Origin of the sequence: Flexivirga sp., assembly GCF_035551235.1 — a bacterium.
GTDB lineage: Bacteria > Actinomycetota > Actinomycetes > Actinomycetales > Dermatophilaceae > Flexivirga.
In genome coordinates this window covers 1-57,005 of sequence record NZ_DASZNO010000034.1, presented here as the reverse complement: position 1 = coordinate 57,005, position 57,005 = coordinate 1, and the positions used below count along the sequence as shown (strand labels likewise).

The 57,005-nt window shown below is 68.4% G+C and carries 54 protein-coding genes and 1 tRNA gene (1 of these 55 running past the window's edge); 37 read left to right on the top strand and 18 right to left on the bottom strand.

The annotated features are described in order from the left end of the window. On the bottom strand, positions 1–339 hold the 5' end (the start) of the coding sequence (eda, locus tag VG502_RS11920) for a bifunctional 4-hydroxy-2-oxoglutarate aldolase/2-dehydro-3-deoxy-phosphogluconate aldolase (protein ID WP_325550278.1). It extends 399 nt beyond the left edge of the window; 339 of the gene's 738 nt are visible here — the first part of the coding sequence; the start codon lies at positions 337–339; the stop codon falls past the left edge of the window. Between the two features lie 197 nt (positions 340–536). On the opposite strand from eda, the gene hxlB reads away from it, so the two are divergent. The 14 genes from hxlB (at position 537) to VG502_RS11850 (ending at position 16,766) form a co-directional block, all read left to right on the top strand. Beyond that, on the top strand, positions 537–1,121 hold the full coding sequence (hxlB, locus tag VG502_RS11915; RefSeq protein WP_325550277.1) for a 6-phospho-3-hexuloisomerase: 585 nt from the start codon (positions 537–539) through the stop codon (positions 1,119–1,121). Positions 1,122–1,184: 63 nt separating this feature from the next. After that, positions 1,185–3,116, top strand: coding sequence for a transketolase (gene tkt / locus VG502_RS11910; RefSeq protein ID WP_325550276.1), 1,932 nt, complete (start codon positions 1,185–1,187; stop codon positions 3,114–3,116). 108 nt (positions 3,117–3,224) lie between these two features. Then, entirely contained in the window at positions 3,225–4,550 is a 1,326-nt protein-coding gene (locus VG502_RS11905; RefSeq protein ID WP_325550275.1) for a DNA-binding protein, read from the top strand. Positions 4,551–4,874: 324 nt separating this feature from the next. Continuing rightward, a complete protein-coding gene (locus tag VG502_RS11900; protein ID WP_325550274.1) occupies positions 4,875–6,287 on the top strand; it encodes a DNA-binding protein in 1,413 nt (470 codons plus the stop codon). A 29-nt stretch (positions 6,288–6,316) separates the two neighbouring features. Further along, positions 6,317–8,545: a catalase/peroxidase HPI gene (gene katG / locus VG502_RS11895; RefSeq protein ID WP_414655738.1), complete on the top strand. Its 2,229-nt coding sequence runs from the start codon at positions 6,317–6,319 to the stop codon at positions 8,543–8,545. A 354-nt stretch (positions 8,546–8,899) separates the two neighbouring features. Next, positions 8,900–9,517 (top strand): acetate uptake transporter, encoded by a 618-nt coding sequence (locus VG502_RS11890; protein ID WP_325550273.1) that lies wholly within the window; start codon positions 8,900–8,902, stop codon positions 9,515–9,517. A 456-nt stretch (positions 9,518–9,973) separates the two neighbouring features. After that, on the top strand, positions 9,974–10,438 hold the full coding sequence (locus VG502_RS11885) for an MSMEG_3727 family PQQ-associated protein (RefSeq protein ID WP_325550272.1): 465 nt from the start codon (positions 9,974–9,976) through the stop codon (positions 10,436–10,438). A 14-nt stretch (positions 10,439–10,452) separates the two neighbouring features. Continuing rightward, on the top strand, positions 10,453–12,177 hold the full coding sequence (locus tag VG502_RS11880; RefSeq protein WP_325550271.1) for a PQQ-dependent dehydrogenase, methanol/ethanol family: 1,725 nt from the start codon (positions 10,453–10,455) through the stop codon (positions 12,175–12,177). Between the two features lie 57 nt (positions 12,178–12,234). Next, a complete protein-coding gene (pqqA, locus tag VG502_RS11875; RefSeq protein ID WP_325550270.1) occupies positions 12,235–12,339 on the top strand; it encodes a pyrroloquinoline quinone precursor peptide PqqA in 105 nt (34 codons plus the stop codon). A 79-nt stretch (positions 12,340–12,418) separates the two neighbouring features. Further along, positions 12,419–13,111: a pyrroloquinoline-quinone synthase PqqC gene (gene pqqC / locus VG502_RS11870; RefSeq protein WP_325550269.1), complete on the top strand. Its 693-nt coding sequence runs from the start codon at positions 12,419–12,421 to the stop codon at positions 13,109–13,111. Next, positions 13,098–13,376, top strand: coding sequence for a pyrroloquinoline quinone biosynthesis peptide chaperone PqqD (gene pqqD / locus VG502_RS11865; RefSeq protein WP_325550268.1), 279 nt, complete (start codon positions 13,098–13,100; stop codon positions 13,374–13,376). Before pqqC ends, pqqD begins: the two co-directional genes overlap by 14 nt. After that, positions 13,369–14,499, top strand: a complete 1,131-nt coding sequence (gene pqqE / locus VG502_RS11860) for a pyrroloquinoline quinone biosynthesis protein PqqE (protein WP_325550267.1) — start codon at positions 13,369–13,371, stop codon at positions 14,497–14,499. The genes pqqD and pqqE overlap by 8 nt, the downstream gene beginning before the upstream one ends. 31 nt (positions 14,500–14,530) lie before the next feature. Next, positions 14,531–15,073, top strand: a complete 543-nt coding sequence (locus VG502_RS11855; RefSeq protein ID WP_325550266.1) for a manganese efflux pump MntP — start codon at positions 14,531–14,533, stop codon at positions 15,071–15,073. A gap of 376 nt (positions 15,074–15,449) precedes the next feature. Further along, positions 15,450–16,766, top strand: a complete 1,317-nt coding sequence (locus VG502_RS11850) for a lipase family protein (RefSeq protein WP_325550265.1) — start codon at positions 15,450–15,452, stop codon at positions 16,764–16,766. Positions 16,767–16,831: 65 nt separating this feature from the next. Here VG502_RS11850 and VG502_RS11845 read toward each other — a convergent pair whose 3' ends face one another. The 4 genes from VG502_RS11845 to VG502_RS11830 all read right to left on the bottom strand — a co-directional run bounded on the left by VG502_RS11845 (position 16,832) and on the right by VG502_RS11830 (position 21,397). After that, positions 16,832–17,863 (bottom strand): GH25 family lysozyme, encoded by a 1,032-nt coding sequence (locus tag VG502_RS11845; protein WP_325550264.1) that lies wholly within the window; start codon positions 17,861–17,863, stop codon positions 16,832–16,834. 216 nt (positions 17,864–18,079) lie between these two features. Continuing rightward, the gene (locus VG502_RS11840; protein WP_325550263.1) at positions 18,080–19,225 is read right to left on the bottom strand and encodes an alpha/beta hydrolase-fold protein; all 1,146 of its coding nucleotides are present in this window, start codon (positions 19,223–19,225) and stop codon (positions 18,080–18,082) included. Further along, entirely contained in the window at positions 19,218–20,183 is a 966-nt protein-coding gene (locus VG502_RS11835; protein WP_325550262.1) for a Type 1 glutamine amidotransferase-like domain-containing protein, read from the bottom strand. The genes VG502_RS11840 and VG502_RS11835 overlap by 8 nt, the downstream gene beginning before the upstream one ends. Next, positions 20,180–21,397, bottom strand: a complete 1,218-nt coding sequence (locus VG502_RS11830) for an ATP-grasp domain-containing protein (RefSeq protein WP_325550261.1) — start codon at positions 21,395–21,397, stop codon at positions 20,180–20,182. The genes VG502_RS11835 and VG502_RS11830 overlap by 4 nt, the downstream gene beginning before the upstream one ends. An 85-nt stretch (positions 21,398–21,482) precedes the next feature. Between VG502_RS11830 and dinB the strand changes: the two genes are divergently transcribed. Next, positions 21,483–22,685 carry a DNA polymerase IV gene (gene dinB / locus VG502_RS11825; RefSeq protein WP_414655739.1) on the top strand — a complete coding sequence of 401 codons (1,203 nt, stop codon included), beginning with the start codon at positions 21,483–21,485 and terminating at the stop codon, positions 22,683–22,685. Between the two features lie 115 nt (positions 22,686–22,800). Here dinB and VG502_RS11820 read toward each other — a convergent pair whose 3' ends face one another. Next, complete coding sequence (locus VG502_RS11820) at positions 22,801–23,664, bottom strand: hypothetical protein (RefSeq protein WP_325550259.1); 864 nt, start codon at positions 23,662–23,664, stop codon at positions 22,801–22,803. Positions 23,665–23,783: 119 nt separating this feature from the next. Here VG502_RS11820 and VG502_RS11815 point away from each other — a divergent pair, with 119 nt between their 5' ends. Then, complete coding sequence (locus VG502_RS11815; protein WP_325550258.1) at positions 23,784–24,302, top strand: peptidylprolyl isomerase; 519 nt, start codon at positions 23,784–23,786, stop codon at positions 24,300–24,302. A 7-nt stretch (positions 24,303–24,309) separates the two neighbouring features. After that, positions 24,310–25,176 (top strand): rhomboid family intramembrane serine protease, encoded by an 867-nt coding sequence (locus VG502_RS11810; RefSeq protein WP_325550257.1) that lies wholly within the window; start codon positions 24,310–24,312, stop codon positions 25,174–25,176. 35 nt (positions 25,177–25,211) lie between these two features. On the opposite strand, the gene VG502_RS11805 is transcribed toward VG502_RS11810, so the two are convergent. Next, complete coding sequence (locus VG502_RS11805; RefSeq protein ID WP_325550256.1) at positions 25,212–25,922, bottom strand: helix-turn-helix transcriptional regulator; 711 nt, start codon at positions 25,920–25,922, stop codon at positions 25,212–25,214. Positions 25,923–26,012: 90 nt separating this feature from the next. Between VG502_RS11805 and folE the strand changes: the two genes are divergently transcribed. The 3 genes from folE to VG502_RS11790 are packed head-to-tail and all read left to right on the top strand — an operon-like array spanning position 26,013 to position 28,364. Further along, on the top strand, positions 26,013–26,675 hold the full coding sequence (folE, locus tag VG502_RS11800) for a GTP cyclohydrolase I FolE (protein WP_473964769.1): 663 nt from the start codon (positions 26,013–26,015) through the stop codon (positions 26,673–26,675). Between the two features lie 31 nt (positions 26,676–26,706). Further along, positions 26,707–27,459: a dihydrofolate reductase family protein gene (locus VG502_RS11795; protein WP_325550255.1), complete on the top strand. Its 753-nt coding sequence runs from the start codon at positions 26,707–26,709 to the stop codon at positions 27,457–27,459. Beyond that, on the top strand, positions 27,456–28,364 hold the full coding sequence (locus VG502_RS11790) for a dihydropteroate synthase (RefSeq protein ID WP_325550254.1): 909 nt from the start codon (positions 27,456–27,458) through the stop codon (positions 28,362–28,364). Before VG502_RS11795 ends, VG502_RS11790 begins: the two co-directional genes overlap by 4 nt. 725 nt (positions 28,365–29,089) lie before the next feature. On the opposite strand, the gene VG502_RS11785 is transcribed toward VG502_RS11790, so the two are convergent. Further along, positions 29,090–29,440: a cell division protein CrgA gene (locus tag VG502_RS11785; RefSeq protein ID WP_325550253.1), complete on the bottom strand. Its 351-nt coding sequence runs from the start codon at positions 29,438–29,440 to the stop codon at positions 29,090–29,092. Between the two features lie 91 nt (positions 29,441–29,531). Between VG502_RS11785 and VG502_RS11780 the strand changes: the two genes are divergently transcribed. Further along, the gene (locus VG502_RS11780; RefSeq protein ID WP_325550252.1) at positions 29,532–30,260 is read left to right on the top strand and encodes a DUF881 domain-containing protein; all 729 of its coding nucleotides are present in this window, start codon (positions 29,532–29,534) and stop codon (positions 30,258–30,260) included. 16 nt (positions 30,261–30,276) lie between these two features. Next, positions 30,277–30,921: an aminodeoxychorismate/anthranilate synthase component II gene (locus VG502_RS11775; RefSeq protein ID WP_325550251.1), complete on the top strand. Its 645-nt coding sequence runs from the start codon at positions 30,277–30,279 to the stop codon at positions 30,919–30,921. Positions 30,922–30,952: 31 nt separating this feature from the next. Here VG502_RS11775 and pknB read toward each other — a convergent pair whose 3' ends face one another. The 7 genes from pknB to VG502_RS11740 form a co-directional block, all read right to left on the bottom strand. Further along, positions 30,953–32,860, bottom strand: a complete 1,908-nt coding sequence (gene pknB, locus VG502_RS11770) for a Stk1 family PASTA domain-containing Ser/Thr kinase (RefSeq protein ID WP_325550250.1) — start codon at positions 32,858–32,860, stop codon at positions 30,953–30,955. A 64-nt stretch (positions 32,861–32,924) separates the two neighbouring features. Continuing rightward, complete coding sequence (locus tag VG502_RS11765; RefSeq protein WP_325550249.1) at positions 32,925–34,178, bottom strand: protein kinase domain-containing protein; 1,254 nt, start codon at positions 34,176–34,178, stop codon at positions 32,925–32,927. Further along, a complete protein-coding gene (locus VG502_RS11760) occupies positions 34,175–35,629 on the bottom strand; it encodes a peptidoglycan D,D-transpeptidase FtsI family protein (protein ID WP_325550248.1) in 1,455 nt (484 codons plus the stop codon). Before VG502_RS11760 ends, VG502_RS11765 begins: the two co-directional genes overlap by 4 nt. Beyond that, the gene (locus VG502_RS11755; protein WP_325550247.1) at positions 35,626–36,984 is read right to left on the bottom strand and encodes an FtsW/RodA/SpoVE family cell cycle protein; all 1,359 of its coding nucleotides are present in this window, start codon (positions 36,982–36,984) and stop codon (positions 35,626–35,628) included. Before VG502_RS11755 ends, VG502_RS11760 begins: the two co-directional genes overlap by 4 nt. After that, positions 36,985–38,265: a PP2C family protein-serine/threonine phosphatase gene (locus VG502_RS11750; protein ID WP_325550246.1), complete on the bottom strand. Its 1,281-nt coding sequence runs from the start codon at positions 38,263–38,265 to the stop codon at positions 36,985–36,987. Between the two features lie 7 nt (positions 38,266–38,272). Beyond that, complete coding sequence (locus VG502_RS11745; protein WP_325550245.1) at positions 38,273–38,743, bottom strand: FHA domain-containing protein FhaB/FipA; 471 nt, start codon at positions 38,741–38,743, stop codon at positions 38,273–38,275. After that, positions 38,740–39,702 carry an FhaA domain-containing protein gene (locus VG502_RS11740; RefSeq protein ID WP_325550244.1) on the bottom strand — a complete coding sequence of 321 codons (963 nt, stop codon included), beginning with the start codon at positions 39,700–39,702 and terminating at the stop codon, positions 38,740–38,742. Before VG502_RS11740 ends, VG502_RS11745 begins: the two co-directional genes overlap by 4 nt. 190 nt (positions 39,703–39,892) lie before the next feature. Here VG502_RS11740 and VG502_RS11735 point away from each other — a divergent pair. Together VG502_RS11735 and VG502_RS11730 are read left to right on the top strand one after the other, a co-directional pair. Continuing rightward, positions 39,893–39,975 (top strand) — tRNA-Leu (locus VG502_RS11735). Positions 39,976–40,124: 149 nt separating this feature from the next. Then, complete coding sequence (locus VG502_RS11730; RefSeq protein WP_325550243.1) at positions 40,125–41,810, top strand: ribonuclease H-like domain-containing protein; 1,686 nt, start codon at positions 40,125–40,127, stop codon at positions 41,808–41,810. Here VG502_RS11730 and VG502_RS11725 read toward each other — a convergent pair. After that, complete coding sequence (locus VG502_RS11725) at positions 41,797–43,191, bottom strand: NHL repeat-containing protein (RefSeq protein ID WP_325550242.1); 1,395 nt, start codon at positions 43,189–43,191, stop codon at positions 41,797–41,799. The two genes, VG502_RS11730 and VG502_RS11725, sit on opposite strands and share 14 nt — an antisense overlap. Positions 43,192–43,379: 188 nt before the next feature. On the opposite strand from VG502_RS11725, the gene VG502_RS11720 reads away from it, so the two are divergent. Together VG502_RS11720 and VG502_RS11715 are read left to right on the top strand one after the other, a co-directional pair. Next, positions 43,380–44,054 (top strand): PhzF family phenazine biosynthesis protein, encoded by a 675-nt coding sequence (locus VG502_RS11720; protein WP_325550241.1) that lies wholly within the window; start codon positions 43,380–43,382, stop codon positions 44,052–44,054. Between the two features lie 66 nt (positions 44,055–44,120). Further along, positions 44,121–44,726 (top strand): TetR/AcrR family transcriptional regulator, encoded by a 606-nt coding sequence (locus tag VG502_RS11715; protein WP_325550240.1) that lies wholly within the window; start codon positions 44,121–44,123, stop codon positions 44,724–44,726. A gap of 3 nt (positions 44,727–44,729) precedes the next feature. On the opposite strand, the gene VG502_RS11710 is transcribed toward VG502_RS11715, so the two are convergent. After that, positions 44,730–45,647: an NAD-dependent epimerase/dehydratase family protein gene (locus tag VG502_RS11710; protein ID WP_325550239.1), complete on the bottom strand. Its 918-nt coding sequence runs from the start codon at positions 45,645–45,647 to the stop codon at positions 44,730–44,732. A 146-nt stretch (positions 45,648–45,793) separates the two neighbouring features. After that, positions 45,794–46,375 (bottom strand): hypothetical protein, encoded by a 582-nt coding sequence (locus tag VG502_RS11705; protein ID WP_325550238.1) that lies wholly within the window; start codon positions 46,373–46,375, stop codon positions 45,794–45,796. Positions 46,376–46,678: 303 nt separating this feature from the next. Here VG502_RS11705 and VG502_RS11700 point away from each other — a divergent pair, with 303 nt between their 5' ends. The 11 genes from VG502_RS11700 to VG502_RS11650 all read left to right on the top strand — a co-directional run. Continuing rightward, the gene (locus tag VG502_RS11700) at positions 46,679–47,332 is read left to right on the top strand and encodes a response regulator transcription factor (RefSeq protein WP_325550237.1); all 654 of its coding nucleotides are present in this window, start codon (positions 46,679–46,681) and stop codon (positions 47,330–47,332) included. Between the two features lie 39 nt (positions 47,333–47,371). Then, positions 47,372–47,827, top strand: coding sequence for a pyridoxamine 5'-phosphate oxidase family protein (locus tag VG502_RS11695; protein ID WP_325550236.1), 456 nt, complete (start codon positions 47,372–47,374; stop codon positions 47,825–47,827). 75 nt (positions 47,828–47,902) lie between these two features. Continuing rightward, positions 47,903–48,337: a pyridoxamine 5'-phosphate oxidase family protein gene (locus VG502_RS11690; protein ID WP_325550235.1), complete on the top strand. Its 435-nt coding sequence runs from the start codon at positions 47,903–47,905 to the stop codon at positions 48,335–48,337. 435 nt (positions 48,338–48,772) lie between these two features. Next, entirely contained in the window at positions 48,773–49,009 is a 237-nt protein-coding gene (locus VG502_RS11685; protein ID WP_325550234.1) for a hypothetical protein, read from the top strand. 131 nt (positions 49,010–49,140) lie between these two features. Further along, on the top strand, positions 49,141–49,566 hold the full coding sequence (locus tag VG502_RS11680; RefSeq protein WP_325550233.1) for a peptidase inhibitor family I36 protein: 426 nt from the start codon (positions 49,141–49,143) through the stop codon (positions 49,564–49,566). 210 nt (positions 49,567–49,776) lie between these two features. After that, positions 49,777–50,790: a hypothetical protein gene (locus tag VG502_RS11675; protein ID WP_325550232.1), complete on the top strand. Its 1,014-nt coding sequence runs from the start codon at positions 49,777–49,779 to the stop codon at positions 50,788–50,790. A 111-nt stretch (positions 50,791–50,901) separates the two neighbouring features. After that, entirely contained in the window at positions 50,902–52,446 is a 1,545-nt protein-coding gene (locus VG502_RS11670; protein ID WP_325550231.1) for an amino acid permease, read from the top strand. Beyond that, positions 52,443–53,246 (top strand): FadR/GntR family transcriptional regulator, encoded by an 804-nt coding sequence (locus VG502_RS11665; RefSeq protein ID WP_325550230.1) that lies wholly within the window; start codon positions 52,443–52,445, stop codon positions 53,244–53,246. The genes VG502_RS11670 and VG502_RS11665 overlap by 4 nt, the downstream gene beginning before the upstream one ends. Before the next feature lie 20 nt (positions 53,247–53,266). Then, positions 53,267–54,637 carry a glutamine synthetase family protein gene (locus VG502_RS11660; RefSeq protein ID WP_325550229.1) on the top strand — a complete coding sequence of 457 codons (1,371 nt, stop codon included), beginning with the start codon at positions 53,267–53,269 and terminating at the stop codon, positions 54,635–54,637. 65 nt (positions 54,638–54,702) lie between these two features. After that, a complete protein-coding gene (locus tag VG502_RS11655; protein ID WP_473964768.1) occupies positions 54,703–56,064 on the top strand; it encodes an aldehyde dehydrogenase family protein in 1,362 nt (453 codons plus the stop codon). Positions 56,065–56,244: 180 nt separating this feature from the next. Then, positions 56,245–57,005 (top strand): 3-oxoacyl-ACP reductase (locus tag VG502_RS11650; RefSeq protein ID WP_325550228.1); only part of this gene is annotated, 761 nt, incomplete at its 3' end.

Below are 57,005 nucleotides of genomic sequence, written 5' to 3'. Positions count from 1 at the left end.
GCTGTCCAGTGCGGACTCGACCAGCTTCGTGGGCGAGCCCGGGGTGACCAGGAACTGCGCTCCCGCGTCGGCGACGTGTTGCACCTGTTCGGGACGGATGATCGTGCCGGCGCCGACCACGATCTCCGGCACTCGTGATGCAACGGCCTCGATGGCCGGCAGCGCGGCACCGGAGCGCAGCGTGATCTCGATGATCGGTATGCCGCCCCGCACCAGTGCTTCCGCGATCGGCACGGCACTCGCGGCATCGTCGACGACCACGACGGGGATGACGGGCGCGATGTCGATGATGTCCGACGCTGTGGCAACTGCCGGACGGTCAGTGGTTTCGGCGCTCATCGGGACTCCTCGGCGGCGGGCGGACGGCGGCGACCTCGATCGCCGGCGCTGGCTTCCCACCACAGTCTTGGTCAATCACCCCGTGACCGGGACTGGCCAACAGGACAGGCAAGACAAGCCTTGCGACCGGGTGTCCCAACTCACACCCAGCGGCATGGTGAGAGACCGAACACCACGTCTACCAGCGAGGAGCGGTCATGACCATCACCGAACAGCAAGCAACCGGAACGGATTTCAGCACTGCGCGGAGCATCGTGCTGCAGGAGAACGAGCGTCTGCTGAACGCGGTCCAGCCGGATCAGTGGGACCGCGCCGGGCAACTGCTCACCAATGCGCGAGCCGTCTTCGTGATCGGCAACGGCCGCAGCGGCCTGGCCATCCAGATGGCGGCCATGCGCCTGATGCACCTCGGCCTGAAGGTCCACGTGGCCGGCGAGGTCACGGCCCCTGCCATCGGCTCCGGTGACGTGCTGCTCGCCGTCTCGGGATCGGGCACGACCGGTTCGGTGGTGAGTGCCGCCGACGTCGCGAAGAAGGTCGGGGCGTCGGTCCTCGCGATCACGACGGCACCCGACTCACCGCTCGCGCAGAGGGCCGACGAGGTCTTGGTGCTGGCCGCCGCGGACAAGCAGGACCACAGTGCCTCGATCACCAGCCAGTACGCCGGCAGCCTGTTCGAGCAGTCGGTGCTGCTCGCCTCCGACGCCCTGTTCCAGGCGCTGTGGAGCAAGGAGGACCAGACGGCCGAGCGCCTCTGGGAACGCCACGCCAACATCGGCTGACCGACCCGACCGCCCGCGTGGCGCGCTGCGACATACGACAATTCACCCCCGAGAGGCTGCCTGATGACCGACACACTTGACCCCACCGTCCTGTCCGTGGAGACCGACCAGCTCGCGGTCAACACGCTGCGGTTCCTCGCAGCGGACATGGTCGAGGCAGCGAACTCCGGACACCCCGGTATGCCGATGGGTGCCGCGCCCATGGCCTGGACGTTGTGGAGCCGGCACCTGCGCCACGACCCGGCGGACCCCCAGTGGCCCGACCGCGACCGGTTCGTGCTGTCCGCGGGGCACGGCTCGGCCCTGCTCTACGGGCTCCTGCACACGTTCGGGTACGACCTTCCCGTCGACGAACTGCGCAACTTCCGCCAGTTGGGTTCGCGGACACCGGGTCACCCGGAATTCGGGGACACCCCCGGGGTCGAGTCGACCACGGGCCCGCTGGGCCAGGGCCTGGCCATGTCGGTCGGTATGGCGCTCGCCGAGCGGATGATGCACGCGCGGTACCCGGAGCTGACCGACCACCACACCTACGCGATCGTCGGCGACGGCTGCCTGATGGAGGGGGTCAGCCACGAGGCGGCGTCGTTCGCCGGGCATCACCGGCTCGGCCGGCTGGTGGTCCTGTGGGACGACAACGACATCACCATCGACGGCAACGTCGCCCGCGCGTCCAGTGACGACCAGCTCGCCCGTTTCGAGGCGTACGGCTGGCACACCGAGCAGGTGCTCGACGGCACGGACATCGCGGCGATCGACGCGGCGATCACCCGGGCCAAGGCGGACCCGCGGCCCAGCTTCATCGCGGTCCGCACCGTCATCGGTGCCGGTGCGCCCGGCATCGAGGGAACCTCCAAGGCGCACGGCGCCCCACTGGGCGAGTCCGTGCTCGCCGAGACCAAGGCGCTCGCCGGATGGGACCACGCGCCCTTCACGGTGCCCGCCTCCGTGCAGGAGGTCGCCGCCCAGTGGGTGCAGCTCGGCGAGCAGGCGCATGCCGTATGGCGTGAGAAGGCCGCGGCGCTGCGGAAGACCGCACCGGACCGTGCGGCGGAGTTCCACCGGGTCCAGGCGGGCACTGTCCCGGCCGGGCTCGGCGAGGCTCTCCGGGCCACTGTCGGGGACGCTCCGCGTGCCACCCGGCAGTCGTCCCAGGCCTGCCTGGATGCGGCGCGCGGCGTCATGCCGGAGCTGGTGGGCGGTTCGGCCGACCTGTCGGGGTCGACAGGAACGGTGTGCGGCGATGTGGTGAGTCGGGACGACTTCTCCGCGAGCGCGATCGCGTTCGGCATCCGCGAGTTCGGTATGGCGGCCATCATGAACGGCATGAGCCTGCACGGAGGCTTCCGTGCCTTCGGCAGCACGTTCCTGGTGTTCGCCGACTACCTGCGGCCCGCGCTGCGGTTGTCCGCGTTGATGCGACAGCCGGTCGTCTATGTCCTCACCCACGACTCGGTGGCGGTGGGCGAGGACGGTCCGACGCACCAGCCGGTCGAGCACGTCGAGTCGTTGCGTCTCATTCCCGGCCTGCAGGTCCTGCGGCCGGCGAACGACGCCGAGACGGCGGAGGCCTGGCGCCTGGCGCTGGAGCGCACCGACGGGCCGACCGCGTTGATCCTCTCCCGGCAGGCCCTGCCCCAGGACCCGCCCACCAAGTTCGACGGGCACTCCCCCGTCACGGTCGAGATCGTGGCGACCGGGTCCGAGGTGGCCCTCGCAGCGGACGCGGCCGAGGTGTTGCGTGCCGACGGCGTCGGTGTCCGGGTCGTCTCGCCGCTCGACCGCAGCCGCTACGTTCCCGATCCCTCGGCGACAGTGGTCAGCATCGAGGCCGGCAGCACATCCGCCTGGAGCGGCATCGCCGACGTCGCCATCGGCATCGACACGTTCGGCGCCAGCGGCCCGGGCGGCGAGGTCCTGGCCCACTTCGGGTTGACGACGGACGCAGTGGTCTCCCGGATCCGCGCGCATCTCGTGCGCGCGATCGAGAACTGACCGCAGCACAGTGAAGGTGGCTTCGGAATGACAGCGATACACCAGGGAAGACAGCCGACCCCCCGAATGCATGCGAGGGGGGACGTCTACGGGGCGTGGGAACGCTTCGTGAAGGGCGAGAACGACATTCGCGGCGTGCGGCCGGAGATCGCGATCTCGTGGCAGCGCTCGCGCGACGAACACCGGGTGGATCCGTTCCTCCCGGAAGCGCCGCCCGCGGTCTCGCAGGTGGTGCACTCGTTCGACCAGGATGTCGTCTTCGCCGAGCTGGGCTTTCGCGCTGCGGCGATGGCCCGTGAGATCTCCAACATCGGCGGCATCGTCGTCGTCGCCGACGCCGGCGGGAGGGTCCTTGCGGAGTGGGGGGACAAGGACACCCGCGCCGTCGCGCACGAGGGTGGACTCGCACCGTGGTACTGCTGGTCCGAAGGTGCCATGGGAACCAACGGCATGGGCACCGCGCTCGAGGCGCGCCAAGCGGTGATGATCCGGCAGTCGGAGCACTGGTGTCAGTCCTTCCACGACTGGTCGTGCGGCGGTGTCGCCATCCGGGACGTGGTCACCAAGCAGCCGATCGCCGCACTGAACCTCTCCTGCTGGCGTCACGATCTGCCGGGGACGGCGCGGGCCTGGCTGGACAACGTCGCCGGGCACATCCAGCACAATCTGCGCGGGCGCGCCCACGACAGCGGCGCCGAACTGCTGTCCGCCTACACGAACGCGCGCGGCCGCACGAAGGAGCCACTCGCTGCGGTGGACACCGCGGGTGCCGTGGTCATCGCCGACGATGCCGCGAGCGTCATCCTGGGAGTGCCCGCCAACGTACCCGCGGTCGACGCCGGGGTGCGCTGGACGTCGCAGCTTCCGGCGCTGGTTCACGCCGCGCGGTATGCGACGAAACAGGCGGAGGCCGACCGCGGCTGGACCGGCACGACCGAGCTGCACACCACGCTGTCCGACGAGCCGACATCCATCCGCATCGATCCGGTGTTCGTGCACGGCAGCCTGATCGGGCACGTGATCACCTTCGGTGCCTTCGCCGGAGAACAGTTCCGGCAGACCGGGACGGGTGGCGCGATGCGCACTGAGCACCACCGTCGGGTCGTGGCGCTTCGCGAGGAGAACCGGATGGTCCTGCTGGATTCCTCCGAGGTCTCCGTCGCGACAGCGGACAGCAGCGGGCTCTGGTTGGTGTCGGACGGCGGCCGGCTTCGTGCTGCCCAGTCAACGCTGGACAGCCTGGAGCACGATCTTGCCGACACCGGTGACTTCCTGCGCGTGCACCGGCAGTATCTCGTCAACCTCAAGCGGATTCGCGAGGTCGAGCGTGGCGAAAAGGGTGAGCTCGTCGTCGTGATGTCCGATCCGGACAACACCGCCGTGCCGGTCTCCCGACGCAACGCCAGGGCGGTGCGCAGCGCGCTCAATCTGTGAGCTCGCCATCATGGACGCTCGGTGAACGGCGGCCGAACGCAGCCGGATGGTCGGTGATCGGGATCGAACGGTCGCATCCGTGCCGGACCCCCAACCGTGACCATGGCGGGTAGCATGTGAGGAAGCACACACGGCTGGGACAGCGTCACGTCCAAGGTGCCGCGAGCGCCTCGGAGCAGTGGCCGACCGTGACCCGGTCGAGTGAACCGACCGGGCCGTGCCGGCCCGCCGACCGGACCAGGACCGGCGCGCGGAGAACCGGCGGCAGCCCAGTGCAGGCACCTCGGCCGCCATCAAGCCCAGCAAAACCGAAAGAGGACGCTGATGACTGAGGTGCACCGAAACACCGGAGGGACCGGCCGCGACAGCCAGGCGCTGGTCCGGAACGCCTGGGAGCGCTTCGTCCAAGGCGAGGACGACGTCCGCGGAGTGCGCCCGGAGATCGCGATCTCCTGGCACCGGTGCCGCGACCAGTACCGCGTCGATCCCCAGCTGTCCGCGGCACCGGTCGCCGTCGAGGAGCTCACCCATCCGCTCGAGCACGACGTGGTCTTCGCCGAACTCGGCTTCTGCGCAGCCTCGATGGCGCATGAGGTCGCCAAGATCGGCGGCATCGTGGTGATCGCCGATGCCGCGGGCCGGGTCCTGTCGGGGTGGGGTGACAAGGCCACGCGATCCGTCGCGGACAGCGCGAGCCTGGCACCGTGGTTCTGTTGGTCGGAGAGCGCGGTCGGCACCAACGGCATGGGCACCGCCCTCGACACGTACAACCCGGTCGTGATCCGGCGCGAGGAGCACTGGGCCGAAGCCTTCCACGAGTGGAGCTGCGCCGGTGTCGCGGTGCGCGACGTGGTCACCAAGGATCCGATCGCCGTCCTGAACATCTCGTGCTACCGCAGTGAGCTACCTGCCGCTGCCCGTGCGTGGTTGTACAACGCCGCGAACCACACCGACCGCACCCTGCGCACCCGGGCTCGCGACGGGGGTGCCGAACTCCTCGCGGCATACCAGCACGCCCGCGGCCGGTCCCGCGACCCGCTCGTCGCGGTCGACAACTCGGGCAAGGTCGTCTTCGCGGACGAGACGGCCAGCGTCCTGCTCGGTGTGCCGAGCAATACGCCGGCGATCGATCCCGCCGTGCGGTGGATCCCGCAGCTGCCGGATTTCATCCACGCTGCGCGGTTCGCGAGCAAGCAGGCGCGGTATGACCCGCACTGGTCCGGCTCGACCCAGATCTTCACGCATCTCACCGCCGACGAACCGTCGCCGATCTCGATCCGCCCGGTGTTCCTCTACGCCAACCTGGTCGGGCACCTGATCACCTTCTGCACGTCCGACGGTGAGCAGGTCCCGCAGGCCGACGTGGGAGGCGCGCTGTCCACGGCTCGTGTCCCGTCCGGTTCGGACCGGGTCGCCGGCATCCGGGAGAACCGCACCGTGCTGGTCCGGTACCCGGAGATCCTGCTGGCCGAAGCGGCCGACAGCGACGTCTGGTTGTCGACCGACCAGGGCAGGCTGCGCGCGGCGGCGGCCGGACTCGACAAGCTCGACAACGAACTCTCCGGAGCGGGGTTCCTTCGCGTCCATCGCCGGTATGTCGTCAACCTCAACCGCGTGCGGGAGATCGAACGCCGCGACAAGGGTGAGCTGATCCTCGTCATGGACGACCCGGACGGCACGACGGTGCCGGTGTCGCGACGTAACGCCAGCGCCGTACGCCGGGCGCTGGGGATCTGAACCGCCCGAGACAGCACGGAAGGAGCATCGTGCCCGAGAATCCCGATACCCACGTCTACCGCACCTATGACAAGGTCGTGGACGAAGGAAAGGCTGCCCGCGCACGAACCCAGCCGGGCGCCCGCTCGGAGGACTGGTGGCCGGACCGTCTCGACCTGCGGCCACTGAAGCAGCCCGCCGGTAACCCGCTGGGCGACGACTTCGACTACGCCGCCGAGTTCGAGAGCCTCGACCTGGAGGCACTGGCGCGCGACGTGGACGCAGTGCTGACCACGCCACAGGAGTGGTGGCCCGCCGATTTCGGTCACTACGGCCCCCTCATGTTGCGTATGGCGTGGCACTCCGCGGGCACCTACCGCGTCCGGGACGGCCGCGGGGGCGCGGGCGCCGGGCTGCAGCGGTTCGCCCCGCTGAACAGCTGGCCGGACAACCGCAACCTCGACAAGGCACGCCGTTTGTTGTGGCCGGTCAAGCAGAAGTACGGCCGCAAGATCTCCTGGGCGGACCTGATGATCTTCGCCGGGAACCGTGCCCTGGAGTCGATGGGTTTCAAGACCTTCGGTTTCGGCGGCGGCCGTGAGGACGCCTGGGAGGCGGACGAGACCTACTGGGGTCCGGAGTTCAAGTGGCTCGCCGACGAACGCCACAGTGGGCTGCGCGACCTCGACGATCCGTTGGCCGCGAGCGACATGGGCCTGATCTATGTCGACCCGCAGGGCCCGGCGACCAACCCCGACCCCGTGCTCGCGGGCCGCGACATACGGCAGACGTTCAAGCGGATGGGCCTCACCGACGAGGAGACGGTGGCGCTGATCGCCGGCGGGCACACCTTCGGCAAGACGCACGGCACCGCCGACCCGGGACGCGTCCTCGGCCCTGAGCCGGAGGCAGCTCCGCTGGAGGCGCAGGGATTGGGCTGGGCGTGCAGTCACGGATCCGGCAAGGGTCCGGATCTGTGCGTCAGCGGGCTGGAGGGGATGTGGACGCGTACGCCGGTCACCTGGGACCACACCTTCCTGGAGACCCTGTACGACTACAAATGGGATGTCGAACTCAGCCCGGCCGGTCAGTGGCAATGGATCCCGCGCGACGGCGGGGGCGAGAACACCGTTCCCGACCCGTACGACCCGGACAAGAAGCACCATCCGGTGATGCTGACGACGGACCTGGCGTTGCAGGAGGACCGGCACTACGACCTGATCTCGCGGCGCTTCATGGAGCACCCGGATGAGTTCGAGGATGCGTTCGCGCGGGCCTGGTTCAAGCTGACCCACATCGACATGGGCCCGATCGAGCGGTATCTCGGTCCGCTGGTGCCCGAGGAGCGGCTGATCTGGCAGGACCCGGTGCCCGAGGTCGATCACCCGCTGGTCGACGCTGCCGACGTGACCAAGCTGAAGGCTGCGGTCCTGGATTCCGGTCTCAGCGTGTCGCAACTGGTCCGCATCGCGTGGGCCTCGGCCTCGACCTTCCGCAAGAGCGACAAGCGCGGTGGCGCGAACGGCGCGCGGATCCGGCTCGAGCCGCAGCGCAGCTGGGACGTCAACGAGCCCGAGCTGCTTGGCACCGTGCTGGGCACGCTGGAGCAAGTGCGCGACGCGTTCAACGCCCGTCAGCGCGACGGCAAGCAGATCTCACTCGCCGACCTGATCGTGCTCGCGGGAGGTGCCGCGGTCGAACACGCGGCCGCGGTGGCCGGTCACCCCGTCGACGTGCCGTTCCGGCCCGGACGCACCGACGCCACCCAGGAGTGGACCGACCCCGACTGGTTCGCGCCGCTGGAACCGGAGGCCGACGGATTCCGGTCGTATGTCGCCAAGGGCAACAAGCTGCCGCAGGAACACCTGCTCATCGACCGGGCCAGCCAGCTCTCGCTGACCGCGCCGGAGATGACCGTGCTGCTCGGTGGTCTCCGGGTGCTGGGTGCCAACCACGGTGGGTCTGCTCTCGGGGCCTTCACCGCGACACCGGGCGCGCTGACGAACGACTTCTTCCTGAACCTGCTCGACATGAACACCGAATGGGTGCCGAAGACCGAGGACGAGGCGCCGACTCCGACATACGAGGGCCGTGACCGGACCACCGGCGAGGCCCGATGGGTCGCCGGCCCGGTCGATCTCGCGTTCGGGGCGAACTCCGAGTTGCGGGCCCTCGCGGAGGTCTACGGCAGCAGGGACGCGGCGGAGACGTTCGTCCGCGATTTCGTCTCGGCCTGGGACAAGATCATGAACCTCGGCCGGTTCGACCGGCGGGTATGACGCCGAACACCGGCGAAAATGTGACCCAGCTCTCATTCTGAGCGGCGCTCAGGGGGCGCTGAGCGGCCGGCAGTGACGGTCCGGTGGTCGGCTCTGTTCGCGCGCGGTCGTCAGCACATACGGTGCACGACACTGCAGATCGGCCGACTCGCTCACGGGAGCGAATCGCCTTGCTGGGTAAGGGAATCACGCTCGTGATGGTTCCTGCTGCGAGGAAAACCGGGAGGCTCGCCACAGCGGGCGCGACCGGCCGGGCGGAGCCCCAGCCTCACCAGCTGACCGCGGCGGGGTTGGGTGCCAGCCACATCAACCGACCGAGCCGGTCTGCGCCCTACCCCCAATTGGAGGACTTCCATGTCCGAAGCAACCATCGAAACCACACCCGTCGCCGAGGCGGCGCCGGTCGCAACGAGTTCCGTGGGCGACCCGTTCCCGCTCGGGCTGATCTCGTTCGGGATCTCCTCGGTCCTGTTGGCCAGCGTCATGTCCGGCATGTATGACGCCACCAGTCTCACCGCCGTGTTGTCGCTGGCCCTTGCGCTCGGCTTCTTCACCGAGCTGATCGCGGGGCTGCTGCACTTCGCCCGTGGCGAGACCTTCCCCGGCCTGGTCTTCACCATCTTCGCCGGGTTCTGGCTGAGCTACGCGCTGCTCGTCCAGTTCTACTCGCCGGCCGTCGTCAAGGCCGGCGGTGACCCCACCAACGTGACCGGGCTGTACCTCCTGGCGTGGGGTGTCATGACCGCGTACCTGGTCATCGCGGCACTGCGCACCAACAAGACGACGATCTTCATCCTCGGACTGTTGGCCCTCGTGTTCCTGGTGAGCGCGTGGGGGACGTTCGCGGGCAGCACCGGCATCAGCCACGCGGCCGGCTACATCCTGTTCGTCGACGCCATCGCGGCCTTGTACGCGTCCGCGGCGATGATCATCAACACCGTCTGGGAGCGTCCGGTGGTGCCGATCCCCTGAGGCCGTCGGCCGGTGGCCGCTTGCCCCTCACCGAAGACCCTCTGGTCCGCAACCGCGACCAGAGGGTCTTCTGCTGCGCAGCGCGGCCCTGAGCGGCCTGTCGCAGGCCCGTGGCCGGCCCGTCGCAGGCCTGTCCGGCATACCGGAGCCCCGCCCGCGCCCTCCGAAAATGTGACCCAGGTCTCAGCCGGACGGTGGCATATGAGGGGTGAACGGCAGGTTGCGTCGACCCGACGGCGACCCCTGTTGGAGGGGTTTGCAACGGCCTACCTTCTTTCTCATTGCCGAGTCAGGTCAACGGGATTCGCGAGATTGACGGATCCGACGCACCGACGGCGTGTGCACCACAGGCGCTCGTGAACGGGAGCTGGAAGGCAACCGGTCACGGACGTGATGAAACGGCGAAGCCGCTTCAACCATGAAGTTCCACTAATCCCCATGAGGAGGTGACGTCCTATGACGACGACCGCTCAAGATCGAACGGAAATTCTGAGCAAGCTCGGCCTGGACGGACAGAACAAGGCAACCATCGGGCGAGTGCTCAGCACCGGTTCCATCGGTGAGGCCACCGAGCGTGCCGACGGCACGATGGAGGCGACCATCCGGATCGGCGAGGACGAGATGTCCTGGGAGCCGTCCATCTTGGTTCTGCCGCACGGTGGCACCTGCGAACTGACGATCATCAACGACGACAAGAACACCCACGCGTGCCTCTTGCCGAGCAATGGTGACAAGAAGTTCCTCGGTCTGCTCAACCACTCCAAGGGCAAGGCGACCATCGAGCTCGATGGTCCTGGCTACTACTGGTACGGCTCCCCCGCGGGCAACGACGAGGGCCGTGGCCTGACCGCCGCCATCGTCGTCTCCGGCGAGGTGCCGCCGGAGGCCAAGCTCGACCGACCCGCTCAGCCACGGCCGTAGAAAGGAACGAACCAATGGCTATCATCCCCGACGCCCCCGAGAGCGTCAGCCCTCCCGGCGAGTACATCGACGCCGGCGAGGCGATCAACCACAACCAGCTCAGCAGCCTGCCGCACAACGCGCCGGATGTCACCAAGGGCATCAACTACGACCGGATCCTGAAGGCCCGCACCGCCGAGCCGCAGAACTGGATCACCTACTACGGCGCGTATGACGGCCAGCGGCACAGCCTGCTGGACCAGATCAACACCGAGAACGTCAAGAAGCTCAAGGTCGCCTGGATCCACCAGGCCAGCTCCGCCGGCCTGATCGCCGCCACGTCGACCTACGCGTTCGAGGCCTGCCCGCTGGTCGTCGACGGCGTCATGTTCGTCACCGGCTGGGACGGCTGGCTGTGGGCGCTGGACGCGACGACCGGTGAGCAGCTCTGGCGTTACAAGCACGCCGTGCCGTTCGACATCACCCTGTGCTGCGCCAACGTCAACCGCGGTTGCGCGGTCGCCAACGGCAAGGTCTACATGGTGACCCAGAACGCCCAGCTGCTCTGCCTGGACGCCAAGAACGGCGAGAAGATCTGGCAGAAGGCCATCGGTGACGTTCGCGCCGGAGAGAGCGCCTCGCTCGCCCCGCTCGTCATCAAGGACACCCTCATCACCGGCTCCGCCGGTGGCGAGTACGGCGTCCGCGGTCACATCGACTGCTGGGACCTGGAGACCGGTGACCACAAGTGGCGCACCTACACCGTGCCGAAGCCCGGTGAGCCGGGCTCGGAGACCTGGCCCGAGGACGGCGAGGCCTGGGCACGCGGTGGCGCGAACCACTGGGTGACCGGCACCTACGACCCGGAGCTGAACCTCTACTACGCGGGCACCGGTAACCCGGCACCCGACTTCGACGGTGAGGTTCGCGAGGGCGACAACCTCTACACCGACAGCGTTGTGGCGCTCGACGTGGACTCCGGCGAGATCAAGTGGCACTACCAGTTCACCCCGCACGACCTGTGGGACTACGACTCCACCATGGAGATGACGCTGTTCGAGCGGGACGGCAAGAAGTTGCTGGCCCACTTCGACAAGAACGGCTACATGTTCGTGCTCGACCGCACCAACGGTGAGCTGCAGCACGTGACGCCGTTCGTCGACCGCATCGACTGGGGTGTCATCACCCGTGACGGCAAGGTCACGCCCCGCAAGTACCCGGAGAAGGAGGGTGAGCCCGTGCACTTCTTCCCCGGCCCGGCCGGTGCGAAGGAGTGGACGCACGCCGCGTACAACCCGGACCACGACCTGTTCTACGTGCCGGTCGCGGACGTCGGCGCCACGGCCACGCGTCGGCGTCGCGAGTTCAAGGAGGGTATGCCGTACTGGGGTGCCGCCGTCGAGGTCGACATCGACAACATGGCCGGCTCGGTCAGCGCCTTCGACTCCCACGGTGAGGAGAAGTGGCGCTACCGGATGGACATGCCGATGGCAGCGTCGATCCTCTCGACCGCCGGCAACCTGGTCTTCGCGGGCAAGCCGACCGGTGAGTTCATGGCGTTCCACGCCGAGACCGGCGAGAAGCTCTGGGAGTTCCAGTGCGGTAGTGGACACCACAGCAGCCCGATGACCTACACCGTGGACGGCAAGCAGTACATCGCCGTGCCGGTCGGCTGGGGTGGCTGGCTCGAGGGCATCATCCCGGGCATGTCCGCCCAGGGTCACGGTGCGTCGCTGATCGCTTTCGAGCTGTCGGACTGACCGCACACGACCAACCGGATCACCCGGAAAACCAATCAGAGACAGAGAGGAAACACGATGGAACAGATCGCTAGCACCAGGACCATGTGGGAGACCCCCGCAATCACGGAGATCCGCGTCTCCGCAGAGGTGACCGCCTACGTGGCCACTTCGGACAACTGATCGCAGTAACAGCTGTCGCGCCGGGTCGCTTCCTGCGGCCCGGCGCACAGCCGGCGGAATCCATGGAACGAGGGAAGCGATGACCGACGTACTGACGCCCGATGAATTCGAGGCCGGCCTGCGCGAGCATGCCAAGCGCTACCACTCCGAGCATCCCTTTCATCAGCGGATGAACGACGGAGAGTCCACCCCGGACGAGATTCGCGGCTGGGTGGCCAATCGCTTCTACTACCAGGTGAACATCCCGCGCAAGGACGGCGCGATCCTGAGCAGCTGTCCCGACCGCGAGGTGCGCCGCCGCTGGGTGCAGCGCATCATCGACCACGACGGCACGGCCGAGGGCAACGGCGGCATCGAGTCGTGGCTGCGGCTCGGCGAGGGCGCCGGCCTCACCCGCGAGGAGATGGAGGACCAGCGGCACATCCTGCCCGGCGTCCGTTTCGCGGTCGACGCGTACGTCACCTTCACCCGGACCAAACCCTGGGTCGAGGCCGTCGCCTCGTCCCTCACCGAACTTTTCGCTCCGGACCTGATGGCGAACCGCCTCGCAGCGTTCGAGCGGTACTACACCTGGATCGATCCGGAGGCGCTGGCGTACTTCCGCTCCCGGCTCACCCAGGCCCCGCGCGACTCCGAGCACGGCCTGGAGATCGTCCGCAAGCACTGCGTCACCGCCGAGACGCAGGCGGCCGCGCTCGCGGCCCTGTCCTTCAAGTGCGACGTGCTGTGGGGCATGCTCGATGCGATCGACCAGGCCTATGGCAATCACTGAGCCCATGGTCGTGCCGCGGATCGCACCCCACGTCCGGATGCGGTATGACGCCGCACGCGGGCAGCACGTGTTGCTGTCGCCGGAACGGATCATCGTCATCAACGAGACGGCGGCGGCGGTGCTGGAGCTGTGCGACGGCTCTCGCAGTGTCGACGACATCGTGGTCGAGCTGCGCACCCGCTACGACGAGGTCTCCGCGGGCGACATACGACACCTGCTCGACGAGTTGAGCGCCAAGCATTGTGTGGAGGTCCACGATGGATAGCCCGTACGGTCTGCTCGCCGAACTCACCTACGCCTGCCCGCTGCAGTGCGCCTACTGCTCGAACCCGCTGGAGCTGGAGAAGTACCGGGACGAGCTGACGACCCAGGAGTGGCAGCGCGTCATCACCGAGGCCGCCGAACTCGGCGTCCTGCAGCTGCACCTGTCCGGCGGTGAGCCGTTGCAGCGGCGCGACATCGTCGAATTGGTCCGGACCGCAAGCGAACTCGGGCTCTACACGAACCTGATCACCAGTGCGCTGGGCCTGTCCGAACGTCGCGCCGAGCAGCTGCGCGAGGCCGGGCTCGACCACGTCCAGATCAGCATTCAGGCCGACGAGGAGCAGCTGTCCGACCGGATCGCCGGCATCCGCTCCTTCGATCGCAAGCGCGAGGCGGCCCGGCTGGTGCGGCGGCTCGGCTGGCCGATCACGCTGAATGTCGTGCTGCACCGGCAGAACCTGGACCACATCGCCGGCATCCTGGCGATGGCCGAGGAGATCGGCGCCGACCGGATCGAGCTGGCCAACACGCAGTACTACGGCTGGGCCGGGCTCAACCGGAGCGAGCTGATGCCGAGCCGTGAGCAGCTGAGCAACGCGGAGACGGTCGTCCGGGAGGCCCGGGAGCGGATCGGCGACCGGATGGAGATCATCTACGTCATACCGGACTACTACAGCCAGTATCCGAAGCCGTGCATGGACGGATGGGCGAGCCGGCAGTTCACCGTCACCCCGAACGGCGACGCGTTGCCGTGCCCGGCCGCACAGTCGCTGCCCCTGCCGCGGGCGAACGTCCGCGACCACTCGGTCGCCTGGATCTGGCAGGACTCCGCGCTGTTCAACCAGTACCGCGGCACCGACTGGATGCCGGACCCGTGCCGGAGCTGCGAGCGCAAGGAGCTCGACTTCGGCGGATGCCGCTGCCAGGCCTTCGCACTCACCGGCGACGCCGGCCGCACCGACCCGGTCTGCCACCTCTCGCCCGACCATCACCTGGTCGAGAGCGCCGTGGCGGAAGCCAACGATCCCGCGCGACCGCGCGGTGGCGTCCTCACCCCTCGCACTCGTTCGGTCCGACTGCAACCGCGCCCGGTGACGGTGCCGACACCCACCACGGTCGACTGACCGGCACCGGCCTGCATCTGAAAGGAATACCGTGTTCGCACTCATCGCGCTCGGATTCGGCCTGAGCATCGACAACTTCCGCACGTCGGTCGTGCTCGGTGGCCTCAAGCCGTCCCTGCGGCAATCAGCCAAGACCTCGTTGATCTTCGGGCTCTGGGACGGGGTCGCTCCGCTGGTCGGCATGCTGATCGGTGCGTTCCTGAGCACTCGGATCTCGAACACCGCCGACCTGATCGCGGCGGTCGGCCTGGGCAGCTACGGCCTCTTCGTGATCTACAAGGCATTCACCAGTCCCGAGTCCGCCGACCCAGATCTGAAGACCGCCCGCCGGTGGTTGCCGGTGCCGCTGAGCGTTGACAATGTGCTGGGTGGCGCGGCGATCGGCCTGGCCGGGTACTCGCCGTGGGTCGCGCCCATCCTGTTCGCGTTCACGACCTTCGTGGTGTCGCTCGCCGGACACCAGGTGGGCCGGATGGTGGCCCAGTTCATCCCGCGGCTGCGCACCGACCTGCTCACCGGGTTCGCGTTCGTGCTGATGGCTGGGATGGTGGTCGTGGGCGTCGGTGACTTCTGATCCGACTTCTGATGTCCCCGAGCAGCCGCGAGCGACGAAAGGTGCAGCGATGAGCGAAGCCGCCAACCAGGACGCCCAGGTGATGCGTCCGCCGTGCCCGCGCTGCGGGCAGCCGTACTCGGCGGAGGACGCCGCGCGGCATACCGAACCGGTCGACTGCGGAGGCTGTCATCAGTGCAGGGGTATGCCGGCCTGCTTCGCGTGCGGGTTCATGTACTGCGCGTGCGATACGCACGAACACGGCTGAGCCGCACGCCGGCGGCGCGGGTATGACGCACCCGCTCCGCCGGGCGGAGGCCTTGCGGAATCTACTTACCAAGAAGTAACTTTGCCTCGCAGTGTGAGCCACCTCACCTCGCGGACAAAGGATCTCCTGATGCAACGCACCCGAACTCTCGGAGCACTCACCGCCGTCGCCCTGGCGGCGGGCCTGGCCGGCGGACTCGCCGCACCCGCGCACGCGGCGACCGATGACTTCTTCGGCTATCACGGCAGCAAGCCGCTCGCGTCATACGCACCGGGTGCGGTGCTCGACACCCGCACCATCGACTATCACCTGCTCGGGATCTCGCTGCCGGTGAAGGTCGAGCAGATCCTCTACCGCTCGACCGACGCGCAGGGCAAACCGATCGCCAACGTGACGTCGGTGATCAAGCCGCCCGGCACGCCCAAATCGGGACAGGCCGTCTCCTACCAGTCGTTCTACGACTCGCTCAGCGTCGCCGACAGCCCGTCCCGCGTGATCGCCGGCGACCAGCGCTTCCCCGGCGGCGCGATCGTCAATCTCGAGACCGCGCTGATCGCGCCGTTGCTGCTGCAGGGTTATCCGGTGGTCGTCCCCGACACCGAAGGTCCGAACGCCGACTTCGCCGCCGGCCCGGAGTACGGCACGACGACGCTGGACTCGGTCCGCGCCGCGAGCACCGCCACCGGGACGGGCCTCAACACCAGCACGAAGTTCGGCATGCTCGGTTACTCCGGCGGTGCGATCGGCACCAACTGGGCGGCGGCACTCGCCCCGTCATACGCACCGGACGTCAACAAGCGACTCGTCGGGGCGACCGAGGGCGGGCTGCTGGTAGCGCCCGCGCACAACCTGAACTACGTGTCCGGCACCCCGGTCTGGGCAGGTGTCGCGCCGATGGCGGTCGCGGGTGCGGCCCGCGCCTTCGGGCTCGACATGTCGCCCTACCTCAGCGCCAAGGGCGCGCAGGTGATGGCGGACGTGCAGGACGACTCGATCGGCGAGGGGTTGCTCGCCAACCCGTTCGTCACCTGGCAACAGTTGGTGAAGCCGGAGTACGCGAACCCCGATTCGGTGAAGCCGTTCGTCGATGCGGTCAACAAGCTCAACCTCGGGCAGCGGCCCTCGCCGACCGTTCCGATGTTCATCGAGCAGGGAGCGGGCGGCTTCCTCGAGGGCTCTCCCGGCACCAAGCCGGGCATCGGGCCCGGCGACGGTGTGATGATCGCCGGTGACGTCCGGACGCTCGCGCGGCAGTACTGCGCCGATGGCACGACGGTGAAATACCAACAGCAGGACCTGCTTTCGCACATCGGCACCGCCCTCCCGTGGGCCGCCGCGAGCATCGGCTGGCTCAACGACCGCTTCGCCGGCAAAACCGCGCCGAGCTCCTGCGGGTCGATCCCGGCGGGCAACTCACTGGCGCCCGAGGCGTATGCCGGCAGCTGACCAGCTCCCACGTCATACCGACGCCCCCACCGGCTGCTCGCTGGTGGGGGCGTCGGCACGTGCGGTCAGCTGTTGTTGGCGAACGCCTTCAGTGCGGTCGCCGATCCGTTGAACTTGTTCTGGTCGATGCCGTTGCTGATGCCGTACTGCCAGATGGTCTGCTTCGTCCAGCCGCCGGGCAGCGTGCCGATGGTGGTCGGGTGCGCGAACCACAGGGCGCTGCTGTGGAACGCCGTGCTGTTGCCGGTGCAGTCCTGCCACCAGGAGCGGTTGGTGTAGATGACCGGGGTGCGGCCCTCCTTCAGCTTGTACTCGGCGACGAAGGCCTGGATCCAGCTGACCATCCCCGAGGCCGTCTTGCCGTAGCAGGTGCCCTCGACGTCCAGGGCGCCCGGCAGGGTGTAGCCGTCGGCCTGCCACCCGCCGCCGTGGCTGATGAACCAGTCGGCCTGGGTCTTGCCCGAGGCGCCCGCCGGGTTGGCGAAGTGGTAGGCACCGCGGATGATGCCGGCGTTGCGGGCGCCGTTGTAGTTGCGGGAGAAGGTCGGGTCGGTCCAGGTGCTGCCCTCGGTCGCCTTCGCGTAGGCGAACTTCACCCCGGCCGCGTGCTGGGCGGACCAGTCGATCGTGCTGTTGTTGTCACTGACGTCGATGCCGCGCACGCTCGTCGGCGCCGCGCCGATGCGGTGGGAAGCGTTGTTGTTCTTGAGAGTTGAGTTCAGATTGCCCTTCACGCCCGCTGCGAAGCTCTGCGACGCACCCGCGTAGCCGGAGTTGTAGAAGACCGTGACCGTTTGACCGGTGCGGTTCCACACCGACGCGGCGTTGTTCTTGACGCACAGGCCCTGCCCCGCGCCGGTGCCCTTGAATTCGTAACAGCCGGGCTGGGTCGCGCCGTAGTCGCTGATCGAGGTCGTGAAGTCCGAGACCGAGCCGGCTTCGTAGGAGTTGTAGTAGAGGCAGAATTCGCCGGTCTCGCACACGCCGTTGCGTGCGGTCGCCGCGTGCGCCGCCGGTGCGGCGACACTGCCGAGCCCGACGAGCAGGGTGGGAGCCGCGACCAGCGCCGCGGCGAGCTTGAACGTGTTCCTGCGCATGATGATCTCCTCGTGGTCCGGTGCGAACAGGACCCAGCGTCCTCAGCGGCGCTGCGATGCCGCTGCGACCGCGCTGCGAGCACCTCGCAGCGAGACCATGCGGGTCGAGTAGTGCCCGGAGGAGCGAAGCGGGGGAGGGAACGTATCGAGACCGGTGGGTCTCGATACGTTCCCCCGCTGCGCTCCTCCACTACTCAACCCGCGGCGCGGGCCTGACTACTCGTAGACGTATTTCTGCGGGCCGGGGTAGATCCAGGACAGGCCGTCGCGGAGGCGGTCGCGCCAGTCCTCCCAGGAGTGACCGTCACGGGCCTCGACATACCGGACCCGCATGCCGGCCCGCTCGAAGACCGGCACCATCGAGCGGTTGGGCACGATGAGCGGCTCGTACGTTCCACATGAAACGAACATCCGGTCGGCGACCTTGCGCGGCGTGGCGCGGTAGCGGTTCATGAAGCGCACGACCGGGTCGAAGACGTCGCCGCCGCCGTGGTCGCTGCCGATGTCGGTGAACACGAACGACCCGGACTGCACCAGCAGCGAGCCGAACAGGTCGGGATAGCGGTATGCCGTCGACAGACTCGCGACACCACCGAACGACGCACCCATCAGGCAGCGGCCGGAAGGCTTTGCCAGCAAAGGGAATTCGTCCTCCAGCGACGGCAGCAGTTCCTTGGCGATGAACCGCGCGTGCTGCACGGAGTTGGCGTACTCCTTGTTCCGGTCGCCCGGGTTGCTGAAGACCACGACGGTCTCGGCCACGTCGAGGCGGTGGATGAGGTTGTCGAGCACGGTCTTCATCGCGGCGTAGTGCAGGTAGTCGTCGCCGTCGTGCACGATCAGCAGCGGATAGGTGTGCGTGGTGCGGAAGCGCGCCGGCAGATAGACCCGGCACTCGCTCTTGCGGCGCAGTGCCCGCGACTGGACCGTCAGGTCGACGATCTCGCCCGGGCGCGCGTCGGGATCCGGGTGCACCCAGTCGGGCACGACATACCCGGTTGCCTGGCAGACCGATGATGAGCCGACGGGGCTGTTGGCGACGTGCGGGTTCAGCGGGTCGTTGCCCTCCTCGTGGTGCTCACCACGGCGCACCTCGAGCTGGTACTCCACACGGGACCCGGCGGGCAGCTCGAGTATGACGAACCACAGCGACGTCCCGGGCAGCTTCCGCATCGGCACGCGCTGCTGCTGGCCGACGATGCGGTGCCGCACCCACACCTCGTCGGCGTCACCGCGATAAAGGAACGTGCACTTCTCGCCCTCGACGATCGGCACGGTGTGATGGTGCAGGAATCGGTCGATGGCGTTGTCGTCCAACGGTTTCCGTGCCCGCAGACGATGTATGGCGAGCTGTTCAGCCATGGCCCGCCCCCTCGGCCGCGACGGCGCCGAACGTGCTCACAGTCCCCGATTCGTCGATCACCGGGGCATCCGCCGGAAGGGAGCCATCGGCCTCGAGCTGCACGCGAGCACCCGGGTCCAGCGGCACGCACACCGCAGGAGCGAAGCGCCGGGCGAGCAGTCCCATCCGCGCGGTCTCCTGCATCTGCAGGCGCTGCCGCGCGGACGGCAACACCACGACACCCGGCAACAGGCCGAGGCCGTCGTCATACACCTCGGGCGCGCGCGGTCCGCGAGAAGCGTTGTCATTGAAGAGAACAACGCGTTCGGTCAGGACCATCGCCCCCGCCGACCAGGCGATCACCGGCAACCGGTCCAGGCCCGCCGGGACCACGTTGAACAGATGCAGGGCGTCCAGCAACTCGCCCACATGCCCGCCGGTCAGCACCACCGCTTCGGCCCCGGCGAGCAACTGCGCCACCTCGGCGCGGTGTGCCGCGATCAGCGGGTGCTCGTGCGGGCGCGTCGCGTCGTAGAAGGTCGCGTTGATCTCGCGCACGCGCTCCAAATGCCGCCGGTCCAGCGAGCGCAGCACGTCCTCGCCGTCGCTGAGCGCGAATCGCGTTGCGCGCTCGGAGCGTTCGGTCTGCGCACGCAACTCCGTCAACGCCCGGGAGGTATGCCGAACCCCGATCAGGTAGAGCTCCTGCAGGTCGGTCAGCTCGACCGCACGGCGACGGTGTGCGGCCGCGAAGCCGGGGTCGCGATCGAGCACGTCCTGACGGCGCGACCAGAGAGCGAGATTGGTGGCTCGCCCACCGAGATGCGTGTCCAGCTCGTCGTCGGCGAGCTCGCGCTCCTGCCAACCGGCGGTGATGGTCGCGAACGGCCCGTCCAGCCGCATCCCGGCCACGACCTTGTCCAGCCCCGGCCGGCGCTGAGGACCGAGCAGCACCAACCGGTTTCGCGGCGGGTTCATGCCTCCGCGTGCACCTTGACCGTCTTGCCGACGTCGTCGAGCATCGCGCGCAACGCGTCGTAGTCGGGGTGCTTCATCCGGATCCACGCGTTGGCCATGTAGCCCGCCTCGATCGGCTGCGTCGCAGCACCGACCGGCAGGTGCGCGTCCATGATCCATTCGCCGTACCGCGAGGTGATGTCGTCGTAGCCCTCGATCGAGGTGATGATGCCGTCGCGGTCGGGGCGCAGCGCGATGAGGCCGGCGGCATACGCCCGGCTCGGCACGTGCCAGACCTGGTGGTGCACGATGGCGTCCGCCCAGGCGCGATAGATGTCGATCTCGTTGCCCGCGGCGTAGAGGTCCCAGCCGCCCACACCCGGTGGCCGGGCGCCGATCTCGCTGAAGCGCAAGCCTTTCGGGCTGACGAAGTACTCCATGTGGGTCGCCGCGGTCTGGATGCCGAGGACCTCGTTGACCCGCTCGCCGAGCGCGCGCAACTCCCCGTAGAACGGCGCGGAGTCGACCCGGTTGGTCGAGATGTACTGCGGGCTCACCCAGCGGGTCCGCATCGCCTCGAGCACGCCCGGGTAGTAGTGCGAGGCGAAGTCCAGCGCGACCCGGCCGTCGACGCTGAGGGTGTCGTAGAAGCCCTCGTGGCCTTCGACGAACTCCTCGATCGCGATCGACTCGGTGGCGCCGAAAGTCGCTGCGACCTCGATCAATTCGCGGAAACTGTCGACCCGTGTCGTACCGGCGGCGCCGGCCCCGTCGCGCGGCTTGAGGATCACCGGGTAGCCGTGCTCGTCGACGAAGTCGCGCAGGTCCTCGATGTCGTGCGCGGCCGCGGACGCGGCGGTGGGCACACCGGCCGCACGCAACGCCTCCTTCATCGCGGGCTTGTCGCGGCACAACCAGGTCGTGCGCACCGACGTGCCGGGTATGCCGAGCGCCTCCCGCACGATCGCCGCCGGCAGCAGGTGCGACTCGATGGTCGCCTCCATGCCGTCGATCCAGGCGATCGACTGGAAGTGCTCGACCGCCATACGCAACTGGTCGACGTCGGTGACCGACCCGACCTGGTAGTAGTGCGCGACCCACGACTGGAGCTGCTCGTCCAGCCACTCCCACGGCGTCTCACCGACGGCGAAGACGGTCGCTCCCACCTCGTGCAGCGCTCGCGCGAATTCGCGCTGGTTGCGCGGGAAGTTCGGCTCGACGAAGACGATGTTCATGGGACGTCAGGCTAACGGCATTTCCGGCGCCGGTGCAGGAGTGACCACGTCGGGAGAACGGAAGCTGTCGGTGGTCGGTGTGACCATGTGTCCTGTGGCAGAGGGCAACTTCCTGCACGCCGACCTCGACTCGTTCTATGCCAGCGTGGCGCAGCGTGACGACCCCGCACTGCGCGGTCGACCGGTCGCCGTGGGCGGTGGCATCGTGCTCGCCGCCAGCTATGAGGCGAAGGCGATGGGCGTGCGCACCGCGATGTCCGGCCGGATCGCGCGGCGGTTGTGCCCCGGGCTGATCGAGGTGCCACCGACCTTCACCGCGTATGTCGAGGCATCTCGCGCGGTTTTCGAGATCTTCCGCGACATCACCCCGGTGGTCGAGGGTGTGTCGATCGACGAGGCGTTCCTCGACGTGGGCGGGCTCCGGCGGGTGAGTGGTTCGCCGTCGACGATCGGTGCGGTGCTGCGGCGCCGGGTGAAGCAGGAGGTCGGGTTGCCGATCTCGGTCGGCATCGCGGGCAGCAAGTTCCTCGCCAAGGTCGCCAGCGCCGCGAGCAAGCCGGACGGCCTGCTCAGCGTGCCGCTCGGCGGCGAGTTGGGTTTCCTGCACCCGCTGCCGATCGAGGCACTGTGGGGTGTGGGCAGGGTGACCTCGGGCAAGCTGCACGCACATGGCATCGGCACGGTGGGTGCGCTCGCCGCGCTGCCGGAGGACGCACTGATCGCCATCGTCGGTCCGGGCAGCGGCGGGCACCTGCACGCCCTCGCCCACGGGCGCGACCCGCGGCGGGTCGAGACCGGCCGGCGGCGCCGGTCGGTCGGCGCCCAACGCGCGATCGGGCGGGGCCGTCATACCGGGGCGGAGCTGGACGCGACGCTGGTCAGCCTGGTCGACAAGGTGACCCGGCGGCTGCGCTCCGGCGAGCGGGTGGGGCGGACGTTCGTGCTGCGGCTGCGGTTCGACGACATGACCCGGGTGACGCGCTCACGGACCCTGCGCAGCGCCACGGCGGGCACCGACGCGTGGTTGGTCGCCGGACGGGCACTGCTGGAGGAGGCGATGCCGATGATCGCCGACCGCGGCGTGACGCTGCTCGGCATCAGCATCAGCGGTCTCGACGAAGCGGCCGACGAGCAGCTCGAGCTGCCCTTCGAGGCCGTCGCCCCGTCCCGGCTGGACGGCGCCCTCGACGCGGTGCGCGATCGGTTCGGCAGCTCCGCCGTCACCCGTGCGGTGCTGCTCGGCCGCTCCGAGGGGTTCAGCACCCCGCAGCTGCCCGATCAGCGCTGACCGGAGCCGAGCCCGGCTCGACACCGGGGAGACTCCGACACGCGGGCGCGAACCGCCATACACACGAAAACCCCCGAACCACATGGTGATTCGGGGGTTCGAAGTAGTGCTGTCGTCACTCCTTGGCGGCGTGCCGGCCCCGTCGGGAGCCGCTGACCGACGCATCGACCTTCTTCTCCAGGTCGCCGACGGCGTCGTCGGAGGTGGGGACGGACGTGGTCTCCTCGACCGGCTTGACGTCGAGGCGCTCGATCTCGGGTGCGGTGACCTGCGGGGCGGTCTTGGCGCCACTCTTCTGACCGCTGACGTAGAGCGCGACCGCGCCGGCGCCGGCCAGCAGACCGAGGGCGATGAGCACCTTGCCCTTCTTGCGGCGCTTCTTCGCGACCTGGGGTGCCACGGTCTCGACGGTGTCACGCGCCTGCTGCGGGAGCGCGGCATACGCCTGGGCGCCGGCGGCGGTGGTTGCCGCGATCGTCTGCTGGATGCGCGGCATCCACTCCTCGGCGAACAACCGGTGTGCCTGCTCCTTGGTGAGGCCGGCGGCCTCGGCGCGGTCGGCCGTGCTCGCCGTGATCCTCCCGGCGTCCTTGGCGGCTTGCTTCGAGGCCTTCTTGGCGGCCTTGCGTGCCTTCCGGACGCGGGGTGCCGCGGCCGAGGCGGCGTCCTCGGATGCCTGCTTGGCGGCCTTCTTCGCCTTCTTCACCTGCGGTGCCGCGGCCTCGGCCGCTTCGGCAGTGGCTTCCTTGGTCCTGGCCACCTGGGGGGCCGCGGCCTCGACGACCGCCTCCTTGGCCTTCGCGACGTGTGGTGCCGCAGCTTCGGACGCCTTGTCGGCAGCATCGGAGAGATGACCGGTGACGTTCCGGGCGACCGGTGCAATCTTGTCGCGGCCGGCTTCTGCCGCGTCAGCCACTGCTGACGCCAGGTCGGACGCCTTGTCCTTGGCCACGTCCTTGCGCGAGGTCTTGCTGAGCACTTGAGCCCTCCTAGGCTTGAGGCTTAGTTCGTTTCATCCTGCCAAGTCGCACCGGCACGCAGCAACGCCGGGTCGGGTGTACCTGAGAGTATGGCGCCTGCGGATGCCAGACTATGGGCATGATCGCAACGCTGCAGACCAACCACGGTGACATCAGGATCAACCTGTTCCCGAACGACGCTCCGAAGACCGTCGACAATTTCGTCGGCCTTGCCGAGGGCACCAAGGACTACCGCGACGACGCCGGTCGCACCAACCCCACGCCGTACTACGACGGCCTGACCTTCCACCGGATCATCCCCGGCTTCATGATCCAGGGCGGCTGCCCGAAGGGCATCGGCATCGGCGGCCCGGGTTACGAGTTCGACGACGAGATCTCGCCGGACAAGAACTTCTCCGCTCCCTACATGCTCGCCATGGCCAACGCCGGCAAGCGCGGCGGCAAGGGCACCAACGGCTCGCAGTTCTTCATCACCGTCGGCGCGACCAGCTGGCTCCAGGGCAAGCACACCATCTTCGGTGAGGTCGCCGACCAGGCCAGCCGTGACGTCGTCGACAAGATCGCCGGCGTGCCCACCGGTGCGCAGGACCGCCCGAACGAGCCGGTCGTGATCGAGAAGGTCACTGTCGAGAAGTAACTGAGAAATGACCAACACCCCGGGGAATCTCCCCACCTGCCATCGCCACCCGGACCGGGTGGCGATGGTGTCTTGCCAGCGCTGCGGCCGCCCGACCTGTGCGGAGTGCCAGCGTCCGGCGGCCGTCGGTGTGCAGTGCGTCGACTGCGTGGCGGCGCAGCGGAAGGAAAGCCGGTCCCTGGTCTCGATCTTCGGCGGCCGGGTGGCACAGGGCCGCCCGATCGTCACCATCACGCTGATCGCGATCTGTGTGGTGGTCTGGATCGGGCAGCAGGTCAATGACAAGGTCACCACCGACCTGCTCTATGCGCCGGTGTTGTCGGGTCAGGATCCCTGGCGCTTCCTGACGGCGGCCTTCGTGCACTCGCCGTCGTCGATCTTCCACCTGTTGTTCAACATGTACGCCCTGTGGATCGTCGGGCAGTACCTCGAGCCGATGCTCGGGCGGGTGCGACTGCTGGCGTTGTACCTGATCTCCGCCTTCGGCGGGTCCGTCGGCTACGAGCTGCTCGCGTCGACCCCGAGCTCACCCACCGACTACCCGACCGGCTGGGTGACCCCGACGGTGGGCGCGTCGGGCGCGGTCTTCGGTCTGTTCGTCGCCGTGGTCGTCCTCAACCGGCACCTGGGCCTGCAGAGCGGGCCGATGATCGGGCTGATCGTGATCAACGGCGTCCTCGGTTTCATCGTGCCGGACGTCGCCTGGCAGTCGCACCTGGGCGGTGCGGTCACCGGCGGCCTGTGCGCCGGTGCCATTGCGGTGCTCGGGCGGCAGCGCGCCCAACTGCAGTGGGTCGCGCTCGCCGGCATCACCGTGCTGCTGGTCGTCGCGGCATACGTCCGCTTCGAGTCGGTGCACCTGCCGACCGGCTGACGGCATACAGCTGACGGGTGCGCGCCCGCGGACAGTCAGCCGGCCGGGCTTGCCTGGCCGGCGTCGTCGGCGGACGCCCGGATGACGACGCAGCAGTGGCCGGGCCGGGGGGCCAGCTGCGCGCAGTCCGGGTCCTGGCCGCGGGCCGACAGGAGCCCACGCAGCAGTGCGTGGTTGAGGCCGCACACCAGCTCGACATGGCGCTGGGCCAGGTGGTGGAACGGACAGTTGCGCAGGTCGATGTGCCCCTTGATGTCCCCCTCGATGTCCCCGACGGCCTCGGGCTCGTAGCCGCGCCGGCGCAACGTGACCAGCAGGTCCTCGCCGTCCCGGGTGGCCCTGCGCCCCTCCTCGGCGGCTGCCGCGAGCAGTGCCTCACGGACCGCACCGGACGCATCGCCTGACACGGCATCGGCGAGCACGCCGGCCAGCACGTCATAGCTGCGCGGCGGGACGCTGACGGACAACTCGTCCTCGGTGCGTTGATAGAGCTTCGCGGGGCGGCCCGCGCCGGGCCCGGTCTGTCCTTCGGGGCGGGCGTAGCTGGTGGTCAGCAGTCCGGCATCGGCGAGCCGATCGAGGTGGTATGCCGCAAGGGTGCGGCTCACTCCGGCGGCATCGGCCGCGGCATCGCGGCGGACCGGTGCGTCCTGGCCGGCGACATATTCGTAGAGCCGCCGACGAACCGGATCGGCCAGCGCGGACAGGCCCGCCATGGCATCCGGTGTTTCCTCGTTGTCGGTCATCACCGATAATCTATCATCAATCGATCTTGACAAACTTGGGTCGGATCGACATTCTAAAAACTTCGTCGTTGTCGATAGAGGAGACCGGGCATGGCTGTCCCGTTGGCGCAGGGGTCCGTGCAGGAGCGAGGGCCGGAGGAGCACCCGCGCGTCCTGTCCGATGTGTCCGAGGACGTGCCGGGCGCCCCGACGGACAGCGGCATGGACCTGGCCGCGGCCGAGTCCGCGGCGGCGGGGTTCCTGCAGGCGCTCGGCGTCGGCCTCGACTCCGAGCACCTGCGCGCCACGCCGCGCCGGATGGCGCACGCCTGGGCCGAGATGCTCACGGCGCGGCCCTTCGAGATGACGACCTTCCCCAATGAGGAGGGGTATGACGAGCTGGTGCTGGCTCGCGACATACCGTTCCGGTCCGTGTGCGAGCACCACCTGCTGCCCTTCATCGGCCGGGCGTGTGTCGCCTACCTGCCGGGTGAGCGCATCCTCGGCCTGTCCAAGCTGGCGCGTGTGGTCGAGCATTTCGCCTGCCGGCCACAGACGCAGGAGCGGCTGACCAAGCAGGTCGCCGACCTGCTCCAGCAGGAGCTGGCGCCCCGTGCGGTCGGTGTCGTCATGTCCGCCGAGCACTCCTGTATGACGCTGCGCGGCGTCCAGGCGACCGGCTCGAGCACCGTGACCTCGACGCTGCTCGGCAAACTGCGCACCGACCCCCGCTCACGCGCCGAATTCATGGCGCTGGCGGGTGTCAACCGCTGACGCATCCCCACGCCAGGTAGGTTGCGGAGATATGTCTGAGGCTGTCCCCGTCCATGGCCCACTCCCGCTCACCGATGCCGATCGACTGAGCGAGGAGGACCTGCTGCGGGCCTACCCGTGGCCGGCTGCCGGACCGTGGGTCCGGGCGATGATGGTGACCACCCTCGACGGTGCCGCGGCGGGGCCGGACCGGCTGAGCGGGTCCGTGTCGTCGCCGGCCGACCAGCTCATCTTCAACGCGGTGCGCCGTGATGCCGACGCGGTGCTGATCGGCGCCGGCACGCTGCGCGCCGAGCAATACACCCCGATGCGGGCCAAGCCGGCCGACGCGTCGCGGCGGGAGGCCGCCGGGCAGGCGCCCGCCCCGGTGGTCGCCGTGGTCAGCGGGTCGCTGCAGCTGCCCTGGGAGCTGCCCTTCTGGCGCGAATCCACCTGCAAACCGGTGGTTCTGACCGCGGTCGATGCCGCCCCCGGGCCCCTGGCGACAGCCCGTGAGCACGCGGACGTGATCGTCCTGGAGCGGACGAGTCCCCAGGCGATCATCGATGCGCTGGTCGCGCGCAACCTCACCCGCATCGTCTGCGAGGGCGGCCCGCACCTGCTGCGCGATCTGGTCGCCGCCGACCTGGTCGACGAGGCGGACATCACCGTCAGTCCCGTCTTCGCGGGGACGGAGAAGTCACCCACGACCGCAGCGCTGCCGCAGGTGACCGAGTTCCGGTTGGCCCACGCGCTGCACGGTGACAACACGATGATGATGCGCTACCTGGCGCCGGGCCGATGATCGACCTCGCCGCGCTGGCCGAGCTCGCCCGCGAGCACGAGGATGACCTGTCCACTCCGGTCGCACCCCTGCACCTCGGCTCGCGGACGATCGACACCGACGAGCAGCCGGTGCTGATGAGCGTGGTCAACCTGTCCCGGGACTCGTCATACCGGGAGAGCATTGCGGTGAGCACTGCCTCGGCGGTTCGCAAGGCCCGGGTGCAGGCCGCTGCGGGAGCGGACGTCGTGGACGTGGGTGCCGAGTCCACGCGAGCCACTGCGGCACGAGCCGACCTGGCCGAGCAGCGGGCACTGCTGGCGCCGGTGGTCGAGCAACTGACCGCGGACGGCATACCCGTGTCGGTCGAGGCCTATCAGGAGCCGGTGGCCCGGGCCGGGCTGGAGGCCGGTGCCTGCCTGCTCAACCTCACCGGATCCGACGACGACGACCGCATGTTCACCCTCGCCGCCGAGCACCGGGCCACTGTCGTGCTCTGCCACGTCCTCGGTCCCCACGCTCGCGCCCTCACCGGTGACGTTGTCGAGGCCGACCCGATCCCGCGCATGCTCGACACCTTCGGGCAGCGGATCGACCGGGCCCGGCAGCTCGGCGTCGCCGGCCTGGCCATCGATCCCGGGCTGGGCTTCGGCTTCCACCTCGACGACCAGCGGGCCCGCGCCCGTCACCAGGCCACGGCGCTGCTGCACACCTTCCGGTTGCGGCGGCTCGGCGTGCCGGTCTGCCACGCGCTGCCGCACGCGTTCGACATCTTCGAGGACCAGTTCCGCAGCGGTGAGGGCTTCTTCGCGGTCCTTGCGCACCTCGGCCGCACCGGTGTCTACCGCACCCACGAGGTCGCGCTGGTGCGCAGCGTGCTGGACGCGATGCACTTCTTCGACACCGCGCCCGGTCCGGACAACTGATCGAAGTTACACACATGTGGTTATCCACCGCCTGTGGATAACTCTGTGGACAAGAGCGACCGCCCGGCTCGCCAGGCGCGGTATGACGCCGAAATGCGTCGCACGCTCGGGTCTCATCCACCTGATGTGGAGCGGCGCGCGTCCGTGCTCCGGCCCGGGCCGCGGCGGCCCGCTCGGGTGGCCGGCGGCCGGCGAACATCGAACCTCCGCGTGCCGGGTGACCGGGTCGCTCGATCTCCCGGCGGGCCCTGCCCCGGCCCGCGAACGTCGGGACGGCTCCGGCGATCGGCCGGCGCGCAGCGCAGTTCCGCTCATCTGAGCCAGTGGTCACTCTCTTTGGCGCCGATATGGCGAAAACCGTTGTGGCTCAACGCCGTTCGCGAGTTTCGCGCGGATCGGTGCCGAGGTGACCGCGTCGGGCCCCACCACCGCCGCGCATGACGCCTCAGCCGCCTCGAGCACCGGAAGTCGCGCTGCAGCGAGTCGGGCACCGCACCGGCCCACAGCAGGCAGGTGGCCCCGGCGGCCGGTGGTGCCGTAGAGCCCGCGGCGGCTCGCCGCACGCTCGACAGGACGGGCCGGCCGCCATACATCGGGAAACGCACAACAGCGCCCGATCGGGCGCTGAATCACATGTGTGTAGTTTTCCACCACCCTGTGGATAACCCTGTGGGTAACTGCGGGCGGTGGCCGATCCGAGCCCGGATCGGGGCGCAGTTCCGGCGTCAGCGCCAGCGCGTCGTCATACCGAACCCGATGAGGATCAGCACGAATCCGATGGCCATGTTGCCCAGGCCGATGCCGGGGATCGGGTACTTCTCGCCCGTCAGGTAGTAGACGACGAGCCAGAAGAGTCCGACGACCATGAAGGTGCACAGCGTCGGCACCCACCAGCCCGGGCTCGGCGCGTCGACCATCTTCGCGACGCGCTTCTCCTCGCGCTCGCGCTCCTCTTCCTTGCGCCGGGCGGCCTTCTCCTCCTTGGCGGCGGCCTTGTTGGCCGCCTTCTTCGCGGCGGCGTCCTCGTCACCGGGGACTGCAGACCGGTCGTCGGCGTTGTTCTCGGACGTGCTCACGGCGTACTCCCAAAGCGAAATGTCAGAATTTGGTCAACACTATTTCACCTGCCCGGTACGCCGGGGCCGAAGACCCTCGAGGAGGCACGACATGTGGAGACCGCAGAACCGGTGGGCGTATGCCGTGCCGGTGATCGGCCTCGGTGCCGGGCTGCTCTTCGGCGTCAGCGCCACCACGTCCCAGGGCAACGACCTGCGGCCGGGGACCCGCGATCTGGTGCAGGTGGTGCAGGACGGCAACCGCCGCGTCGCCAGCCAGGCCGCCGACGTCGCCGGCCTGCAGGCCACCGTCAAGAAGCTCGGCAAGCGGGATGCGCCCGGTTCCTCGCGGTTGCGCACGACCCAGCAGACCGCCGACGCGTATGCCGACCATGCCGGGCTGACGAAGGCCACCGGCAAGGTCGTCACGGTGACGCTCAACGACTCGACCCGCGACCCGTCGACGCTGCCGAAGGGCGCGAACCTCGACTGGCTGGTCGTGCACCAGCAGGATGTCCAAGCGGTGGTCAACGCCCTCTGGGCCGGTGGCGCGAGCGCGATGATGCTGATGGACCAACGGGTCATCTCCACCTCGGCGGTGCGCTGCGTCGGCAACACCCTGCTGCTGCAGGGGCGCGTCTACTCGCCGCCGTTCCGGGTCCGGGCGATGGGTGACCCGGCCAAACTGCGCAAGGCGCTGAACGACAGCCCGGCGGTCCAGAACTACCGGGCCTATGTGCCCCTGGCCGGACTCGGGTATGACGTGCAGACCTCCGACAAAAAGACCTTCCCGGCATACCAGGGAGCCCTCGACCTGAAATACGCGAAGGCCGCACAGTGACACGGAAAGTGACGCGATGACACGCACCTCCACCAGGATCCTGGTGATCGACAACTACGACAGCTTCGTCTTCACGATCGTCGGCTACCTGCAGCAGCTCGGCGCCGAGACGACCGTCGTGCGCAACGACGCGATCACCGCCGCGGGCGGCGAGGGGTATGACGGGGTGCTCGTCTCACCGGGCCCGGGCACTCCCGAGGAGGCCGGCGTCTCCACCGCGATGATCGAGGCCTGTGCACAGCGGGAGCAGCCGATGTTCGGGGTCTGCCTCGGGCACCAGGCCCTCGGGGTCGTCTATGGCGCCACGGTCGGCCGTGCCCCGGAGTTGCTGCACGGCAAGACGTCCCGCATCGTGCACGAGGGCGCCGGTGTGCTGGAGGGCTTGCCGACACCGTTCACCGCGACCCGCTACCACTCGCTCGCGATCGAGTCCGGCACCGTGCCGGATGAGCTCGAGGTGACCGGCCGCACCGACTCCGGCGTCATCATGGCCGTGCGGCACCGCACCCTGCCGCTGCACGGCGTGCAGTTCCACCCCGAGTCGGTGCTCACCGAGGGCGGCCACCGCATGCTCGCCAACTGGCTGACGCTGTGCGGTATGCCGGACGCCGTCGAGCGCTCCGCCGGCCTCGCACCGCTGGTGCACGGCGCCACCGCCTGAGCGGCGCCACTGCCTGAGCGGCGCCGCCCGCCTACTTCTTGGTCGACGAGAACGTCGGCACCGGCGGCAGCCCGGTGTGGCTCGGCTTGCCGGGCTTGGTCTTCGTCGGTGACGAGCCCGTCGAGGTCGGGCTCGAGGTCGGGGACGACGTGTCGGAGCCGGTCGAACTCGGCGTGCTGGACGGCGGGTTCGTCGGGTTCGGCGGCGGCGGTGTGATCGTCACCGTCGTCTGACTGGAGTAGACGCCGACCGTCAGCGTCACGGTCGAGTTCATGTCCACCCGCGCACCCTGCTTCGGCGAGACCCTCTGCACCTTGCCGCCCTGGTTCGGGTCGCTGACCGGGATCTGCTTGGTCTCCCACTTCAGGTGCGCCTGCCGCAGCGCGAACTGCGCGTCACCGGACTCCTGGCCGAGCAGTCCCTCGGGCACGTGCACCTTGCCGCTGCTGACACTGAGCGTCACCCCCTGGCTGGGGTCGGCCATCGAGCCGATCGCCGGGTATGCCGAAACGACCTGTCCGGCAGCGAATTCGGAGTCGTCGACCTTCTTGTCCGCGACGGTGACCTTGGCGAAGCCGTCGTTCTTCAGCGTCTGTTCCGCCTCGGTGACCGTCTTGCCGGACACGTCCGGGACGGACGTCAGGCCGGGACCGTCGCTGACGTTGAGCAGGACCCGGTCGACCGGGTCGACTTTGGTGCCACCGGTCGGGTCGGTGCTGGCGACATACCCCTTGGTCACGTCGCTCTTGACGAGGTTGACCTTGACGTTCTTGAAGCCGTGTTCGGTGAGGATCCGCTTGGCGGCGGACGCCTTCTGCTGGACGACGTTGGGCACGGCCTCGGTGGTCGGCTTGTCACTGTTGCCGTTCATCACCAGATAGCCGATGCCGAGGATGGCGAGCAGTGCGATGACACCCGCGACGACCCACAGCCCGGTCAGCCGGCGCTGCGGCTCCTTGTCGTGTATCTCGCGGGTGTGGTCACGCCGGACCGGTTGCGGCGCCTGCGGCTCGCGGTCCAGGACCGACGGCGCGGCGGCCGCGGCGGAACTGATGACCGCGGTCGCTCCGTCACTCAGCGGTGCGCCGGTCCGGGCGGCCTGCAGGTCGGTCCGGAAATCGGCGGCGGTCTGGTAGCGGTCGTCGCGCGCCTTGGCCAGCGAGTGCAGCGTGACGGCGTTCATGGACTTCGGCACCGACGGCTCGTAGGCCGACGGCGGCTTCGGTGGGTCGGTGATGTGCTGGTAGACCAGCGCGACCGGCTCACCGACGAAGGGCGTACGGCCGGTCAGCAACTCGTAGAGCACGCACCCGGCGGAGTAGAGGTCGGAGCGCGCGTCGACGGTCTCGCCCTGTGCCTGCTCGGGCGACAGGTAACGCGCGGTGCCGACCACGGCCTGCGCGGACGTCATCGTCGCGCCGTTGTCGGCCAGCGCCCGCGCGATGCCGAAGTCCATCACCTTGACGCTGCCGCCCTTGGTCAGCATCACGTTGGCCGGCTTGATGTCGCGGTGGACGATGCCCTTGTCGTGCGAGTACTCCAGCGCCGACAGGATGCCCATGGTCACCCGGGCCGCCTCGTCGGAGGACAGCTTCTCCTCGTCGTTCAGGATCTCGCGCAGGGTCTGCCCGTCGACGTACTCCATGACGATGTAGGGGACGTCGATCTCGGCGCCGCCGGTCTCGGTGAAGGTCTCCTCGCCGGAGTCGTAGACCGCGACGATCGAGTGGTGCGACAGGCCGGCGGCGGAGTGGGCCTCCCGCCGGAAACGGGTCAGGAACGTGCTGTCCCTGGCCAGGTCGGCGCGCAGGATCTTGATGGCCACGGTCCGCCCGAGGCGGGTGTCATGGCCGAGGTGGACCTCCGCCATACCGCCACGGCCGATGAGTTCACCGATCTCGTAGCGACCACCGAGGATGCGTGGCAGTCCATCTGTCACGCCAAACCCCTCGTTCCTCGGGCGTTGGCCTGAGCCTGAGTCCTTGGTCGCTCGCTGCGCTCGCTCACGAAGACGCCTCCGGGCTGTAGGTCACGATCGGTTGGTTGAACGGGCCGCTGTCGGGCGCGGTGGGGACCTTCGGGTCACCGCCGCGCGTGGCCAGTATGACGCCCACGACGATCGCGATGATCACCACCGTCACCACCGAACCGAGGATCGCGAGCATTTTGGTGCGCGAACCGCCCGGTTCGGTGACGGCCTGGCTGCCGGACGTGCTGCCGGCTCCGGCCACGTGCTGCGACGTCGAGGTGCGCTGCGGCCCGGACCTGCCGAGCTTGCGACCTCCACCGGCCGTCTTCGGCTGTCCGCCGGATCTGGTGCGGGATTGCGGACCCGACGTGCGGCCGGACTGCTGGCCAGACTGTGGGCCGGACGGACCGGCGGGTGCACCGGGACCGGTCGGGCGCGGTGCGGGGGCCCAGATGTTCAGGCCCATCTGCTCACTGTCGGCGACGGCCTGGCGCAGCGCCCGGCCGTACTCCTGCGCGGAGTCGGGGCGTGCCTCCGGATCCTTCTCCAGGGCGACGTGCACGACGGCGCGCATCGGGGCCGGCACCTCTGCCGGCAGCGGCGGCGGCTGCTCGTTGACGTGCGCCAGGGCGAGCGCGACGGCGCTGTCGGCAGTGAACGGCCTTCTCCCACCGAGCATCTCGTAGGTGACGACGGCCAGGGAGTAGACGTCCGTCAGTGCGGTCGTCTCCCGGCCCATGGCCGCCTCGGGGGCGAGGTACTGGGCGGTGCCCATCACCTCACCGGTCTTGGTCATGGCGGCCGAGCCGACGGCGCGGGCGATGCCGAAGTCGGTCAGCTTCACCACACCGTCGGGCGTCACCAGCATGTTGGCCGGCTTCACGTCGCGGTGGATCAGCCCGGCGCGGTGTGCGGCGTGCAGGGCCGCGGCGGCCTGGCCGATGAGGTTCGCGGTGTCGGCCGCCGAGATCGGGCCGCGCTCGTGCAGGATCGACGACAACGGCTTGCCCGGCACGAATTCCATCACCAGGTAGGCGAGGTTGCTGTCCTCGCCGTAGTCGTAGACCTGCGCGATGTTGCCGTGCGCCAGTGCCGCGGACAGTCGGGCCTCGTTGCGGAACCGCTCGGTGAAGCCCTCCTCGTCGGTGAGCCCCTCCTTGAGCAGCTTGATCGCGACGGTGCGCCCGAGGATCTCGTCACGGGCCTGCCACACCTCGCCCATGCCGCCGGCCGCGATCCGGCTGGTCAGCCGGTAGCGACCTCCCATCAGGTCCCCCACGTGGCTCATTTACCAATCACCGCTTCCATCACCTGCTTGGCGATCGGTGCTGCCACCAGTCCGCCACTTGCTTCCTGTCCGACCGTTCCGCCGTTCTCGACCAGCACCGCCACGGCGACCTTCGGGTTGTCCGCGGGCGCGAATCCGGTGAACCACACGTCGGCATTACGGCCCTGGCCGTGCTCGGCCGTTCCGGTCTTGCCTGCCACCTTGATGCCCGGGATGGCCGCATTGGTTCCCGTGCCCTGGCTCACGACCGACTCCATCATGTTCGTGAGCGTCTTGGCGGTGTCCCCCGAGACCGGCGTGGAGAACTCCTTGGCGTCCGTCGTCTGGATGACGTCGAGGTTCTTGTCGCGCACCGATTGCACGAGGTATGGCGTCATCTCCTTGCCGCCGTTCGCGATCGCGGCGCTGACCATCGCGATCTGCAGCGGGGTGGCGCGCACGTCATACTGACCGATCGCGGACTGGGCCAGTTGCGGCTTGTTCAGGTCGCTGGGGAAGACGCTCGGCGTGACCGACATCGGGATCGACAGCGACTTCCCGAAGCCGAACTTCGTCGCCATACTCCGCAGCGTGTCCTGGCCCAGGCTCATGCCCAGGGACGCGAACGCGGTGTTGCAGCTGATCGTCAGGGCACGCTTGAGACTGACCTTGTCGTTCGCGCCGCAGTTGCCCGGGAAGTCGTTGGGCAGGTAGTTGTTGGTGCCGGGCAGCCGCAGCTTCGCGGGGCCCGGCAGCATCGAACCGGACTGGTACTTGCCGGAGTCGAGTGCCGCGGCGGCGCTGACCAGCTTGAAGGTCGACCCCGGCGGGTAGAGGTTGCCGTTGATCGCGCGGTTCAGCAGCGGTTGGTCGGGGTCCTTGGAGAGCTGGCTGAAGGACTGCTGCACCTTGTTCAGGTCGTGGCCGGACAGCTTGTTCGGGTCGTAGCTCGGACTGGTGACCATGGCCAGGATCGCGCCGGTCTTCGGGTCGAGCGCGACGACTGCGCCCTTCTGGTTGCCCAGCGCCTTGGCGGCGGCCTGCTGCGCCTTGGCGTTGATCGTCAGCTGCACGCTGGCTCCCTGCGCGGACTGGCCGGTGATGATGTCGGTGAGCCGGCGGTAGAAGAGCTTGTCGGAGCTGCCGTTGAGGAAGTCGTTGTAGGAGCGTTCGATGCCGGTGCTGCCGTAGGTGAAGGAGAAGTAGCCGGTCACGTCGGCATACAGCGAACCCTGCGGGTAGGAGCGCAACCACTTGTACTGGTCGTTGCTCTTCTTCGACACCGCGGCGGCCGAGCCGCCGACCAGGATGGACCCGCGCTCCTTGCTGTATGACGCCAGCAGCGTGCGCCGGTTGCCGGCACGGTCGTCCAGGTCCCGGGCCTGCACGAACTGGATCAGCGTGGTCGCGACCAGCAGGGCACAGAACATCGCGGCGGCGACCAGGCCCAGGCGGCGGATGGGGGCATTCATTTCGTCTTCACCACTTGGGTGTCGTCGGTGCTGAGGGTGTCGGGGCCGTCATCGGACGTCGGCCGGCGCGCGTGGTCGCTGATCCGCAGCAGGATCGCGATGATCACCCAGTTGGCCAGTAGTGACGACCCGCCCGCGGACAGGAACGGCGTGGTCAGGCCGGTCAGCGGGATGACCCGGGTGACACCACCGACGACGACGAAGACCTGCAGCGTCATCGAGAACGCCAGTCCGGTCGCCAGCATCTTGCCGAAACCGTCCCGGGACGCGACGCCGGTGCGCAGGCCGCGCTCGACGATCAGGCCGTAGAGCACGATGATCGCGCACAGCCCGACCAGGCCGAGTTCCTCGCCGAACGAGGGGATGATGAAGTCGCTGTTGGCGAAGTAGGTCAGCTCCGGGTGGCCCTGGCCGAGGCCGGTGCCGAACATGCCGCCGGCCGCCATACCCATCAGGCCCTTGGCGATCTGGTCGGAGAGGCCCGGCTGGAAGGGGTCCAGCCACAGCGACACCCGCTCCTGGAAGTGCGCGAACAGCAGGTAGGCGACGTAGGCGCCGGCCAGGAAGAGGCCCAGGCCGATGATGATCCAGGAGCGGCGCTCGGTCGCGACGTAGAGCATGCCGACGAAGAGCCCGAAGAAGAGCAGCGACGTGCCGAGGTCGGACTCGAAGACCAGCACGCCGAGCGAGGCGATCCAGGCGATCAGGATCGGGCCCATGTCGCGGGCGCGCGGCAACGGCAGCCCGAGCACCCGGCGGCCGACCAGGGACAGTGCGTCACGGGTCTGCACGAGGTAGCTGGCGAAGAAGATCGTGATCAGGATCTTGGCGATCTCGCTGGGCTGGAAGGAGAAGCCGCCCACGACGATCCACACGCGAGAACCGTTGATGTTGCGGCCGATTCCCGGCAGCAGCGGTGTGAGCAGCAGGATGAAACCGGCCAGCCCGAAGATGAAGGTGTAGCGCCGCAACCGGCGATGGTCCGGCACGAAGAAGATCAGCGCGACCGCGGCCGCGGCGGCGACGGCGGTCCACATGAGCTGCTTGGGTGCGGCGTTCGGGGAGCCCGGTGCCAGGTCGATGCGGTGGATCATCACCAGCCCGAGCCCGTTGAGCAGGGTGACGATCGGCAGCAGCACGGGGTCGGCGTATGCCGCCTTCCAGCGCAACGCCAGGTGGAAGACGAACGTGACGACGGCGAAGCCGCCACCGAGCGTGTAGAAGTCGACCGGCAGCGAATTGTTGATCGCCAGGCCGACATTCGCGTAGGCGACCAGCACGATCGCGACAGCAACCAGCAGCAACACCAGCTCGGTGTTGCGTCGGGTCTTCAGTGCCGTGGTCGGAACGCTCACTTAACAGCTGCTTCCGTCCGCGACCTGCGCCTGGCACGTGACCATGTCCGCGCGGAGGTTCTCCACGATGCTGATCGCCGCCCCCTTGCTGCCCGCGGTCATGCTGCTCGCGGTGACCTTGTCGCGGTCGTAGCTGGGCAGGTCGGCGACCCAGACGTCGCTCACGATGTTGACCGAGTGCAGCTTGATGGGGCCAAGATTCTGCGAAATCCCCTGGTAGACGGTGACTTTGCCGTCGTGCTCGGCGATGTAGTACTGCCGCTGTGTCGCGGCATACCCGAAGATGCCGAGGACCGCGAGCACCGCCAGCACGAGTATGGCGAACAGCCCGCGGCGCAACCACGGGAAGCGACGGGGGCCCTCCTCGGCGAGGACGGGCATGTCCTCGTCATCGTCGTCCGGGGGCTCCGGGGGCTCCGGGGTGTTGGCGGCCCGCCGGAGCGCGGCGGCCTTCGCGGCCGGGCTGCTCGGGGCGTCCTCGACCTCGGAGGAGGTGTCGTGCGCCGCGGCGGCACCGACGATCTGCGGAGTGGTCGACGACGGCCCGTCGGCATCGCCGTCGACCACGTCGGCGACGACGACGGTGACGTTGTCCCGTGTCGCGGCCTTCAGCGCGATCGCGATCAGCGCGTCGGCGATCTGCGCGGGGCTGCCGTCACCGGTGACGATCTGCTCGATGGTCGGGCCCGCGACGTAGTCGGGCAGGCCGTCGGAGCACAGCAGCAGCCGGTCGCCGGGCTTGGCCTCGCGCAGCGACAGGTCGGGCTCGTCGTCGTCGCGGCCGGTCAGCACCCGCGTCACCAGGGAGCGCTGCGGGTGGTGCTCGGCCTCCTCCTGGGTGATGCGCCCCTCGTCGAGGAGGGTCTGCACGAAGCTGTGGTCCTTGGTGATCTGGCTGAAGACACCGTCGCGCACCAGGTAGGCCCGCGAGTCGCCGATGTTGGCCAACGCCAACATGTTTCCGCTGCGCAGGAACGCGACGAGCGTGGTGCCCATGCCCTCGAGGTCGACGTCGTCGTCCATCTCCGCACGTAGTCGCGCGTTGGCGTTGTGCACGGCCGTCGCCAGCCGGCGCAGCGCCTCGTCACTCGCGTAGGACTCGCCGTCCAGGGCCACCAACTCGGACACGACGGTCGAGCTGGCCATGTCGCCGGCAGCGTGCCCGCCCATGCCGTCGGCCAGCACGAGCAGGTCGGGCCCGGCATACCCGGAGTCCTCGTTGCGGCTCTTGCTGCCGAGACCGATGTCGGTGCGAGCGGCATACCGCAGGGAGATCGACATATGGCGGTTACTTCCTGACCTCGAGGACCGTCTGGCCGATGCGCACGCGTGATCCCTCGGAGAGCGGCATACCCTGCCCGATGCGCTCGCCGCCGACGTAGGTGCCGTTGGTCGACCCGAGGTCGTCGATCATCCAGCTGTCGCCGCCGGCGTAGATGCGGGCATGGCGGCCGCTGGCGAAGTCGTCGGAGAGCACCAGCGTGCACTCCGGGTTGCGGCCGATCAGCACGCCGTTCTCGGTGAGCGGGATGCTGCCGCCGCGCATCGGGCCCTCGATGATCGCCAGCCGGGTCGGGCCGCGGCGCACCGGTTTCGCCGGTCGTTGCGGTGCGGCCGGGGTGCTGCGGCGGTCGCTGGACCGGGTCGTGACGTGCGTGCCGTAGAGGTCACCGCGCAGGACGCTGACGATGCTGAAAATGAACGCCCAGAGCAGCGCCAGCAACCCGAGGCGGATCGCGGTGAGAGTGAGTTCGCTCACCGGGTCCCGCCTTCGTGGACGATCAGGTGTGTGCGGCCGACGGTGATGCGGTCACCCTCGCTCAGGTGTGTCGTCCCGACGGGGTCGCCGTTGACGAAGGTGCCGTTGGTGGAGCCGAGGTCACGGATGGTGATCACCTGGTGCGGACCGTCGTAGGTGATGCGAATCTCGCTGTGCCGCCGCGAGATTCCCGGGTCGTCGAGCAGTATGTCGGCATCGTCGTCGCGGCCGATCACGGTGATCGACCCGAGCAGCGGGTATCGGTCACCGTCGACATCCAGCCACGGCCGCTGCCGCAGCTTGCGCGGCGCAGCCGGCGAGGGCCGGTAGTCGTCCGGCTTGCGGGTCGGTCGGGCCGGAGCACTCGGCCGCCCCTCGTTGCGGGTCGAGTAGGGCGGAGCGCTGGGCCGGCCACCCTCGCGGGTCGAGTAGGGCGGAGCGCCAGCGGAGCCCGTATCGAGACCAGGCGCTGGATCTCGATAGGCAGCAGGCGGCGGCTCGTGCCCACGCGGCGCGCGCGGGTCGTCGACATCCCGGGCCGGCGGCATACGTTCCGGCATCCGGCGCATGTTCGGCTGGACCTGTCGCGCATTCGACGGGCGGAGCCGGAAGACTCCGGTCTCCAGGCTCTCGTCCTCGCTGAACTGCACGCTGACCGGCCCGCCGGGCTGGTAGCGCTGGCTCTCGGCGTGCTCGGACGCGGTCGCGATGAGCTCGTCGGCCAGCTCGTCCTCGTGGTCGGTGACCAGGCCCTCGTAGTCGGTGGTCGACAGCTCGACGACGAAGAGGTTGGGCACGACGTGCCGCTTGCCCTTGCCGGCGCTGACCGCCCGGTCGTCCATCGCGCGCCGCATGGCGCTCGCGATCTCGACGGGCTGCACCTCGGAGCGGAACGCCTTGGCGAAGACGCCGTTGACGCCACGCTCGATGCTGCGTTCCAGTCTGTCGAAGATGCCCACGGTCGCCTCCTTGCTCCGGGTCGTGCGTGATCGCTGTCCTCGGCGGCCGTGCCGCGCACGCCATGGTAACTGTGCCCCGTATGACGTCTCGGCATACGCGCTGGGATCCTCCTGATTCGAGACCGCACAGTGACCAAGCCGCGCCGATTTGGCGTTCCACCGCCGAACAGGGCACACTGGTCCGGCACTCGCGCGAGTGGCGGAACGGCAGACGCGCTGGCTTCAGGTGCCAGTGTCCGAAAGGGCGTGGGGGTTCAAATCCCCCCTCGCGCACCCCTGGTCCCGAGTCGTGACATGTTGAATGTCACGACTCGGGATTTCTTGTTTGGCCAGCTGTTTGGCGATTTGTATGGCGGACCGCGCGCGGCTGTCGGTGATCGGGAGTTCAATCGAACGCAGCACCGGCAGAAGGGAGCAGCGGGATGAGTGAAGTGTTCCTGGGTGGCTACCCCGCCAAGAAATGCCCGCGGGTCGTGCACAACGAGCACGCGCCCGGCACGCTCGCCGTGGAGTTGCCCGTGCCCGCACACCTGCAGATCCTCTTCGACGCGGGCCGCGCCTTCCAGGACGAGGTCGTCGATGTCCTGCGGGATGTGCTGGACGACGGGACGTTCATCGATGCCGACCAATCGTGGAACGCTGCGACCGACGCGACCGTGACGGCGATGCGCCGGGGCGATGCGGTCATCGTCGGCGGACGGCTGCCCGACATCGCGGCACGTCGCGGCGCTCCGGATCTGCTGGTGCGGGTCGGGGCCGAGGCGGCATACCTGCCGGTCGACATCAAGCACCATCACACGCTGAGCACGTCCAAGACCAAGGACCTGACGTTCTCCACGATCGACGCACCGATGCGCTGGGAGTCGGCGACCGGCGTGTGCAATCGCGGCGGGCACTGGCGTGACGACGTCATGCAACTGGCGCACTACACGCGGATGCTGCAGGAGCTGGGCTTCCACCCCGGCGACGACCGGCTGTATGGCGGGATCCTCGGCACCGACTCCTACGACGGGCTGACGCCGCACGGGTGCGGGATCACCTGGTACGACCTGACCGAGGCGGGCGAGCGGACCTTCTCGGCATCGGCGGAGTCCGGGCGCAAGCTGCGGAGCCCGTTGGAGCGCTACGACCACGAGTTCGACTTCCGCGTCCAGGTCGCGCAGGCCGCCCGCGACGGGCGGGAGCTGGTGCGGCCGATCGGCACCGACGAGTGTTTCGACTGTGTGTGGGCGGAGCAGTGCGAGCAGGTCGTCGGCCCCGACGATGCCGGGTTCGCGCTGCGGCACGGCCGGCTGCGGACCCGCGAGTGGCAGTTCCTCGCATCACGCGGGGTGACCACGCTCGCCGACCTCGCGGCACTGGAGGTCGACGCCGACCTGCTGGACGGTTTCGTGCGCCATGCCGCCGGCCGGCAGGGCGCCGCGGCAGCCGAAAAGGCGTTGCGCGCGGCCGTCACCAAAGCCGACCTGACGCTGCGGGGTGTCGACATCGAGCCGATCGGCGACACCTGGCCGGCGGTCCCGACCGCCGACGTCGAGATCGACTTCGACATCGAGTGGGATCGCGCGGGCCGGATCTACCAGTACGGCCTACGGATCCGGGACGCCGCCGACGACGGCACCGCGCGCTACGAGCCCGTGGTGTCGTTCGAGCCGTTGGACGACGCCGGTGCCGCGGCGCTCGCGGACCAGGTCGCCGACCGGCTCGAGGAGCTGATCGCCGACGCCGAGCAGCGCGGCCACACGCTGATGATCTTCCACTGGTCGGCGGTGGAGATCTCGCGGACCCGGTGTTTTCCGCGGCTCGCGTCGTTGCTGGAGGATCGCAGCGTCGACCTCCTCGCGTGGGCAAGCGGAAAGTTCGTCGCCCGAAAGTCGTTCTCCATCAAGGACATTGCGCCGATCTTCGGCTTCGAGTGGGGCGTCGACGACGCCGGCGGCTTCTCGTCGATGGACAAGATCGAGCACGCCCGCGGCACCGGACCCGACGCCGCAGAAGCACGCACCTGGTGCCTCGACTACAACGAAGCCGACGTCGCCGCCCAGGCCGCCATCCGGGACGGGCTGCGAGCACTGGAAAACGCGCCGCTGATGGTCAGCAGCCCATGACGGCCTGGATCTGTCGCGCGTCGCTGATCAGCGTGGCCGCCAGGACGCGGCTGATGGACTTGCCCTTTTGTGCGGAGACCAGACCGGTGAAGGTCGTCATGGTCGTGCAGCTGTCGGGTATGTCGCCACCGGCAAGGTAGGTCTGTGCGGTGGCGACCTTGTCGATCAGGCTGGTGCCGGGTCCGACGCCGATGACTGCGGAGCGGAGGTCGCTGAGCTGATCTGTCGCGCCGCGCACGGTGATGGTGAACGACGTGCTGACGGGGCTGTTGCTGTCGCCGGCGGCGGTCACCGTGCAGGTCACCGTGGTCGTCCCGATCGAAAACACGTTGCCTGAGTTGGGTGTGCAGGTCGGGGTCGGCAACGGGGTGGCGTTGTCGGTGACGGTCGGCAACGGGTACGACGCTTTCGCGCCGGCGGGGCTGGTCGCGTTCACCGTCACGTTCGCCGGGGTTGTCATGGCCAGGTCGTGATCGGCCGCGCCGGAGTAGACCGCCACGCCCGTCGGTAAGGACAGACCTGTCCCGACGGTGGTCTGCGCGCCACCATCAGCGGGCACCTTCACCACCCGGCTGTTGGCGGTGTCGGCGATGTACACATTTCCGGCCGGATCCACCGCCACCCCATACGGGGCCAGCAGGCCGGTGCCGATCGTGGTCTGGAGGCCACGATCTGCGCCGACCTCCACGACCCGGCTGTTCCCTGTGTCGGCGATGTAGACGTTCCCGGCCGCGTCCACGGCCACTCCCGTCGGGAAGGAGAGGCCGTTGCCGATAGTGGTCTGCGGTCCGCCGTCGGCGGGCAGTTCCACTACTCGGTTGTTGCCGTAGTCGGCGATGTAGGCGTTCCCGGCCGCGTCCACGGCCACTCCCGTGGGGAAGGAGAGGCCGTTGCCGATAGTGGTCTGCGGTCCCCCGTCGGCGGGCACTTCCACCACTCGGTTGTTGCCGGTGTCGGCGATGAACACATTTCCGGCCGCGTCCACCGCCACCCCGGACGGGAGGGCCAGGTCGGTGCCGATTCTGGTCTGGGCTGCACCGTCGGCGGAAACCTTCACGATCCAGCTGTTGCTGCTGTCGGCGATGTACACGTCCCCCGTCGCGTCCACCGCCACCCCGAACGGGTTGGACAGGTTGGTGCCAACCGCGGTTTGCGCGCCGCCACCCATGGGCACTTTCAGGACCCGGGCGTTGTTGAAGTCGGCGATGAACACCGTCCCCGGAGCCGGCGCGCTCCCGGTCGCCGTGGCGGCCGGCGCGACCACCGCCCCGAGCGCCAGCACCGCAGCCGTCGAAAGTGCTGCCAGCACCGCCACCACGGACCTGCGCCACCGCGTCATGCGTGCACTCGCGACACCGGGAAGACTCATCGAACGGGACATCCCGAACCACCTCAATCGACGCACCTGACAAACGAACCCGACCGGTGAGACCCTCACGGTGGGGCGGCCCGACATACAGAGCCAGTCCTGACGCTAGGAGTGAACGGCTGAACGCACATCGGGCAGATGCCCTATGTCGCGAGCAGTAGGTTGGGCGCCATCGGACGGTCCGGCGATTCGGAGTGTGTATGACGAAGTTGCACGTGCTGAAGGTTTTCGTCGGCGAGGACGGGCGCGGCGGAAATCCGTTGGGCGTCTTTCTGGACGCGGGAGCATGGGACGCCGAGAAGCGGCAACGGATCGCAACCGAGCTGGGCTTCTCCGAGACCGTGTTCGTGCAGGACGCGGACCGCGCAGAGGTCCGGATCCACACTCCCGCAGTCGAATTGCCGCTCGCCGGCCATCCGCTGGTCGGTACGTCCTGGCTGCTGCGACGCGAAGGTCTCGACGTGCCGGTGCTCCGACCGGCCGCGGGTGAGGTGCCGACGTGGGTCGACGGTGACGACACCTGGATCAGCGCGCGGCCGGAGTGGGCGCCGGAGTTCGACATGCGTCAACTGCCCTCGCCGGCCGACGTCGATGCGCACCCCGGCGCCGGCCCGGACGAGCACCTGCACGTCTGGTCCTGGGAGGACGAGTCGGCCGGCGCGGTCCGAGTGCGGGTCTTCCCCACTCGAATGGGCATCGCGGAGGACGAGGCGACCGGCGCTGCCGCCATACGCTTCGGCGCACTGGTGCAGCGACCGGTCACGATCCACCAGGGAGTCGCCTCGCGGATCGTCGTCCAACCCGGTGACGACGGGACGGTGGCCATCGGCGGCCAGGTCGAATACGTCGAGAGCAGAGAGCATTTCGACGCCTGAGCCAGGCTGCGTCCGGCATACATCGTCGTGAGCGCGACGCAAGTGACTGCTTGCTAGGGTCGGCTCGTGACGACCCGACGTGAACGAATCCTGGCCGAAGGCATGCGCCTGTTCGGCGAGCAGGGGTATGCCGCGACCTCGATCGCGCAGATCGAGGAGGCCGCCGGGCTCGCTCCCGGATCGGGCAGCCTCTACAAGCACTTCCGCTCCAAGGAGGAGCTGCTCAGCGCCGGGCTCGAGCAGCTGCTCTCCTCCCGCAGCGACACGCTCGCCCCGCTCGACGAGCCGGCGGCCGGCACGACCGCGGATACGACGGCGGCCCTCGAAGCCGCCGCCCGGGCCGGGCTGGAACGCATGGAGCAGGACCGCGACCTCAACCGCGTCCTGTTCCGTGGACTGGCGGCATTCCCCGAGCTACTGGAGAAGTTCGGCGAGGAGGAAATCGCCCGCATCGGCAAGGACACCGCCGAATTCCTCGCCGGCCTCGCGGGGGCCGGCGACCGCCATACCGACTGGGAGGCGCTCGCGACGGTGCTGCAAGGAGCCACGGCGCACTACTGGCTGCTCGAAGACCTCTTCGGCGCGCACCCGATGGGCGTCTCCCGGGAGCGCTTCGTCAATGCCCTGGTGGGTCTGGCCGAGGCCGGCATAGCCGCACCCCCGCGCCGCTGACGTTCATCGGCGACACGGGATCGCCGGGGTGTCCGGCCGGGCCGACGGGTGCGCCGGTGCCCAGCCCAGCTCCCGCCGCGCCTTCGCGTTCGACACGTGCAGCGAGGTGTCCAGCGCGACTGCTGCCGCGTAGGGCGCCGCGAGCCGGAAGAGCCACGTCGGCAGGGTGCGCGGGGCCGGTGCGCCATACCCCTTCGCCAGCTCGGTCATCACCGTCCGCCAGGACGCGGGCTCATCATCGACGATGTTGTATGCCGAGCCGGCAGAACCCTTTTCGAGCGCGGCGACCGTTGCGGTGACGGCGTCGTCGAGGTGGATCCAGCCGAGGTCACCGCCGCCACGGGGCACCGGGACCTTCCGCGCCCGCAACATGTCGGCCAGGTCGTCGCCGCCGTGGAAGAGGCCGTAGCGCAGCGCCATACCTTCGAGGTCGGGGTGCTCCAGGACGAGTCGTTCGTTGATGCCCATCGCGCGTACGTGGGGTGCGGTCCGCCCGTTGTCCGGCTGTCCGAACGGCGCGTCCTCGGTCAGCTCGTGCTGACCGTGATCGGTGTAGCCGTAGCCGAAGACGATGCTCTGCGTCACGAATCGGGTGGCGCCGGTGGCGGCTGCCAGCTCCAGCAGGTTGCGGGTGCCGGTCGTCCGCAGGGTGTTGGTCAGCGTCATCCCGCTGTGCCGCACCGGTGGCTTCTGCAACGCCGTCAACTGGTGCACCACGGCGTCGACGCGCAGACCGTCCGCGGCTCGGAGCAGCGCGTCCCGGTCCAGCGCGTCGGCGACCAGTGGCGTGACGTCCTGGCCCATGGCCGCGGCCCGCGCCAGGTGCCGCGTGAGGGCCACGACCTCGTGACCCGCCTCCTGCAGGGCTGTCGTCAGCGGACGGCCGATGGCGCCCGTTGCTCCTGCCAGCAGAACTCGCATGGTGGTCTCCCTACCTAGAAAGCAATCACTTGCCTTCGAGCGTAGGTCGCCGTTCCATGCCAAGCAAGTGGTTACTTTCCTCGGGGCTCGGGAGCCGGCGACAGGGCCCAGCGCCTCGGAGGCCCTGGGCCCGCTCACCGAGATCGTCAGGCGAGGATCGGGAAACGGCGAACGATCGCGGTCCGCTTCCACCACTCACCCAGGCCCAGGGCCCGGTCGGCGCCGAGCATCGGCAGCGCGAGGACGGCGATCGCGTAGATCAGGTGGTCGTCCATGAAGGGGTTGTTGGCCGGCGGGAGAACCACCGACCACATGAGGACCAGCATGATCGCGGCGGCCGCTGCGGACGCCCGCATGGCGATGCCCGCGCAGAGCCCGATGCCGATCCCGAGCAGGCCGAGCATGAAGAGCCAGTCCGCCCAGCCCTGGCCGGCGATGTCCTTGTAGAAGCCGGCGAACGGTCCCGCTGCGGAGAAGTGCAGGAACCCGTAGGTGGGGCTGCCGCCGTGGATCCAGGCCTGCTTGTGGGTGGTTTCGTGTCCGAGCCCGAACGTCTTGTCCAGGAACGCCCAGAGGAACACCCAACCAAGGGCGAGCCGGAGAGCGGCGAGCAGATAGCGGCGGGCGACGGATGTCGACGACGCTGCAGTCGTGCTGGCGTGGAGGTCGACACGGGCCGGTCGCGCCTGCGGCGCGTGGCGGCTTGTCGACTGTGCGGACAGTTTCATGAGTTTCTCCTCTGTTCGCCCCTTCGGGGCGGGTGTTGCTGTCACAGTCAGCCTTGCCCGCCGGGTAGCTCGTGAGCAGAGACGAAAGTCCCGAAAATCGGCTCGTTCGAACGTGATTCACGCAACGCCATGCTGTATGTCGAGCACAAAGCACCCTCCTCGGCCGGGCACAGGTGGTGCCGCCAGGACTGCAGGACGCGCGGCCGACGCCCAGGCTTGAGGGCCGAAGTTCGGAAACCTGCCCGTGGCCAGGACCACGGTTTTAGGGTGAGAAGAAGCCCGACCAGCACAGGGAGGCAGCTGATGACGATCCGGATCTTCCTGCTCGACGACCACGAAGTGGTACGCCGAGGCATTCGGGACGTGCTGAACGCCGAACCCGATTTCACCGTCGTCGGCGAGGCGGGAACCGCGGCCCAGGCACTTCGCGAAATCGTCCTCACCCGGCCCGATGTCGCTGTGCTCGACGTACGGCTCCCGGATGGCTCCGGCATCGACGTCTGCCGTGATGCGCGTTCGGCGCTGCCGACGATGAAGGCGCTGATGTTCACGTCATACAACGATGCGAGCGCCCTGCAAGCGGCCGTGCTCGCGGGCGCGGCGGGCTATTTGCTCAAGGACATCAAGGGCCCCAATCTGGCGGATGCGGTGCGGGAGGCGGCCGCTGGCCGAAACCTGTTGCAGGAGAAAGAAGTTGAACGACTGCGACAGTCCTGGCAGGAGTCGGCGTCAACCGATCGGCGCCTGCAACAACTGACCCCGCAGGAGCGCCGCATCCTGGACCACATTGCTCAGGGCATGACCAACAAGCAGATCGCCGACTCACTCCACCTGGCCGAGAAGACGGTGAAGAATTACGTCACGTCGTTGCTCGCCAAGCTCGGCATGGAACGCCGAACCCAGGCAGCGGTCTTCGCTGCGACCCACGCCGATGACCCCGCACGGCGGGACCATTGACCCTGGAACAGCCCCGATCGGCCGAGGACGCTTGGTGCCATGAACCGCACACGCCATGACGCCCACGAAGCACCTGAACCGCACACCGTCGAGCTGCCGGTCTCCGAATGCTGGGCGCTGGTCCGCTCCGTGCCGGTCGGCCGACTCGCCGTCAGCGTGGACGGCCGCCCGGACATCTTTCCGGTGAATCACCTGGTCGATCACGGAACGATCGTGGTGCGAACCGGGCCGGGCACCAAGCAGGCCGCGGCAGCCAGGCATCAGGTCGCCTTCGAGGTCGACGGGTATGACGCGCAGCACGGCCAGGCATGGAGTGTCGTGATCAAGGGCACCGGTCGGTCGATCGAGCGGTTGCACGAGGTGGTCGACGCACTGCAGCTGCCGGTCTTCCCATGGCAGGAGGGTTCGAAGCCGCTCTTCCTGCGCATCGAGCCGGACTCGATCACCGGCCGCCGGATCAGCGTACGCGGCGGGTACTCGACGTCCCGCGCATAGCCGCCCCGGCCGCCCGGCCGGTGCCGGGACCAAAGCCCCTGCCCCCGCAGCGGCTCGGAACGCAGAGTGTGACGCATGCAGACATCAACACATCCCCGAACCGAGCAACTGTCGTCCGAGCAGTGCATAGCACTTCTGCGGGAAGCCCCGATCGGCCGGCTCGGGGTCATCGTGGCCGGGCGTCCGGAGATCTACCCGGTCAACCACACCGTTCATGAGGGCGACGTCCTCTTCCGGACCGGCCCCGGCACCAAACTGGATTCCGCGATCGGCCAACCCGTCTCGTTCGAGGCCGACGGCATCGATCCGGGGACCCGGACAGCCTGGAGCGTCATGATCACCGGCGTCGCGGCCGAGATCGGCGAACTGCACCAGGTGCTGGATCTGCTGCGGTTGCCGGTGTTTCCGTGGGAGCCGGGTGCCAAGCCACATCTGGTCCGCATCCACCCGGAGACAATCACCGGCAGGCGATTCAGCGCCGTCGACCTGCTGCGCACCTTCGCGACCTGACGGACCGGCCGCGATCCACGCGCACCGGATCATGCGTGCCCTCTGTTACGTGCCGCCCTCGAAGGGCGACGCGCCCGGTCGGTCTCGAGGGCCAAGCTTCGAACGTTGGCCGGTCACGGTCCCGGGCTCGATGCGGAGGAAGTATGGCTTGGCACCTCGCTGCCACGGAGACAACGGCAGCTGCAGGGCGTCGAGCACCTCGTGCAACTGCTCTATCGACGTCGCGAAGCCCTTGACGACGACGCTCCAGAACTCACCGGAGGTCGGGTCGTAGCAGGGTCGAACGTCCTGTCACGCGAGCGGTGCGAACAAGAAGGCCCGGATCGCGCTCGCGAAGGTTCACCGACTACTGACCGGATATCGCGTCCGCGGCGGTCACACCTGCGGCACGTCGATCGTCATACAGGTGAACACGACACCTGAAGGGAACAACTCATGAAGACGATGACCTGCCGCCAGTTCGGTGGACCCTGCGACCTGGCGCACCGCGGCGAGACTGCCGACGACGTGATCAAGGCCCAGGACCAGCACCTCAAGGATGCTGAAAAGGCAGGTGACACAACCCATTTCGCGGCGCGCAAGGAGATGAAGGGTCGCTGGTTGCATCCGAAGAAGTCGATGGGCTGGTACCGCGAGATGAAGCAGACCTTCGCCGATCTGCCGGAGAGCTGACCGCGTGCCACTCGCGTGAGGGACCGCAATCCCTCGAGCGAGGGAACCGCGGACCGGTGGTGATCGTCGACGCTGGACAGGCATTCGGGGGTCGTCCGATCCTCGCCGAATCCAACGTGAAGGGAACGGAAATGGTCTCTATCCGCAAGTCCGCAGTTGCTCTCGGAGCAGTCGCTGTGCTGGGAGGTGCAGGCCTGGCGACCGCGAGTCCGGCGTCGGCGAGCGTCCGGGACGGCTACTGCCAGAGCGGCGAGTTCTGCTACTTCTACAACAGCATCTCGGGAGGCTACTTCCACGGCTCGGGCTCGGACTTCAAGGCCAGCCTGTCCAACTACGGCAGCAGCCACCCCGGTTGCTACGAGTTCCGCAGCCCGGGCGCCGGGCGTGGCCAGTGCATCAAGAACAACGCGGCCGCCTACTGGAACAAGTCCAAGCACAACGTCCGGATCTACGAGAACACCGGTTACAAGGGCCGCTACATCACGGTGAAGGCCGGCAGCTGGGGCAATCTGCCGAGTTGGTTGAAGAACAATGAGGCATCGCACAAATTCCTCTGATTTCCTTGAGCCAGTGACGAATTCGGTATGACGCCCCGGCGAGCTCGGCTCGCCGGGGCGTTCTCCTCTGTCCAGGGGCCTGTGGATAACTGAACGCGACGGCGGAAGCAGTTTCGGTAGGTTCGACGGGCCGGGCCGCGGGGAGGCAAACCGAAGGCGCCGGCGCGCGGTGGGAGCCGCGTCCGTCATACGACCAAGGGGACCCATCCGATGAATCGCACCCTCGCGACGACTGCCGCCGTCTTCACAGCCATGAGCCTCGCTGCGTGTGGCTCGTCGGGCAGCAGCGCTGCCGGCGGATCAACCTCGTCGACAGCGACGACGACCGCAAGCACGGCAACAACGACAAGCGGCACCTCGCACGCGACCCCCGCATCGTCCGCTACTTCGCCGACGCCGACGCCGCAGCTGACGACCGCCAGCACCGCGCAGAAGTGGGCGAGCAGCCTGTGCAGCAAGATCGACGTCAACAAGGTCGCGAAGGTCGTCGACTCCCAGGTCGTGGTCCCGCAGAAGCAGGTCACGTCCTCGGACGTCGGCTACGTCACCTTCGATACCTGCCAATACGCATTGCAGGGAGCGGATCGCTGGGCCGGTCAGGCAAGCTACGGCATCTCGGCCGACACCTGGACCACGGCGGAGTGGGATGCGCAACTGCATCACGACCTCACGGACAACGACACCGACAAGGCGGTCACGGTCGGCGGCCACCACGGCATGGCCAGCAAGGTCACGGGCTACCTCCTGGTCGGCAACCGGGTCGTCCAAGTCGTCGGGGGAACGGGTTCGACGCGGGAGCAGATGGTCGGATTGCTGAAGCTGGCGGTTCCCGCCGCGCCGTCGGTCAAGCCGTGGCCGGCATTGCTCGGCGTACCGCAGTGCAACAAGGGAAACGCGGCAGCGGCCGCCGCCATTGGTGGTCCCGCAACGATCCGGCGGGACGACGCGGACGGTTCCCTGATGTGCGGTTGGGCGGCGCACCGCGCGTCGGTCAGCGTCTATGGCATGCCGGCCGAAGACTCGGCCACGATGGTGACCGACGAAGCGGCGCGTGTCCCGAAGTCGCAGAAGATCAAGGGCCTCGGCCTGGCGGCCGTCTATTTCCCGAACGGCGAGCTGCACGTTGCCACCAAGAAGTCCAAGGTCACCGTCACCGGAACGGGCGAGCACGTGACCAAAGGCAAGCTCGTCGCGCTGACGAAGGTCATGCTGGCGGACTTCTGAGCGCGCGACTTTGCTAAAAGGTATGAAGTTCGACCATTGACCACTGGCAGTGACCTGCGCCACACTGGCCCGCGTCCCCTTCGGTCCGTCCGCACAGTTCGGGAGCCAGCCGTGAGTCAAGACCCAGCAACGACGCATGACCACCTGGATGACGATGCCCGCCTCCTCGCGGAGATGGGTTACAAGCAAGAGCTGCACCGCGGCATGTCGGGCTTCTCGAACTTCGCGGTGTCGTTCTCGATCATCTCGATCCTGGCCGGCTGCATCACGTCATACGCGATCGCACTCAACTCCGGCGGGCCCGCGGCGATCACGCTCGGCTGGCTGATCGTCGGCCTCTTCGTCGTCTGCGTGGCGATGGCGATGGCCGAGGTGTGCTCGGTCTATCCGACCGCGGGCGGCCTCTACTTCTGGGCCGGTCGGCTGGCCCGTCGCAACAACCGGCGGTGGGCGTGGTTCGTCGGCTGGTTCAACTTCATGGGCGAGGTCGCGGTCACCGCGGCGATCGACTTCGGTTGTGCCACAACGTGGATGGCGTTCATGAACCTCACCTGGGGCACCGACGTCACGGCCGGCCGCACGTTCCTGCTCTTCGTCGCCATCATCGTCGTGCACGGACTGCTCAACACGTTCGGCGTGAGCCTGGTCAGCCTGCTGTCGATGGTGTCCGCGTGGTGGCACGTCGCCGGCGCGCTCTTCATCGTGGCGATGCTGTGGATCCTGCCCGACCACCACCAGTCGGTCGGCTGGACGCTGACCGAGTTCCACAACGGCACCGGATGGGCGTTCGGTCCCTACGTCCTGCTGATGGGTCTGCTGATGGCGCAATACACCTACACCGGGTATGACGCCTCCGCGCACGTCGCCGAGGAGACCAAGGGCGCCGCGACCGCCGCCCCGCGCGGCATCGTGATGAGCGTCGTGGTGTCGGTGGTCGGTGGCTTCCTGCTGCTCTTCTCGATCACCGCCGCGATCCAGAACGGCTCGTCCGCCGGGCTCGACAAGCTGCTCGGCACCAGCACGGGACTGCCGCCCGCCCAGGTCTTCCTCGACTCGCTGAACAGCCCGTTCATGGCGAAGTTCCTGCTCTTCATCGTCTGCGTCGCACAGTTCTTCTGCGGTATGGCGTCAGTCACCGCCAATTCGCGTATGACCTATGCCTTTTCGCGTGACGACGCACTCCCGGGATCGAAGTTGTGGGCGAAGGTCAACCAGCGCACCGGCACACCGACGAACTCGATCTGGTTCTGCATCGTGCTGTCGATCATCCTGACGTCGCCGGCGCTGTTCAGCACCACGGCATACCTCGCGGTCACCTCGATCGCCGTCATCGGCCTCTACATCGCCTACGTCGTGCCGGTGTTCCTCCGCCGCCGGCAGCCCGACTTCACACCGGGGCCGTGGAACCTCGGCAGGTGGAGCCCGCTGGTCGGTTGGGTCGCGATCGTGTGGGTGGTGCTCATCTGCATCCTCTTCATCCTTCCGCCCGCCTCGCCGGTCACGGTCGACAACTTCAACTACGCACCGATCGCCGTGCTCGTCGTCGCGGTGTTCGCCACCGTCACCTGGTATGCCGGAGGCCGAAACCACTTCATGCTCAAGAAGATCGAGCCGGACGACGACGTCGATATGGAGAAGGAAGTGGCGGCACCGTGACAACCGGACCCGAGGTGAGCAATCGCGGCTTGAGTAGTGGCGGAGCGCAGCGGGGGAACGTATCGAAACCCGACCGGCTCGATCACGCGGTACTGCGCCCGGTGCGCGCCCACCATGCGTTCGAGGCGTGTGTCGAGCAGCTCGCGATCGCGATCCGCCTGGGCATCTACCCGCCCGGCACCATGCTTCCGCCGGAGCGTGACCTCGCAGCCATGCTGTCCGTCTCGCGGGCGACGTTGCGTGAGGCCATCACCGCACTGCGATCGGCCGGTGTCGTGCAGACCAGGCGCGGCCGCGGTGGTGGCACCGTGGTGCTCGACTCCGTGCCGGTCGACGAAAAGCATTCCGGCGCAACGGCGCTCGCCGGGCGTCAGGATGACCTGCGGGACGCCCTCGACTTCCGGGCGATCGTCGAACCCGGCGCCGCCGCTCTGGCAGCGGTGCGCTGCGGTCGCGACGACGTCAGTGCCGACGACCGCAGGGCGCTCGAAGCGGCGCTGGAGGCGGTCGAGAGCGCACCCGACGAGGCGATCCATCGCCGAGCCGACAGCATCCTGCACCTGACCATCGCCCGGCTGTCCGGCTCGGCGCGGCTGATCACCGCCGTCACCGATGCGCAGGACGACCTGCACACCCTGCTGCAGGCCATCCCGGTCCTGCCGCGCAACATCCATCACTCCACGACCCAGCACCGCGCGATCGTCGCCGCGATCCTGTCCGGCAACGACAAGCGTGCCAATCGCGTGATGCACCAGCACTGTTCGGACACGGCGGCACTGTTGCGCGGCCTGCTCGGATGAAAGCGTCCAAGGAAGGAATCATGCCGCAACGCAACGACCGCCATCTGACGCAGGAGCAACTGCGTCGCCTGATCGAGGCCGGTGAGATCGACACCGTCGTCACCGCCTTCACCGACATGCAGGGACGCTTGCAGGGCAAGCGATTCCACGCGCACCACTTCCTGGACCACGTCGCCCAGGACGGCACCGAGGGTTGCGACTACCTCCTGGCCGTGGATGTCGAGATGAACACCGTCGACGGCTACGCCACCAGCGGCTGGGACAAGGGCTACGGCGACATGGAGTTCGTCCTGGACTGGGACACGACCCGCCGCGTCGCGCACCAGGCCGGCACCACGATGATCCAGTGCGACCTGCTCTGGCCGGACCACCGGCCCGTCGAGGCGTCGCCCCGCGGCATACTCCGTCGTCAGCTCGATCGCCTCGCCGAGCACGGCTGGAAGGCGTATGCCGGCACCGAATTGGAGTTCATCGTCTTCGAGAACACCTACGAGGACGCCCTCGAGCGCGACTACCACGGGCTGACGCCGGCCAACCGCTACAACGTCGACTACTCACTGCTCGGCACAGCACGGATCGAGCCGCTGCTGCGCGAATTGCGCAACAGCCTCTACGAATCCGGCCTCAACGTCGAGTCGGCGAAGGGTGAGTGCAACTTCGGGCAGCACGAGATCGGCTTCCTGTATGACGAGGCGCTGGTCACCGCCGACAACCACGCCTTCTACAAGAACGCCGCCAAGGAAATCGCCGCTCGTCGCGGTGAGTCGCTGACCTTCATGGCGAAGTATGACGAGCGCGAGGGCTCCTCCTGCCACATCCACCTGTCGTTGCGCGGTGACGACGGGTCGCTGGTCTTCACCGACGACGACCGGCCCGGCGGTCGCAGTGAGCTCTACGAGCAGTTCATCGCGGGCGTGCTCGCGACCGCGGCCGACTTCACGCTCCTTTACGCCCCGAACATCAACTCCTACAAGCGTTTTGCCGACGGCACCTTCGCGCCGACGACCATCGGCTGGGGGCAGGACAACCGCACCTGCGCGGTCCGGCTGGTCGGCCACGGTGCGGGCGCCCGGATGGAGAACCGCGTGCCGGGCGCCGACGTGAACCCCTACCTCGCGCTCGCGGCGATGATTGCCGGCGGGCTGCACGGGATCGAGCAGAATTTGACCCTGGAAGCTCCGGTGCAGGGCAACGCCTACGCGACCGACAAGCCGCGGGTGCCGAACAACCTCGCCGCTGCTCGCGATGCCTTCCGGTCCTCGGTGCCCGCCCGCACGGCCCTCGGCGACGACGTCGTCGACCACTATGCGCACATGGCGGAGGTCGAGGTCGCGGCGTTCGGCGCTGCTGTCACCGACTGGGAACGCCGCCGCGGATTCGAAAGGCTCTGAGACGAGGCTTCGTTCCTCATCCTCGTCTCATCGCTCTGCATTGAATTGGAAGGCTCTGAAGGCAATTGGCAACTCACACGCTCATCAGCCCGGTCACCGGTGACGCTTTCGGTGAGGTCGAACTGCTCGACGTCGCCGCGGCCGATGCCGCCATCGAGCGCGCGCACGACGCGTTCAGGACCTGGCGCTCGGTGGCGCCCGGCGAGCGCGCGCGGCTGTTACGCGGTTTCGCAGCCGTGGTCGATGAGCATCTCGAGGAGCTCGCCCAGCTGGAAGTCACCAACGCCGGCCACACGATAGGCAACGCGCGTTGGGAGGCCGGCAACGTGCGCGACGTGCTCAACTACTACAGCGCGACGCCGGAGCGCCTCTTCGGCCGGCAGATCCCGGCGGCCGGCGGCATCGACGTCACCTTCCGGGAACCGCTCGGCGTGGTCGGCATCATCGTGCCGTGGAACTTCCCGATGCCGATCGCGGGTTGGGGTTTTGCGCCGGCGCTCGCGTCCGGCAACACGGTTGTGCTCAAGCCCGCGGAGCTGACACCGTTGACCGCCATACGAATTGGGGAGCTGGCGCTGGAAGCCGGCATCCCTGAGGGTGTGCTCACCGTGCTGCCCGGCGCGGGCAGTGTGGTCGGCGAGCGGTTCGTCACGCACCCACTGGTCCGCAAGGTCTGTTTCACCGGGTCGACTGCGGTCGGCAAGAAGGTGATGGCCGGCTGTGCGGAGCAGGTCAAGCGGGTGACGCTCGAGCTCGGCGGCAAGAACTCGAACATCGTCTTCGCCGACGCGGATGTTCCGGCGGCCGCCGCCGCTGCGCCATACGGCGTGTTCGACAATGCCGGCCAGGATTGCTGCGCGCGCTCGCGGATCCTCGTACAGCGTTCTGCGTATGACGAATTCATGTCGCACCTCGAGCCGGCGGTGCGCGGGGTGCAGGTGCTCGACCCGAGCGACGAACAGTCCGAGATGGGTCCGTTGGTGTCCGCCGCGCACCGGGACAAGGTGCAGTCGTATGTCGACGGCGCGAACGTCGTCATACGGGGTGACGTGCCCGACCTGGGCGGCTTCTGGCTCCCGGCGATGGTGGCCGAGTCGTCGTCGACCGATGAACCCGCCTGGTGCGACGAGGTTTTCGGGCCCCTCGTCTCGGTCATGACCTTCGAGGACGAGGACGAGGCGGTCGCCCTGGCGAACGGCACCGACTACGGGCTGTCCGGGTCGATCTACACCAACGATCTCGGCCGCGCGCTGCGCGTTGCCCGCGGCGTCGAGTCCGGGAACGTCTCGGTGAATTCGCATTCGGCAGTGCGCTATTGGACCCCGTTCGGTGGTTTCAAGCAATCCGGCCTCGGCCGGGAGCTCGGCCCCGACGCACCGGACGGCTTCACCGAGATCAAGAACGTCTTCTTCTCCGCCACCCCCTGACCACCCGACACCACGTCTCCCAACACCACATTGCCAACCCACGGCCCTCTTGCCGAGAGGACACCCAATCGCCGAGAGGACACGAGAAATGCGGCAAAAATGCTCGAATTTCGTGTCCTCTCAGTGCGGAGGGTGTCCTCTCGGTGAAATGACAACACAACGAATTGAGGAAACAACACCATGACAGGACGCATTGACGGCAAGGTCGCGGTCGTCACGGGCGGCTGCTCGGGCATCGGCATGGCGACCGTGCAGCGCTTCGTCGCCGAGGGAGCCAAGGTCGTCATCGGCGACATCGCGGACGACGCCGGCGCGAAACTGGTTGCGGACCTCGGCGGAGCCGGCGTCGCGACCTACGTGCACGTCGACGTGACGGACAAGGACCAGGTCGACGCGCTCTTCAAGACCGCCAAGGACACCTACGGGTCCGTCGACATCGCCTTCAACAACGCCGGCATCAGCCCGCCGGAGGACGACTCGATCCTGGACACCGACCTCGAGGCCTGGCGGCGGGTGCAGGAGGTCAACCTCACCTCGGTCTACCTGTGCTGCAAGGCGGCGCTGCCCTACATGCTCGAGCAGAAGTCCGGATCCATCATCAACACAGCGTCTTTCGTCGCAGTGATGGGCGCGGCCACGTCGCAGATCTCCTACTCCGCGTCCAAGGGCGGCGTGCTCTCGATGTCGCGCGAACTCGGTGTGCAGTTCGCCCGCGAAGGCGTCCGCGTCAACGCGCTCTGCCCGGGTCCGGTCAACACTCCCCTGCTCAAGGAGCTCTTCGCCTCCGACCCCGAACGCGCCGCGCGCCGACTGGTGCACGTGCCGATGGGCCGCTTCGGCGAGCCGGAGGAGATGGCCAGTGCGGTGCTCTTCCTCGCCTCGGACGACGCGAGCTTCATCACCGCCAACACGTTCCTGGTGGACGGTGGCATCTCCGGTGC

Excerpts from the sequence above, each read along its gene's own strand:
- hxlB (WP_325550277.1), top strand. The coding sequence starts at position 537 with ATGACCATCACCGAACAGCAAGCAACCGGAACGGATTTCAGCACTGCG.
- tkt (WP_325550276.1), top strand. The coding sequence starts at position 1,185 with ATGACCGACACACTTGACCCCACCGTCCTGTCCGTGGAGACCGACCAG.
- VG502_RS11900 (WP_325550274.1), top strand. The coding sequence starts at position 4,875 with ATGACTGAGGTGCACCGAAACACCGGAGGGACCGGCCGCGACAGCCAG.
- VG502_RS11890 (WP_325550273.1), top strand. The coding sequence starts at position 8,900 with ATGTCCGAAGCAACCATCGAAACCACACCCGTCGCCGAGGCGGCGCCG.
- VG502_RS11885 (WP_325550272.1), top strand. The coding sequence starts at position 9,974 with ATGACGACGACCGCTCAAGATCGAACGGAAATTCTGAGCAAGCTCGGC.
- VG502_RS11880 (WP_325550271.1), top strand. The coding sequence starts at position 10,453 with ATGGCTATCATCCCCGACGCCCCCGAGAGCGTCAGCCCTCCCGGCGAG.
- pqqA (WP_325550270.1), top strand. The coding sequence starts at position 12,235 with ATGGAACAGATCGCTAGCACCAGGACCATGTGGGAGACCCCCGCAATC.
- pqqC (WP_325550269.1), top strand. The coding sequence starts at position 12,419 with ATGACCGACGTACTGACGCCCGATGAATTCGAGGCCGGCCTGCGCGAG.
- pqqD (WP_325550268.1), top strand. The coding sequence starts at position 13,098 with ATGGCAATCACTGAGCCCATGGTCGTGCCGCGGATCGCACCCCACGTC.
- pqqE (WP_325550267.1), top strand. The coding sequence starts at position 13,369 with ATGGATAGCCCGTACGGTCTGCTCGCCGAACTCACCTACGCCTGCCCG.
- VG502_RS11850 (WP_325550265.1), top strand. The coding sequence starts at position 15,450 with ATGCAACGCACCCGAACTCTCGGAGCACTCACCGCCGTCGCCCTGGCG.
- VG502_RS11845 (WP_325550264.1), bottom strand. The coding sequence starts at position 17,863 with ATGCGCAGGAACACGTTCAAGCTCGCCGCGGCGCTGGTCGCGGCTCCC.
- VG502_RS11840 (WP_325550263.1), bottom strand. The coding sequence starts at position 19,225 with ATGGCTGAACAGCTCGCCATACATCGTCTGCGGGCACGGAAACCGTTG.
- VG502_RS11835 (WP_325550262.1), bottom strand. The coding sequence starts at position 20,183 with ATGAACCCGCCGCGAAACCGGTTGGTGCTGCTCGGTCCTCAGCGCCGG.
- VG502_RS11830 (WP_325550261.1), bottom strand. The coding sequence starts at position 21,397 with ATGAACATCGTCTTCGTCGAGCCGAACTTCCCGCGCAACCAGCGCGAA.
- dinB (WP_414655739.1), top strand. The coding sequence starts at position 21,483 with ATGTGTCCTGTGGCAGAGGGCAACTTCCTGCACGCCGACCTCGACTCG.
- VG502_RS11815 (WP_325550258.1), top strand. The coding sequence starts at position 23,784 with ATGATCGCAACGCTGCAGACCAACCACGGTGACATCAGGATCAACCTG.
- VG502_RS11810 (WP_325550257.1), top strand. The coding sequence starts at position 24,310 with ATGACCAACACCCCGGGGAATCTCCCCACCTGCCATCGCCACCCGGAC.
- VG502_RS11805 (WP_325550256.1), bottom strand. The coding sequence starts at position 25,922 with ATGACCGACAACGAGGAAACACCGGATGCCATGGCGGGCCTGTCCGCG.
- folE (WP_473964769.1), top strand. The coding sequence starts at position 26,013 with ATGGCTGTCCCGTTGGCGCAGGGGTCCGTGCAGGAGCGAGGGCCGGAG.
- VG502_RS11795 (WP_325550255.1), top strand. The coding sequence starts at position 26,707 with ATGTCTGAGGCTGTCCCCGTCCATGGCCCACTCCCGCTCACCGATGCC.
- VG502_RS11790 (WP_325550254.1), top strand. The coding sequence starts at position 27,456 with ATGATCGACCTCGCCGCGCTGGCCGAGCTCGCCCGCGAGCACGAGGAT.
- VG502_RS11780 (WP_325550252.1), top strand. The coding sequence starts at position 29,532 with ATGTGGAGACCGCAGAACCGGTGGGCGTATGCCGTGCCGGTGATCGGC.
- VG502_RS11775 (WP_325550251.1), top strand. The coding sequence starts at position 30,277 with ATGACACGCACCTCCACCAGGATCCTGGTGATCGACAACTACGACAGC.
- VG502_RS11765 (WP_325550249.1), bottom strand. The coding sequence starts at position 34,178 with ATGAGCCACGTGGGGGACCTGATGGGAGGTCGCTACCGGCTGACCAGC.
- VG502_RS11760 (WP_325550248.1), bottom strand. The coding sequence starts at position 35,629 with ATGAATGCCCCCATCCGCCGCCTGGGCCTGGTCGCCGCCGCGATGTTC.
- VG502_RS11750 (WP_325550246.1), bottom strand. The coding sequence starts at position 38,265 with ATGTCGATCTCCCTGCGGTATGCCGCTCGCACCGACATCGGTCTCGGC.
- VG502_RS11730 (WP_325550243.1), top strand. The coding sequence starts at position 40,125 with ATGAGTGAAGTGTTCCTGGGTGGCTACCCCGCCAAGAAATGCCCGCGG.
- VG502_RS11725 (WP_325550242.1), bottom strand. The coding sequence starts at position 43,191 with ATGTCCCGTTCGATGAGTCTTCCCGGTGTCGCGAGTGCACGCATGACG.
- VG502_RS11720 (WP_325550241.1), top strand. The coding sequence starts at position 43,380 with ATGACGAAGTTGCACGTGCTGAAGGTTTTCGTCGGCGAGGACGGGCGC.
- VG502_RS11710 (WP_325550239.1), bottom strand. The coding sequence starts at position 45,647 with ATGCGAGTTCTGCTGGCAGGAGCAACGGGCGCCATCGGCCGTCCGCTG.
- VG502_RS11705 (WP_325550238.1), bottom strand. The coding sequence starts at position 46,375 with ATGAAACTGTCCGCACAGTCGACAAGCCGCCACGCGCCGCAGGCGCGA.
- VG502_RS11700 (WP_325550237.1), top strand. The coding sequence starts at position 46,679 with ATGACGATCCGGATCTTCCTGCTCGACGACCACGAAGTGGTACGCCGA.
- VG502_RS11695 (WP_325550236.1), top strand. The coding sequence starts at position 47,372 with ATGAACCGCACACGCCATGACGCCCACGAAGCACCTGAACCGCACACC.
- VG502_RS11690 (WP_325550235.1), top strand. The coding sequence starts at position 47,903 with ATGCAGACATCAACACATCCCCGAACCGAGCAACTGTCGTCCGAGCAG.
- VG502_RS11685 (WP_325550234.1), top strand. The coding sequence starts at position 48,773 with ATGAAGACGATGACCTGCCGCCAGTTCGGTGGACCCTGCGACCTGGCG.
- VG502_RS11680 (WP_325550233.1), top strand. The coding sequence starts at position 49,141 with ATGGTCTCTATCCGCAAGTCCGCAGTTGCTCTCGGAGCAGTCGCTGTG.
- VG502_RS11675 (WP_325550232.1), top strand. The coding sequence starts at position 49,777 with ATGAATCGCACCCTCGCGACGACTGCCGCCGTCTTCACAGCCATGAGC.
- VG502_RS11660 (WP_325550229.1), top strand. The coding sequence starts at position 53,267 with ATGCCGCAACGCAACGACCGCCATCTGACGCAGGAGCAACTGCGTCGC.